The organism is Enterobacter sp. V87_3 (assembly GCF_029967835.1).
Lineage (GTDB): Bacteria > Pseudomonadota > Gammaproteobacteria > Enterobacterales > Enterobacteriaceae > Enterobacter > Enterobacter cancerogenus.
Genome location: NZ_JASCAM010000014.1, coordinates 169,054 through 211,702, shown reverse-complemented (window position 1 = coordinate 211,702; position 42,649 = coordinate 169,054). Strand labels below are relative to the sequence as shown.

Sequence of the window (42,649 nt, the reverse complement as noted above, 5' to 3'; positions counted from 1 at the left end):
TTCAGGTGTTAGTGTCCTTACGGATGTGGGGGTTCGAGTCCCCCCCCTCGCACCATAAATCACGTTGATATTGCTCGCACTGGGCGAAGGTGGCGGAATTGGTAGACGCGCTAGCTTCAGGTGTTAGTGTCCTTAGGATGTGGGGGTTCGAGTCCCCCCCCTCGCACCAACGAGGCGATATCAAAAAAGTAAGATGACTGTGCGAAGGTGGCGGAATTGGTAGACGCGCTAGCTTCAGGTGTTAGTGTCCTTACGGATGTGGGGGTTCGAGTCCCCCCCCTCGCACCAATTATCTTACAACCCTTCTGTAGTCTCTCTCTGTTTTCCCGTGTTATCTCAAACTCATCATTATCACCAGCATTGCGCCGATTAACGCAACGCAGGATGGCAACAGCACAAAATGCCGTAGCTGCTTATGCCAGATCATCGCGGATGTCACCAGCAGTCCCGACACAATGATGATTTTCCAGACGTCGATGGAAAGGTCGGCAAACATCAGGCCGCTGATGATCGCCCCAGGCAGCAAGACCCCCCAACCACTTCCCAGCGCTCTGCTCAACATGGTATGCCCTCTCATATCGATAATGATAACCAATATCATATGATAGTAATTATCACTTGTCAGCATACAGCAGGATAATTGATCGCCCTTTACCTTTCCTGTAATGACAGCAAATGTGTAAGGTGATAAATTGCACACCTGTTAACTACCTATAAAGTTTTTCTGATAATTATAAATAACGTTTTTTGCATCCATTCTTTAAAACCAACACCTATATATCTGTTTTAATTAAATTTTAATAAAACGCACGAATATGACATCACAATCCTGGCGGTCTTTAGTCAATAGTAAATATCAGTTATCGTTACGTTTGTTTTTATTATTGAATGCAACATCAGCGCTTTTCTCGGTGACAAACCCGCTCTATTCCATACGCGTGTTATCGTTCCCTCTGCTTGCCGTGTTAACGATCAGCACGGGCTTACTCGTCTGGCACGGGGTAAACAAAACCTTAAAAGTAAATATTCCGGCGGTGTCTGCGCTTTTTGGCGTCTTATGGGCCTGGCAGATCGCCTCTAAATTTTCGTTAATTACGCACGATCATTCGACCTATTTAATAATGGCGTTATTAACGGTGCTTTTTATCGGATCGCTGGCCTTCGCCAGCAATATCAAAGCGTTCACGCTGCACTCTTTGCCCGCCTTTATTGTCTGCCTGTGGTTAAGCGACCACGACAGCTGGATAAGGATGATGTTCTTTTTCGCGCTGCCCGTGGTAGCGATCGGCATTCATCATGTGCTGCAAAGACGTAACGACAAATTCGCCCAGGCGCTGCTTTCGCGTTTGCTTGAGGAACGAGAAACCCTGACCGATCTCAGCATGATGGACCCTCTCACCGGGCTGTATAACCGCCGGGGTCTGCAAAGCCGTCTGGATAACCTGCCCACGCCAGACAACGGTGAACACTTTGTGTTGCTGCTGGATATCGACCACTTCAAGGCCTACAACGATCATTACGGTCATATGATGGGCGACAAAGCACTGATGCGCGTCTCTGCGGCCATCCGCGACGCAGTGCGCTCCCGCGATATCGTTGCCCGCTTTGGTGGCGAAGAGTTTATGGTTCTGCTGAGCAATATCTCGCTGGAGCATGCCCGGCAGACGGCGGAACATATTCGCCAGAAGGTGTACGATCTTAAAATTCCACATATGTTCAATGAAAGCGTCGCCACCAACGTGACCATCAGCATCGGTATTTCTATCTATCAGAATGAAGACGCTGAGCGCGCGCTGGAAAAGGCGGATAAAGCGCTTTATGAAGCCAAACATATGGGCCGGAATAACATCCTGTTGAGCGACGAGCTGCCGTCGGCCTGACGCGGCTTCGCACATCCAGGACAAAAGGCTTGCGATCGGTATGATCAATAGTTAGGATTGGCAATCATTATCATTTAGATTCACGTCAATCCTATGGCCACTCGTACCGCACATACCGTAGAGCCTCTCATCTGGCGAGCCCCCCTCTCCTCGGGTAGCGCTACGCTTGCGGATGCCATTCGGGATAAGATTGCTGAAACACGCGCGCATCTGCTGGATTTCATCAAGCTGGATGAGGTTCCGCCCCATCATGCGATGACGCTGGCGCAGTGGCGACGCCCTGCCGAACGCCAGTCTTTGCTGGCGGCCTATTCCGATCATATCTATCGTAACCAGCCTACGCTTGCGCGGGAAAATAAGCCGCTGCTCTCCCTGTGGGCGCAGTGGTATATCGGGCTGATGGTGCCCCCTCTCATGCTGGCGCTGTTGACTCAGGATTCGATGCTGGATCTCTCCCCGGAGTATTTCCACGTCGAGTTTCATGAGACGGGACGTGCCGCCTGCTTCTGGATCGATCTTCACGAGGACCGTCACTCAGCACATCTGTCCGCACAGGAACGCATGGAAAAGTTGGTCACTCAGGCGCTGATCCCGGTTATCGATGCGCTGGAAGAGACGGGCGAGATCAACGGGAAACTGATCTGGAGTAATACCGGGTATCTTATCCACTGGTATCTGACAGAGATGAAACCGCTGCTGGGTGACGAACAGGTTGATGCCCTTCGCCACGCCTGTTTCTTTGCCAAACAGCTTTCGGATGGTCGCGATAATCCCCTCTTCCGTACCGTCGTGCCGCGTGACGGGCTGCTGGTTCGTCGTACCTGCTGCCAGCGCTATCGTCTGCCGGATGTCCAGCAGTGCGGGGATTGTACGCTGAAATAAGCGTGTGATTGGCCGGATGGCGCTAACGCTTACCCGGCCTTGCTCCTCTGAAAATACCAAAAACGGCAACCACGCGTTACCGTTTTGCGTTTACCTAGGCGACCTGCTGGTTTTCCTCTTCACTATTACGCTGCGCTTCTTCGGCTTCCTGCTCCAGCAGCTGCTTCTCGTACACCTTAAAGAACGGGAAGTAGATAATCGCCGACACGCACGCCAGCACAATCACCAGAATGGCTGCCCGGAAATCCCAGCCCAGCGCCCATGCAGCACCGATTGGCGCAGGTGCAGTCCAGGGCACAACAGAAATCACGCGGCCAATCAGATCGAACTTCATCGCCGACCATGCCAGCACGGCATTCACCATCGGCGCCAGCAGGAACGGAATAAAGAACACCGGGTTCATCACAATCGGCGTACCGAATATGACCGGTTCGTTGATGTTAAAGAAGCTTGGCACCACGCTCAGACGGCCAATCGAGCGTAAATGCGCCGAGCGGCTGCGCAGATAGCAAATCACCAGCCCCATCGTTGCGCCCGAGCCGCCGATAACGATAAAGAACGTCCAGAAGGCTTCCATAAAGATGTGCGGCAGAGGCAGGCTGGACGCCAGCGCAGTCTGGTTTGCGCCGAGGTTGGTCAGCCAGAACATCTGCAGCATACCGGAGACAATAGCCGCGCCATGGATCCCGGCAAACCACAGTAAATGGCCAATCAGCACCGCCAGCAGGATCGCTGGCAGGGAGTCGGCGGCAGAAACCAGCGGTTTGAAGATAGACATGATGGCCTGCGGGATCAGCATCCCAAACTCAGACTGGATCAGCAGGCTCAGCGGATAGAGCGTCAGCACCACCACCAGCACCGGGATCAGCAGGTCAAACGAGTTCTTGATCATCGGTGGCACCTGATCGGGCAGGCGAATACCAATGTTATAGGTTTTCAGGAAACGCATCAGCTCAACGCAGTAGACCGCCACCAGAATCGCGGTGAAGATCCCCGTGCCGCCCAGGCTATCAACCGGCAGCGTGCCTTTGGTTTTAGGCGCGGCCACCAGCAAAAACGCCATCAGCGACAGCATCGCGCACATGAAAGGATCGAGCTGGTGCGACTTAACGTAATGCTTGCCCAGGTTGTAGGCAATGGCGGCACAGATATAGATGGACATAATGCCCATGGTCATATCAAACGGCGTCAGGATTTGCCCTTCAAATTGCTTCGCCATATCCAGCCAGGCACGTGCAAAACCCCATGTGGTATCAGGCGAAAACGGTGGATAAGCAAACACCAGCAAGAATGAGCCAACGATCATGAACGGCATCGCGGAAATAAATCCGTCACGGATAGCCATAACATGACGCTGGGAGGAGATCCGCCCGGCTATTGGGCTGACGTAATTCTCGACGAAACGGAATATCAGATTAAAAGCAGCATGGTTGGCAGACATAAAGGATCTCCTGTCAGACGTTCATTACGGGCGCGGGGGCACCACACGTTGTTCCATACATCAGCTTCACAACCTTGCCGGCTTTTATACCCGCGGTACTGCTAAGATGAATTGATTTCATAATTTGCTCTTATTATTAGATACAGGGGACGTTACGTACTCAGTATTAATCTCCGCATCACGCTCTGCAACCGGTTACTGTAACCGGTTTCTGTGATTGTGAAGGCGATCCAGAAATCGGCCCAATGGGGTATTTGTTACTTAAGAGATATTTACAGAGGATAATTTCTTATGACAGATTACGCAGGATATTTGTCAGGAGGAAACAATGAGTTTGCAGTCTGTACAGCAGTTTTTTGCCGACAACGCACCGGATATAGAAGTGATCGAGCTTAGCCAAAGTACTGCAACCGTTGCGCTTGCCGCTGCAGCCCACCGCGTGGAGCCAGGACAAATCGCCAAAACCCTGTCGCTGAAGGTCAAAAATGAGGTGATTCTGGTAGTCGCAAAAGGCGATGCGCGGCTGGATAACAAAAAGCTGAAGGAGACGTTCGGCGCAAAAGCCCGCATGCTCAGCAGTGATGAGGTGGTGAACATCACCGGGCATCCCGTCGGCGGCGTCTGCCCGTTCGGACTGGAGAACCCCCTTTCGGTCTACTGCGACGTCACCTTAAAACAGTACAGTGAAGTCTTACCCGCAGCCGGTGCTATCCACAGCGCCGTTCGGATTTCACCGGACAGAATGGCCGAATTGACGTCGGCAAAATGGGTCGATGTGTGCGTGTAATCGCAGCGCCAGAATAGTTCTGGCGCAGGCGGGATAAGTTACAGGAAGGCAGGCGACGTCAACACCGCACCGCGTATTTCGCGGGCAGGAAGATGCGTAATAATATCTGCCGCATCCAGCAACCCGACGTCAGAATTGACGCCCAGTTTGACCATCGCGTTGAATTTATGCGCCCGGATGGTCTTAATATTGCGCTCAAGCTGCGCGGCAATTTCCGGGATAGAATAGCCGTTGGACATGTAGCGCAGGATAGCCCGCTCCGTTGGGCTTAACATTCTGTTCTGGCTGACATGCCAGTGGTTCAGCATGTTTTCATTGACCCGATGCGTTTCGTTTAACAGCGCGACCAGCTCTTCCAGCAGCTGACTCAGGGGCACGGCTTTACTGATGATGCCATGAAGCCGCGAAGGAGAAAGATGGCTAATCAGCCTCGCTTCGACGTCATCAGAGGCCAGCACAATGCGCTGGATATTCCCGTGCGTAAACGTCAGATCCCGTAAACAGGCCAGGCAGTTACGACGCTCTTCACGTTCATCTGACAGTGAGTAGATCACTGAGAAAAAGGGTATGTGGGGGAGCGCCGCCTTAAAGCTGTCGAACCGACTAAACATATGCATCTGATACTGGCTGAACTGAGGCAGGGTGAAGAGATGCTCCAGCCCAACGGCGCTCATTACGCAATTTTCGATGACGGCGATATGTCTTGTTGCTGTGGTCTTTTCCATTCCTCAAACTCTCCATAGGCCGACATTAAGCTCAGCTCTCGCATTCCCTGAGTACTGCTAATCCAGGCGTACATATCGGCGTTGCTGCGCAAAGACAAGCGACGCATCGCACTGTTCTTCTGTGCGCTGACCGTTTTGTTGCTTTTCTTAAGCAGCGTTGCAATCTGGTTAATTCCCCAGCCCTTACCCAGCAGGCGTAGCACCTTGCGTTCAGAGTGCGTAAGCGCAACAAACTGCTCGCTCTCTTCGTCCAGGTCAGGGGTTTCTGGCATTAATAGGGTTTGGCTTATCCGCTCGGCACGTTCGCTGCCAGCACGAATTGCGCTTATCACCCCTTCAGTGGGTTCCATATCTGAAAGCAGTGTGCTTTCAGGGCGCATGAGCAGTTCGACCGCCAGAGGGTAGAGGGGGCGGGATACCAAAAATATCCAGTGAATATCTCTGTACTGATTCAGTAAGCCGTAATACTGTTCTAGCGTACCGCGAGGGTTCCGATAATCACCTGAAATATCGGCAATAATAACGTCAGCACGGCGAAGCTGAAGCAGGGTTAATTCCTGTAATGAACGACAGCAGGTCAGTTCGTAGTCGGGAAAATGACGCTCCATGAGCCCGCTCAACCCGCACTGCATCACGGGCACCTTACTAATAACAACGCCGTGCTTACTCTTCAATGGCAACATAGACCCTCCGTGTCCTTATTGATTGACATGAATATTAAAAGCCCTGAGGCTCAACCTGTTTTCATCCTTGTGGGCGAAATGGATTACGACGAGAAGAATGCGAGACAGATATAATTTAAGAAACGCCCAATACAGGACTAATATCGCACAGATAACAATTAAAATTAATTATATCGACATTAAAATAATGAAAATATAAAATTAGAAATAATTAATATATATTCTCACTATATATACGAAATACATTCACAATATAAATAATACAGCCGCATTTCTCGACTTTTCCTGGCCGCAGTTTGCACAAATCTTGATCTGACCCAGAGCAAGGCAGGGCGCACTTTGTGTTAAAAGTAGACATTCAAGGCCATCAGGCAGGCTATCCATTTTCTCTTCAGGGCATCACATGCAGGCAGACCGGTCAACGCAACGTGCCACCACGCGACTCTGTATTCAGTGCGGGCTTTTTCTTTTACAGCACGGGGCGGAGAGCGCCCTGGTTGAGGAGCTGTCGACCCGCCTCGGGCTGGCACTGGGCATGGACTCGGTGGAAAGCGCTATCTCGTCCAACGCTATCGTGCTGACCACCATCAAGGACGGGCAGTGCCTGACATCCACCCGTAAAAACCACGATCGCGGCATCAATATGCACGTGGTGACAGAGGTGCAGCACATCGTCATTCTGGCGGAGCACAAGCTTCTCGACCTGAAAGAGTGCGAAAAACGTTTCAACCAGATCAAGCCGTTGCGCTACCCGCGCTGGCTGGTTGTGCTGATGGTGGGGCTGTCGTGCGCCTGTTTCTGCAAGCTGAACAGCGGCGGCTGGGACGGCGCAGCCATTACCTTCTTCGCCAGCAGCATCGCCATGTATGTCCGACAACTGCTGACCCACAGGCAGTTACACCCGCAGATTAACTTCTGCATCACCGCCTTCGTGGCGACGACCGTGTCGGGCCTGCTGCTGCGCCTGCCGGCCTTCACGAATACCTCAACCGTCGCCATGGCCGCCAGCGTGCTGCTGCTGGTTCCGGGTTTTCCGTTAATTAACGCCGTCGCCGATATGTTCAAAGGGCACATCAATACCGGCCTGGCGCGCTGGGCAATTGCCAGCCTGCTGACGCTGGCGACGTGCATTGGCGTGGTGATGGCCATGACGTTATGGGGGTTACGCGGATGGGCATAATCGAATTTCTGCTGGCCCTGGTTCAGGACATGCTGCTGGCCGCCATTCCCGCCATCGGCTTTGCGATGGTCTTCAACGTGCCGCAACGCGCCCTGCCCTGGTGTGCACTGCTGGGTGCCATCGGGCACGGCTCCCGCATGGTCATGATGACGGCGGGGTTTAATATCGAATGGTCAACCTTTATGGCCTCCATGCTGGTGGGCAGCATTGGCATTCAATGGTCGCGCTGGTATCTGGCCCATCCCAAGGTCTTTACCGTTGCGGCGGTAATCCCCATGTTTCCCGGCATCTCGGCCTACACGGCCATGATTTCGGCAGTAAAAATCAGCCACTTCGGCTACAGCGAACCGCAAATGATCCTGCTGCTGAGTAATTTCCTCAAGGCCTCCTCCATCGTCGGTGCGCTCTCTATCGGCCTGTCGATCCCCGGGCTGTGGCTCTATCGCAAGCGTCCCCGCGTTTGACGTTTGAGTTCTCACGCAGGCAGGGTAATAATCCCTGCATTCTGTTTTGTGATGATAAGGAAAGGATGTGGCTAACGCTGGCAGCGAACTCCCCGATCACCCTGAAGGTGCGAGCCTGAAGGAAACGATTTTCCAAAGCGCTATCGCCCTGTTTGCCGAATATGGCCTGAACGGTGCCCGCATGGAGCAGATTGCCGAGAAAGCAGGCACCACCAAACGCATGGTGGTGTACCACTTCAAAAATAAAGAAAACCTCTATCTGCTGGCGCTGGAGTATGTCTACACCCAAATCCGGGCCAGCGAGAAAGCGCTCAGCCTTACCGATTTACCGCCGGTTGAAGCGCTGGTGCATCTGGTGGAAGCCACCTTTGACTACCACGCCGACCACCCGGACTACATCCGTATTATCTGCATGGAGAACATGCAGCGCGGGCGCTTTATACAACAGTCCAGCTATTTGCGCCAGGTTAACCGCAGCGCGCTGGAGTTGCTGGAGGCGATTCTGCGGCGCGGCAAGGCGAAGCAGCTCTTTAACCAGACGGTCGATGCCCGCGACCTGCACCGTTTAATCAGCAGCTTTAGCTTCCACTATGTTGCCAATAGCTACACCTTCACCCTGCTGTTTGAAGAGGGGGCGGACGAAGCGGCCCAGCGCGAACACTACCGGAAAATGGCGGTACAGGTTGCGCTGCGTTATACCTGCCCATAAAAATCGCTTGCAATTATATCGCGCACAATCTATCTTTATTTCATGAACGCAAAAACGAACGACACCACCGCTGCGCTGCTGCTGGATAACCAGCTCTGTTTTGCCCTTTACTCGGCAAATCTGGCGCTGAATAAGCTGTACCGGCAGTTGCTGGCACCGCTTAACCTGACCTATCCTCAGTATCTCGTTATGCTGGTGCTGTGGGAGCAGGATGACATTACCGTGTCGGACATCGGTGAACGGTTGTTTCTGGATTCCGCAACGCTCACGCCCCTGCTGAAGCGTCTGGAGGGAGCCGGTCTGTTGACACGTCAGCGCTCACGCCAGGACGAACGTCAGGTCGCCGTCACGCTGACGGACGCCGGACGTAGCCTGCAACAGCAGGCCACGGGGATCCCCCAGGCCGTGGGCTGTGCCGCCCAGTGCGACACCGACACGATGCTGGCGCTTAAGCACCAGCTGGAACTTTTGCGTCACCAGTTACACCGCGCGTAGCGCTATACGTTACGCGTTTTTATTACCCATATAAATCGCACGCTATTTAATAGCACACTTAAGCACAAGATGAGGAACCTGCCATGTCTTTAGAAAAAGTTGTCTACACTGCCAAAGCCAAAGCCACCGGAGGCCGCGATGGCCGCGCAACCTCTTCCGACGGCGTCCTCGACGTTAAGCTCGGCGTACCAAAAGAGATGGGCGGCATGGGCGGTGACGTCACCAACCCTGAACAGCTTTTCGCGGCGGGCTACTCCGCCTGTTTCCTGGGGGCAATGAAATTTGTTGCTGCGCGCGACAAATTTACCCTCCCAAAAGAGGCCTTTATTGAGGGTGAAGTGGGTATCGGTCCACTGCCAACCGGCTTTGGTATCGAAGCAAAACTGAACATCCACGTTGAAGGCATGGATCCTGCAGAAGCCAAAAAGCTGGTGGACGCGGCCCATATCGTCTGCCCGTACTCTAACGCGACTCGCGGAAATATCGACGTGACGCTGAATATCATCGCGTAATGTCTGCCCTAACCCTCTCCTGTCGGAGAGGGTTAGCTTCCCCCTCCTTCCCCCCTTCTCTCTGTGCTACCATAAGCTCCAATCACGCCCGCAGTAATCAGTAGAGAAAGTGTTATGTCCTCCAGAATTCTGACCACCAGCATTGCTGGCATTGATGCCTTTATGCGCGATCCCCGCGGTGTGTTAACCCACGCCGAAGGCGGCACGCTTGCGGTATTTGCCGATAACGCGCCGGCGTTTTATGCGATAACGCCTGAACGTCTGGCACAGCTTTTGGACATCGAAGCGCGCCTGTCGCGCCCGGCGAGCGACGTCGCGCTGGACAACCAGTTCTTTGACGAGCCGGATAACACCCCCGTGGCCGTGCCGATGGGGAAATTCCCTATGTATTCTGGCTGGCAGCCGGATGCCGATTTTCAGCGTCAGGCGGCGCTGTGGGGCATTGCACTTTCCCAGCCCGTCACGCCGGAAGAGCTGGCCGCGTTCACCGCCTACTGGCAGGCCGAAGGCAAAGTATTCCATCATGTTCAGTGGCAGCAAAAGCTCGCCCGCAGCGTGCAGATCAACCGCGCCAGCAATAACGGGCAGCCCAAACGCGATATCAACGCGTTTTGTGAACCGGATAAACAGATCCCTAATGGATTCCGAGGTGCGAAATGAAAAACGTCGGCGACCTGATGAAACGTCTGCAGAAAATGATGCCTGCCAACGTCAAACCCGCGTTTACCACGGGTGAAGAGCTACTCGCATGGCAAAAAGAGCAAGGCGAAATCCGCGCGGCCGCCCTCGCGCGTGAAAACCGCGCCATGAAAATGCAGCGCACGTTTAATCGCTCCGGGATTCGCCCGCTGCATCAGAACTGCTCTTTCGACAACTATAAGGTTGAAACGACCGGGCAGATGAACGCGCTTGCCGCCGCACGCCAGTACGTCAACGAATTCGACGGCAACATCGCCAGCTTTATCTTTAGCGGCAAACCCGGCACCGGCAAGAACCACCTCGCAGCGGCCATCTGCAATGAACTTCTGCTGCGCGGAAAATCGGTGCTGATCATCACCGTGGCCGACATTATGTCTGCCATGAAAGACACCTTCAGCAACCGCGAGACCAGCGAAGAACAGCTGCTGAATGACCTGAGTAACGTCGATTTGCTGGTAATTGACGAGATTGGCGTTCAGACCGAATCACGCTACGAAAAAGTGATCATCAACCAGATCGTCGACCGCCGCTCCTCCTCAAAACGTCCTACGGGCATGTTGACCAACCACAACATCGATGAGATGACTCGCCTGCTCGGGGAACGGGTGATGGACCGCATGAAGCTCGGCAACAGCCTGTATGTCATCTTCGACTGGGAAAGCTTCCGCAGCCGCGTCACCGGCAAAGAGTATTAGGATATTTCCAGGAAATGCGCGGGACCCAGGGGTATATACTGGGGCCACTTTTGCACCAGACGGATCTCATGAGTAGACCATTATGAAAAAACAGTTTCTTATCGGCACGTTTTTAGGCGCACTTCTCGTCACCGGCGCGGCACAGGCGGCGTCATGGCAGGAATCCCTCTCCAGCGCAGCAAACGAGCTTTCCAAAGAGAGCGCCAGCTCACAGGGCGGACTGTCGGCCTCGTCCCTCACCAGCCTGCTGGGTAACAGCGCCCAGAGCCTCAGCGCCGGAACCATGAACAACGCGGCGGGTATTTTGGGGTATTGCGCGAAGCAGAAACTGGCGTCCGTAACCGACACCGAAAACATTAAAAACCAGGTACTGGGCAAGCTGGGCCTGGACACCCAGGAGCAGAAGCAAGATACCAACTATATGGAGGGTATCGAGGGCCTGCTCAACGCACAAAACGGTCAGCAGCTTAACCTGAGCACGCTGGGCGACTCGGCGTTGGCGAAAAAGGTGAAAACTAAAGCCTGCGATTTGGTACTAAAACAAGGCGTTAATTTCCTCTCCTGATCGACCCCATTTTCTGCCACAACAGGCCGCGTTTATTGCGTTAACCTTGCGACGCGGCCTTAAACGGGTGTTTTACCTTCCTGCCCCCGTCTTAGCGCCCACACGTCATGATGCGACCGCCTTCAAAAAAGTGATTTTATAAACCAAATCCTAACAACAGCACACTTTCGTGACACTAAAATTGCAGCTTAACGACTTCGCAATTACATTGTATTACCCAAAAAAGAATCAGTTAGCCAGCTAAGTAACTGGCATCATGAGGATATGCTGTTGTCAGAGTTAATGTCCCTTGCCCTTTTTCTGGCTTCCGTTGGCATTTATGCCTGGAAAGCTGGCCGTAACACCTGGTGGTTTATCGCTACCCTGGTGGTGCTCGGCATTTTTGTTATTTTGAATATTACCCTCTATGCCAGCGATTACTTTACCGGCGACGGTATTAACGACGCGGTACTTTATACCCTGACCAACAGCCTGACCGGCGCAGGAGTTAGTAAGTACATACTTCCGGGTATCGGCCTGGTTCTGGCGCTGGTAATTATCTTCGGCACCCTGGCCTGGGTGCTGCGCCGTCGCCGGCATCATCCTCATCATGTCGGCTACAGCCTGCTGGCTCTGTGTCTGGCGCTGGCCTCCGTTGATGCCAGCCCGGCCTTCCACCAGATTACCGAGCTGGTCAAATCCCAGTCGCGCGATGGCGATCCGGATTTCATGGCCTGGTACAAAGAGCCGTCGAAAAAAATCGCCAGCCCAACGCTCAACCTGGTCTATATCTACGGCGAAAGTCTGGAGCGCACCTACTTCGATAACACCGCCTTCCCGAACCTGACGCCCGAACTTGGCGCGCTGAAAGATCAAGGGCTGGATTTCAGCCACACCATGCAGTTACCGGGTACCGATTACACCATTGCGGGGATGGTTGCCTCGCAGTGCGGTATCCCACTCTTCGCCCCCTTTGAAGGTAACGCATCGGCATCGATGTCGAGCTTCTTCCCGCAGAATATTTGCCTCGGCGACATCCTGAAAAACTCCGGCTATGAAAACTATTTCATGCAGGGCGCAAACCTGCGATTTGCCGGGAAAGATGTGTTCCTGAAATCCCACGGTTTTGACCATCTGTATGGCTCAGAAGAGCTGAAAACCACCGTGGCCGATCCCACCTACCGTAACGACTGGGGCTTCTACGACGACACCGTTCTGGATGAAACCTGGAAAAAATTCGAAGAGCTTTCCCGCGCTGGCAAACGCTTCTCCCTTTTTGCCCTGACGGTGGATACGCACCATCCTGACGGCTTTGTCTCGCGTACCTGCAAGCGTAAAAGCTATGAGATCGACGGTAAAAACAACACCTCGTTCAGCGCCGTGACCTGTAGCCAGGAGCACATCGCCGCGTTAATCGAAAAAATCAAAGCCTCTCCGTATTTTAAAAACACGGTGATCGTGGTTTCTTCAGACCACCTGGCGATGAAAAACGGTGCGTGGGATCAGCTCAACAAGCACGACCGCAGCAACCTGTTCTTTGTTCTGCGCGGCGACCAGCCGCAGCAGGATGTGATTGCCACCAAACGTAATTCGATGGATAACGGCGCCACCGTGCTGGATATCCTGGGGGGCGATAACTTCATTGGCCTTGGCCGCAGTACGCTGTCGGGCCAGTCGCTGTCGGAAGTGTTCCTCAACATGAAGGAGAAAATCCTCGCCTGGAAGCCGGACATCATCCGCCTGTGGAACTTCCCGAAAGAGATGAAAGATTTCACCATCGATCGCGATAAAAAGATGATCGCGTTCTCCGGGAGCCACTTCCGCCTGCCGCTGCTGTTGCGCGTGTCGAACAACCGCGTTGAGCCGCTGCCGGAAAGCGAATACTCCGCACCGCTGCGCTTCCAGCTGGCCGACTTCGCGCCGCGCGACAACTTTGTCTGGGTTGATCACTGCTACAAGATGGGCCAGCTCTGGTCACAGCCGCTGTCCCTCTCGACCGACTGGTGTGTCTCGCAGGGGCAACTGGGCGGAGAGCAGACCGTTCAGCATGTGGACAGCGCGCAATGGAAAGGCAAAACCGCGTTTAAAGAGACGGTTATCGATACCGCGCGCTATCAGCGAAACGTCGATATGCTCAAAATTGTTGATAACGACATTCGCTACAAAGCGGACAGCTTCATCTTTAACGTGGCAGGCGCGCCGGAAGAGGTTAAACAGTTCAGCGGTATTTCACGCCCGGAATCCTGGGGGCGCTGGTCTAACGCGCAGCTGGGCGATCAGGTGAAGATAGAATACACCCATCCGCTGCCGCAGAAATTCGATGTGGTTATCACCGCCAGGGCGTATGGCCCCAACGCCAACCGTCCGATACCGGTGCGGGTAGGCGATAGCGAACAGACGCTGACGCTGGGTAATGACGTCAGCACCACCACGCTGCACTTCGAGAACCCGTCCCGAAGCAACACGCTGGTGATTGTGCCGCCCGATCCGCAGTCTACCAATGAAGGCAATATTCTCGGCCACTCGCCCCGTAAGCTGGGGATAGGCATGGTTGAAATCAAAATCGTCAACCGCGAGAGTTAATCCCCGCAGCCCGGCGTTCTGCCGGGCTTAATAAAACCAGAATGAAAATCTTTATAAATATTATAAATCAGCCTTATTCACTAAATTTTAGATTAATCTATTTATAATTATTCTGTTAATTTCACTTACTTTAAAATGTCACCTTGTCATTCTTCATGCGAATAATTCCGCGATCGCCAGTATGGCGGGCTACTCTTAGATTACACGGTGATGACCCCTCAAAACACGCTTCCCCCCTTTCAGATTGTCATTCTGAGCGACAACTATTTTCTGTGGCTGGGCCTGACGACCCTCATCCCAACGATGATAACCCCCCGCCCGGATATCTTCTGGATTAACGAGGTGACCCCAAAAAATATCCTGCGCATGCGCGAGCAGGTGATGAACACGGCAGGCGACAGCGGCTGGCTACTCTTTACCGATGAACACCGCGTCAACGCGATCAACGTGTATCTGCCGAATGCGCGCGTCAAGGTGCTGAGCGGTAAACTCTCACTCAAGGAACTGAGCCAGCAGCTCAACAATGCCGACTTCACGGCTGAAAGCGAGCCCGAACCTACCCTCACCCGTCAGGAGTTACAGGTCTGCTCGCTGATCAGCAAAGGGATCAGCCTGGTGCGCATCGCGCAAATGCTGCACAAATCGCCCAAAACCATCTATACCCACAAGCGAAACGCGATGACCAAGTTCCGCTGCCAGAATCTGGCGGAATTTCACCAAAAAATTAGCCTGCTGAATCGGCCGTCGCGCTAGCGCTGATAACGTTCCCGAACCGATCGGCGTTATCCCAATCAGGATCAATGTTATCGGTAACATTTGCGTTAAAATAGCCGTCTGGTCTCGTGGCCGATTACTCTCCAATCTCACTGTTTTTTACAACACGCTATGAAATACCTGCTCGCAGATGTCCTCGTCTATAACGATGAAGAGGGGACTTTTTCACATATCGATGCACCAGACGACGCGCATCAGATCCTTACCGGCACCGCAAATGCCGTGATGAAACTGCTGGTCCGCCACCATGGCAACGTCGTTGAACGCGAGCTGTTTTTCAGCGAGGTGTGGGACGCGCGCGGCGTGCAGGGTTCCAATAATTCGTTAAACCAGTACATCAGCATCCTGCGAAAACTGCTGGCAGGCTTCGTGCCAGAAAAGCCGGCAATCGTCACCGTGCCCAAAAAGGGGTTCATGCTGAGCGCCGACATCAGGGTACAGCCGCTGCCCGCCCCCGCCGATAAACACAGCGACGCACCGCGGTGCTTTCCGCCAGCGCTGGTGTTATGTACGTTTATTAACCTCGTTGCGATCGCGCTCTGTCTCTGGAACACCGGGGAAACGCAGACCCCGGCGCACGCCGAAATGTCCGCACGTTTTCTCGTCGGGGAGTGCCCTTTTATCGCCGCCCCCCTGCGGACGGACGCGCTATACTTCCCGCCATGAAAATCACCTTTCGTACGACATCCCGGGAAGATGTGACTCACCTGCCCGCTATTGAGCGCGCAGCGGCCCAGCGTTTTCGTGACGTGCCAGCCCTCGCCTGGCTTGCAGAGAGTGCCGTCATCAGCGCAGAGCAGCACCTCGGCTACGTAGATCAACACCTGAGCTGGCTGGCGCTGGCGAACGATCGTCCCGTCGGCTTTATCCTCGCAGAGGCGCATCCGGCGTCGCTGTTTATCGTAGAAGTGTCGGTCGATCCGGGCTGGCAGCAAAAAGGGGTAGGTCGGCGGCTGATCCACTGCGTGGCTGAAGCGGCGAAAGTGCGGGAGCTGACATCGCTGACGCTCACGACGTTCCGTGACGTCCCCTGGAATGCCCCTTTCTATGCGAAGCTGGGGTTTGCGGAAGTGGCAGATGAGGCGCTGACGCCCGAACTGCGGCAGAAAAGAGAGGAAGAGGCAGCGCACGGTTTCGCGTATGGCTCTCGCTGTGCCATGCGCCTGCCTCCTGGCTAATTAGAACGTTTCCCAGTTATCACCGGCGTCTGCCGTTGAGGCTTTACGCGCCATCATCGGTGCGGCAACGGTTTTCGCTGAGGCGATTTCACGCGCTTTCATCTGCTCCTGCTGAATGCGGAACACGGCAACCGCCTGCGTCAGGCGGCTGGCCTGCTCTTCCAGCGCCGCGGCCGCCGCAGCGGACTCTTCCACCAGCGAGGCGTTCTGCTGCGTGACGCGATCCATCTCGGCCACCGCCAGTCCCACCTGGTCGATACCGCGGCTCTGCTCGTCAGACGCAGAGGCGATTTCGCCCATGATGTCGGTCACGCGGGTGACCGCATTGACGATCTCACCCATGGTTTCACCGGCGCTTTCAACCAGCGTAGACCCAATCTCTACACGGCCCACGGAGTCTTCAATCAGGCTCTTGATTTCGCGTGCCGCCTGGGCGCTGCGCTGGGCCAGGTTACGTACTTCACCGGCCACCACGGCAAAGCCGCGACCCTGCTCGCCCGCACGCGCCGCTTCCACCGCCGCGTTCAGTGCCAGTATGTTGGTCTGGAAAGCAATACCGTCGATCACGCTGATAATGTCGGCAATTTTCTGCGAACTGCCCGCGATATCGCGCATGGTTTGCACCACGTTATCCACCACCTTGCCGCCTTTCTGCGCGGTTTCGGAGGCGCTCAGGGCCAGGTTGCTGGCCTGGCGGGCATTCTCGGCGTTCTGCTTCACGGTTGCCGTCAGCTGTTCCATGCTGGCTGCGGTCTCTTCAAGAGACGCGGCCTGCTGCTCGGTACGGGAGGAGAGATCGTTGTTACCCATAGAGATTTCGCTCGCGCCGCTGTAAATGGCGTTCGCGCCGTTACGCACGTCACCGACGGTACGCACCAGCTCGCCCTGCATATGGCGCAGGGAGTCGGCCAGCAGACCCATTTCGTTGCTGCCGTCTACGTCGATGCGCTTCACCAGGTCGCCGCTGGCGATATGGCGAATACTGTCAACGAGGCGATTAAGCGGAGAGATCAGTGCCTGCTTAATGCCCAGCCAGACGGCCACAATCACCACCAGCACCGCAATCAGCACGCTTATCAGTACCCAGATGGCCTGGCTGTAAGAGCTATTGCTGTCTTCTACCGCGGTTTGATACAGCTTGTCGTTCTGCTGCAGGTAGCTCACGTACTGCTTCTCGAAGCCATCCTGATAGCTCTGGGTAGGCTGGTCGAAGAAGGCGTTGATTTTGCCTGCGCCCAGCAGCTGGATCAGCTCAGCCAGCGCGCCGTGATAGATATCATAGTTACGCTTGATCTCCATCGCGGCGGCCTCGCTCTGACGCGGGTCGCGCGGCAGGGCTTCATAATCGGCCCAGTTTTTTTCCGCCTGCTTCAGGGATGCGGCGGCAATCTGCATCAGATCGTTAACGGTCGCGCCGCTGCCGATATTGCTCTGATCCATCATGTAGCGGATGCCCGCACGGTTGAGGGTATTACGGGTTTGCAGCAGTGCCACCCAGCTGCCGTTCAGCGTGGATTGCTGTTGGCGAATGGTTTGCAGAACGGTGAAATTCTCTTTGTCGTGCTTCAGCGCGTTAAAGAAAAGACCACCGGATGTCAGCTGTAGTAAGCCAAAAATGGCTAAAACCAGCAGCAAGCTGGTAACAATCTTGATACGATTTAACATGTTTTCTCTTTCCATCAGACAGATAACAGAATTTTCGGCCTGCGAGGAGAAAACTTTACGAAAATCGTACTAAATGTGGTGTTTATTCCAACGCATCACGCTCTTCACCGTTCCGGTCTCCCAGCGCGATAAATTCTTCCAGCAGTGCCGTGAGCTGTTTCATCTTTTCCGGCGTATATTCCGCCTCGATCCGCTGATAGGCCTCTTCAACCTCCGCCTGGGCATGTTGATACAGGGCGTTGCCCTCTTTGGTCAGCGACACGTACAGCTTACGCTGGTCGTTAACCGGCTTCAGGCGCAGCACCAGGCCGTCGCGCTCCATACGCGTGAGGATGCCCGTCAGGCTCGGGCGCAAAATACAGGTCCGAAACGCCAGGTCGTGAAAGTCCATCGACGGATGTTCGGCCAGCACGCGCACGATGCGCCACTGCTGCTCGGTCAGGTTATGCCGCTTCACGATGGGCCGGAAGTACGACATCGCCGCTTCCCTCGCCTGAAGCAGGGCGATGGTTAATGAGTCATGCATAGCGCTCCCCGATAATCATTAACACGTAAACAATTAGAATAAGATGTTTTTATAAACAACACGTTTTTCCGTAAAAAGTCTAACAGAAAGCGCTCATTTTTAGTAAATACATGATTACAAAAGACTTTAAATCCAGATTGTAAATTTATTGTTATTCATATCACAAATTTTTCACTTGTGATTGCGAAACGACCAGCAAAAGCATAAAACCAGATCATTAACATATTAATGAAATCACGGCCCGGTCCTCCGGCCCGAGGAGTATGTCAATGAAAGGTACTGTTTTTGCCGTCGCGTTAAACCACCAGAGCCAGCGTGATGCCTGGCGCGAGGCGTTTGAAAAAGCGCCCTACACCACGCCGCCGAAAACCGCGGTGTGGTTTATCAAACCGCATAACACGGTGATCTCAACAGGCGAGCCGATCCCGTTCCCGGCAGGTGAAACGGTGCTCAGCGGCGCAACGGTCGCGCTGGTGGTGGGCAAAACGGCCCGCCGCGTTCGCGTTGAGGACGCCGGGCAGTACATCGCCGGCTACGCGCTGGCTAACGAAGTGAGCCTGCCGGAAGAGAGCTTTTACCGACCGGCAATCAAAGCGAAATGCCGGGACGGATTTTGCCCGCTTGGCGAGTTGGTCGCCGTCGACAGTGTAGATAACCTGACCATCATCACCGACATCAATGGCCGCGAAGCGGATCGCTGGAACACCGCCGATCTCCAGCGAAACGCAGCCGAGCTGCTGAGCGCGCTGAGCGAATTCGCCACCCTTAACCCCGGGGATGCCATTCTGCTCGGCACCCCGCATCACCGCGTGGCGCTGCGCCCCGGCGATCGGGTGCGCGTGCTGGCAGAAGGCTTCCCGCCGCTGGAAAACCCGGTAGTGGATGAGCGCGACGTCGCCATTACACCGGCCACGCCCCCGCACGCCACGCTGTTTGCCCTCGGGCTGAACTACGCCGATCACGCCAGCGAACTGGCCTTCACCCCGCCCACCGAGCCGCTGGTGTTTATTAAAGCGCCGAACACCCTTAACGGTGATAACCAGACGTCGGTGCGTCCGAACAACGTCGAGTACATGCACTATGAGGCGGAGCTGGTAGTGGTCATCGGCAAAACCGCGCGCAAGGTCAGTGAGGCCGACGCGATGGACTTTGTTGCGGGCTACACCGTCTGCAACGATTACGCCATCCGCGACTATCTCGAAAACTACTACCGCCCCAACCTGCGGGTGAAAAGCCGCGACGGGCTAACGCCGATCGGCCCGAACATCGTGCCGAAAGCCGCCATTCCGGATCCGCACAATCTCACCCTGCGCACCTTCGTCAACGGCGAACTGCGACAGCTTGGCACGACGGCAGATCTGATCTTCAGCATCCCGTTCCTGATTGCGTACCTGAGCGATTTTATGACCCTGCAGCCGGGCGACATGATCGCCACCGGCACGCCGAAGGGGCTCTCCGACGTGGTCCCGGGCGATGAAGTGGTGGTGGAAGTGGAAGGCGTAGGTCGCCTGGTCAACCGGATTGTCAGCGAGGAGACGACAAAATGAAAAAGATAAACCATTGGATCAACGGCAAAAACGTGGCGGGTAGCGACTACTTCCACACCACTAACCCGGCCTCCGGCGAGGTATTAGCGGAAGTCGCCGCCGGCGGTGAAGCGGAGATCCATCAGGCGGTCGCCGCCGCGAAAGAAGCCTTCCCGAAATGGGCCAACCTGCCGATGAAAGAGCGCGCGCGCCTGATGCGCCGCCTGGGGGATCTGATCGACGAGAACGTCCCGGCGATCGCCGCCTTGGAGACCGCCGACACCGGCCTGCCGATCCACCAGACCAAAAACGTGCTGATCCCGCGCGCCTCGCACAACTTCGCGTTCTTCGCCGAGGTGTGCCAGCAGATGAACGGCAAAACCTACCCGGTCGATGACACCATGCTCAACTACACCCTGGTGCAGCCGGTGGGCGTGTGCGCGCTGGTCTCGCCGTGGAACGTGCCGTTTATGACCGCCACCTGGAAGGTCGCGCCGTGCCTGGCGCTGGGCAACACTGCGGTACTGAAGATGTCTGAACTCTCACCGCTGACCGCCGACCGCTTAGGCGAGCTGGCGCTGGAGGCGGGTATCCCGGCGGGGGTGCTGAACGTGGTGCAGGGCTATGGCGCGACGGCCGGCGATGCGCTGGTGCGCCATCACGATGTGCGTGCCGTCTCGTTCACTGGCGGCACCGCCACCGGGCGCAACATCATGAAAAACGCCGGGCTGAAAAAATACTCTATGGAGCTGGGCGGCAAATCGCCGGTGCTGATTTTTGACGATGCCGACATCGAACGCGCCCTGGACGCTGCCCTGTTCACCATCTTCTCGATCAATGGCGAGCGCTGCACCGCAGGCTCGCGCATTTTCATTCAGCAGAGCATCTACCCGGAATTCGTCAAACGCTTCGCCGAACGCGCCAGCCGCCTGCGCGTGGGCGACCCGACCGATCCAAACACCCAGGTTGGCGCGCTGATAAGCGCCCAGCACTGGGAAAAAGTCTCCGGCTATATCCGCCTCGGTATTGAGGAAGGGGCGACCCTGCTGGCGGGCGGGCCGGATAAACCCACCGATCTGCCAGCGCACCTGAAGGGCGGTAACTTCCTGCGCCCGACGGTGCTGGCGGATGTCGATAACCGGATGCGCGTGGCGCAGGAGGAGATCTTCGGGCCGGTGGCCTGCCTGCTGCCGTTTAAGGACGAAGCGGAAGGCCTGCGCCTGGCGAACGACGTGGAGTACGGTCTGGCGTCATATATCTGGACCCAGGACGTCAGCAAAGTGCTGCGCCTGGCGCGCAACATCGAAGCCGGCATGGTGTTTGTCAACACTCAGAACGTGCGCGACCTGCGCCAGCCGTTTGGCGGCGTGAAGGCCTCCGGCACCGGGCGCGAGGGCGGCGAGTACAGCTTTGAGGTGTTCGCCGAGATGAAAAACGTCTGCATCTCGATGGGCAACCATCCGATTCCAAAATGGGGTATCTGATATGGGCTCCTTAGCGTTAGCGGCAAAAATCACCCACGTGCCGTCGATGTACCTTTCCGAGCTGCCGGGCAAAAACCACGGTTGCCGCCAGTCGGCCATTGACGGGCACAAAGAGATCAGCAAGCGCTGCCGCGAGCGGGGGGTCGATACCATTATCGTGTTCGACACCCACTGGCTGGTGAACAGCGCCTATCACATTAACTGTGCGGACCATTTTTCCGGCGTCTACACCAGCAACGAACTGCCGCACTTTATCCGCGACATGACCTACGACTACGACGGCAACCCGGAACTCGGGCAGCTGATCGCCGACGAGGCGGTGAAGCTCGGCGTGCGCGCCAAAGCGCACAACATCCCGAGCCTGAAGCTGGAGTACGGCACCCTGGTGCCAATGCGCTACATGAACGCGGATAAACACTTCAAAGTGATCGCCATTTCGGCGTTCTGCACAGTTCACGATTTTGCCGACAGCCGCAGGCTCGGCGAGGCCATCGTCAGCGCCATCGAAAAATACGACGGCACCGTGGCGGTGCTCGCCAGCGGTTCGCTCTCGCACCGCTTTATTGACGACCAGCGCGCGGAAGAAGGGATGAACAGCTACACCCGCGAGTTTGACCGTCAGATGGACGAGCGCGTGGTCAAGCTGTGGCGCGAGGGCCAGTTCAAAGAATTTTGCAGCATGTTGCCGGAGTACGCCGACTACTGCTACGGCGAAGGCAACATGCACGACACGGTGATGCTGCTGGGGATGCTCGGCTGGGACAAATACGACGGCAAAGTGGAGTTCCTCACCGAGCTGTTCGCCAGCTCCGGTACCGGTCAGGTTAACGCCGTTTTCCCGCTGCCCGCGTAAGGAGCCACCATGCCGCACTTTATTGCTGAATGCACCCACAACATCCGCGAGCAGGCCGACCTGCCGGGGCTGTTTGCCAGGGTGAACGCGGCGCTGGCCGCCACGGGTATCTTTCCACTTGGCGGTATCCGCAGCCGCGCCCACTGGCTCGACACCTGGCAGATGGCCGACGGGAAACACGATTATGCCTTCGTGCACATGACGCTGAAGATTGGCGCGGGGCGCAGCCTGGAAAGCCGCGAAGCCGTGGGGGAGATGCTGTTTGGGCTTATCAAAACGCACTTCGCGACGCTGATGGCGGACCGTTATCTGGCGCTGTCGTTTGAGATAGAGGAGCTGCATCCGACGCTCAATTACAAGCAAAACAACGTGCATGCGTTGTTTAAGTAGTACCTCTCGATCTGTCCCCTCTCCCTTTGGGAGAGGGTTAGGGTGAGGGAAATCTCTGCGGCCTGATGCCCTCACCCCGGCCCTCTCCCACTGGGAGAGGGAGAAAACAATACAACAGGATATCGCCATGCTCGACAAACATACCCACACATTGATCGCTCACCGCCTGCATCAGGCCGAACAAACCCGGGAGCAGATCCGCGCAATCTCGCTGGAGCACCCGGAGATCACCATTGAAGATGCCTACGCCATCCAGCGCGAATGGGTGAGCCTGAAAATTGCCGAAGGCCGCGTGCTGAAGGGCCATAAGATCGGCCTGACCTCCAAAGCAATGCAGGCCAGCTCGCAGATTAGCGAGCCGGATTACGGCGCGCTGCTGGACGATATGTTCTTCCACGACGGCAGCGACATCCCCGTCGATCGCTTTATCGTCCCGCGCATCGAAGTGGAGCTGGCCTTCGTGCTGGCAAAACCCCTGCGCGGCCCGAACTGCACGATCTTCGACGTCTACAACGCCACGGACTACGTGATCCCCGCCCTGGAATTGATCGACGCCCGCTGTCACAACGTCGACCCTGAAACCCAGCGCCCGCGCAAGGTGTTCGACACCATCTCCGATAACGCCGCCAACGCGGGGGTGATCCTCGGTGGTCGTCCGATTAAGCCCGACGAACTGGATCTGCGCTGGATCTCCGCTCTGCTCTATCGCAACGGCGTCATCGAAGAGACCGGCGTCGCCGCAGGCGTGCTTAACCACCCGGCGAACGGCGTGGCGTGGCTGGCGAACAAGCTCGCGCCGTATGACGTTCAGCTTGAACCCGGCCAGATCATCCTCGGTGGCTCCTTTACCCGCCCGGTAGCCGCCAGCCGGGGCGACACCTTCCACGTGGACTACGGCAACATGGGGTCCATCAGCTGCCGCTTTGTCTAGGAGACGACCATGCAAAACGCATTCAAAACGGCGCTGAAAGCCGGAACACCGCAAATCGGTTTATGGCTGGGGCTGACCAGCAGCTACAGCGCGGAACTGCTGGCGGGCGCAGGCTTCGACTGGCTGCTGATCGACGGAGAGCACGCCCCGAACAGCGTGCAGACGGTTTTAACCCAGCTGCAGGCCATCGCCCCCTATACCAGTCAGCCGGTGGTACGCCCGTCATGGAACGATCCGGTGCAGATCAAACAGCTGCTGGACGTGGGCGCGCAAACGCTGCTGGTGCCGATGGTGCAGAACGCCGACGAAGCGCGTCTGGCGGTGAGCGCCACCCGCTATCCGCCTGCGGGTATCCGTGGGGTCGGCAGCGCGCTGGCGCGGGCATCACGCTGGAACCGCATCCCGGATTACCTGCAACAGGCTAACGACGCCATGTGCGTACTGGTGCAAATCGAAACCCGTGAGGCGCTGAAAAACCTGCCGCAAATCCTCGACGTGGAAGGCGTCGACGGCGTGTTTATCGGCCCGGCAGATCTCAGCGCCGACATGGGTTTTGCCGGTAACCCGCAGCACCCCGAGGTGCAGGCCGTCATCGAACGGGCCATCGCGCAGATCCGCGAGGCGGGGAAAGCCCCCGGCATCCTGATGGCGAACGAAGCGCTGGCGAAACGCTATCTCGAGCTCGGGGCACTGTTCGTCGCCGTCGGGGTAGACACCACCCTGCTCGCCCGCAGCGCCGAGGCGCTGGCCGCCCGCTTTATCCATCACCCGGTTACGTCAGTGAATAACAATAAATCCGTCTACTAAAGGTAAGATCTGGAGCGCACCATGACGACCTCATCCCTGCAAGATAAGCAAGCTGTTGAACATCGCGTTATTAACAAGCTGTTTCGTCGTTTGATCGTGTTTCTCTTTATTCTGTTTGTCTTTTCGTTCCTTGACCGCATCAACATCGGCTTTGCCGGGCTGACGATGGGCAAGGATCTGGGCCTGACCTCCACCATGTTCGGCCTGGCCGCCACGCTGTTTTACGTCACCTATGTTATATGCGGGATCCCCAGCAATATCATGCTGGCGAAGGTGGGCGCACGCCGCTGGATTGCCGGGATCATGGTGGTATGGGGTATCGCCTCCACCTGTACGATGTTCGCCACCAGCCCGGAAACGCTCTACGTCCTGCGCATGCTGGTGGGGATTGCCGAAGCCGGATTCCTGCCGGGGATCCTGGTGTATCTCACCTGGTGGTTCCCGGCATACCATCGCGCCCGCGCCAACGCGCTGTTTATGATCGCCATGCCGGTCACCATGATGCTCGGCTCGATCCTCTCCGGCTATATTCTGGCGATGGACGGCTTGTGGAACCTGAAGGGCTGGCAGTGGCTGTTCCTGCTGGAAGGGCTGCCCTCCGTGGTGCTCGGCGTGGTGACCTGGTTTTATCTTAACGACACGCCGGACCAGGCGACCTGGCTGGACGACGACGAAAAGCAGGCGCTGAAAACGATGATCGCCCGCGAGCAGGAGGTGGCCATTGCGCAGGCATCCACGCCCCGCTCGACGCTGCGCGAGGTCATGACCCCGGCGGTTCTGCTCTACACGCTGGCCTACTTCTGCCTGACCAACACCCTGAGCGCTATCAACATCTGGACGCCGCAGATCCTCCAGAGCGTCAACGCCGGCAGCAGCAACATCACCATCGGCCTGCTGGCGGCGATCCCGCAGTTCTGTACCATCCTCGGGATGATCTGGTGGAGCCGCCGCTCCGACAGGCTGAAAGAGCGAAAAAAGCACACCATCCTGCCGTACCTGTTCGCCGCGGCGGGATGGATGCTGGCCTCCGCGACGGGGAGCAGCCTGATCCAGCTGCTTGGCATCATCATGGCCTCAACCGGATCGTTTACCGCCATGGCGATCTTCTGGACCACGCCGGATCGGGTCATTAGCCTGCAGTCCCGCGCGGTGGCGCTGGCGGTGATCAACGCCATCGGCAACGTCGGCTCGGCCGTCAGCCCGTTGCTGATTGGTATTCTGCGCGACGCGACCGGCAGCTTCAGCTCGGGATTGTGGTTTGTCGCCGGGCTGCTGGTGGTTGGCGCGCTGGTGCTGACCCGCATCCCGATGGCGAAGCAGGATCAACAGAGGAACGACCATGTGCCAGAGCCCTATCGCCAACATTGATATCAGCAAAGAGTATGACGAAAGCCTGGGCACCGACGATGTGCACTATCAGTCCTTTTCCCGCATGGCGGCCTTTTTTGGCCGCGACATGCAGGCGCACCGGCACGACCAGTATTTTCAGATGCACTTTCTCGATACCGGACAGATTGAGCTGCAGCTCGACGATCACCGCTACTCGGTGCAGGCCCCGCTGTTTGTCCTCACGCCGCCGTCGGTGCCGCATGCGTTTATCACCGAATCGGACAGCGACGGCCACGTGCTGACGGTGCGCGAGGATCTGATCTGGCCGCTGCTGGAGGTGCTCTATCCCGGCACCCGGGAGGCGTTCGGCCTGCCGGGGATCTGCCTCTCGCTGGCCGATAAACCGGACGAGATTTCGGCGCTAAAACACTACTGGCAGCTGATAAAGCGCGAATCCACCGCGCAGCTGCCTGGCCGCGAGCATACGCTGGTACTTTTAGCCCAGGCGGTTTTTACGCTACTGCTGCGCAACGCAAAGCTCGACGACCACGAAGCCTGCGGCATGCGCGGCGAGCTAAAGCTGTTCCAGCGCTTTACCCTGCTGATTGACGCGCATTACCACCAGCACTGGACGGTGCCGGAATATGCCAGCGAGCTGCATCTCACCGAATCGCGCCTGACGGATATCTGCCGCCGCTTCGCCAACCGCCCGCCAAAACGGCTGATCTTCGACCGTCAGCTACGCGAGGCCAGACGGCTGCTGCTTTTTTCCGACAGCGCCGTCAGCGACATCGCCTGGCAGCTTGGATTTAAAGACCCGGCCTATTTCGCCCGCTTTTTTAACCGGTTAGTGGGGTGTTCGCCGAGCGCGTATCGGGCGCAGAAAGTACCGGTGTCGCCTGTTCCCCTCACCCCCGCCCTCTCCCAAAGGGAGAGGGAGTAAACGTCCCCTCTCCCTTTGGGAGAGGGTTAGGGTGAGGGACATCACACTCTCCGATCTCACCCGAAAAGTACCCGCCGTTGTCCCAAACGTCCCTTCACGTTCCGCCTCTCTCACGCTTCAATTAAACAACAAAAACAAAACATAAATTTAACAAACATCTTCCGATACGAGGTCCCTATGAAGCCTGAAGATTTCCGCGCCGATGCCAAACGCCCGCTCACCGGCGAAGAGTATTTAAAAAGCCTGCAGGATGGCCGCGAGATTTATATCTACGGCGAACGCGTTAAAGACGTCACTACCCATCCGGCATTTCGTAACGCGGCGGCGTCCATCGCGCAGATGTACGACGCGCTGCACAAGCCAGACATGCAGGACACCCTCTGCTGGGGCACCGACACCGGCAGCGGCGGTTACACCCACAAATTTTTCCGGGTGGCGAAAAGCGCCGATGACCTGCGCCAGCAGCGTGATGCCATCGCCGAGTGGTCCCGCCTGAGCTACGGCTGGATGGGCCGCACGCCTGACTACAAAGCGGCTTTCGGCTGCGCGCTGGGGGCTAACCCGGCGTTCTACGGCCAGTTCGAGCAGAACGCCCGTAACTGGTACACCCGCATTCAGGAGACCGGTCTGTACTTCAACCATGCTATCGTCAACCCGCCGATCGACCGCCACAAACCGGCGGACGAGGTCAAAGACGTTTACATCAAGCTGGAGAAAGAGACCGACGCGGGGATCATCGTCAGCGGCGCGAAAGTGGTGGCAACCAACTCGGCGCTGACCCACTACAACATGATCGGCTTTGGCTCCGCGCAGGTGATGGGCGAAAACCCGGACTTCGCGCTGATGTTCGTCGCGCCGATGGATGCCGAGGGCGTGAAGCTGATCTCCCGTGCCTCCTACGAGATGGTGGCCGGTGCCACCGGCTCGCCGTATGACTATCCACTCTCCAGCCGCTTCGACGAGAACGATGCGATCCTGGTGATGGATCATGTGCTGATCCCGTGGGAAAACGTGCTGATCTACCGCGATTTTGACCGCTGTCGTCGCTGGACAATGGAGGGCGGCTTCGCCCGCATGTACCCGTTGCAGGCCTGCGTACGTCTGGCGGTGAAGCTCGACTTCATCACCGCCCTGCTGAAAAAATCGCTGGAGTGTACCGGTACCCTGGAGTTTCGCGGCGTGCAGGCAGATCTTGGCGAAGTGGTGGCCTGGCGCAACATGTTCTGGGCATTGAGCGACTCCATGTGCTCAGAGGCAACCCCGTGGGTCAACGGTGCGTACCTGCCGGACCACGCGGCGCTGCAGACCTACCGCGTGATGGCCCCGATGGCCTACGCCAAAATCAAAAACATCATTGAGCGCAACGTGACCAGCGGCCTGATCTACCTGCCGTCCAGCGCCCGGGATCTGAACAACCCGCAGATCGACCAGTATCTGGCGAAGTACGTGCGCGGCTCGAACGGCATGGATCACGTCGAGCGCATTAAGATCCTGAAACTGATGTGGGATGCCATCGGCAGCGAGTTCGGTGGCCGCCACGAGCTGTATGAGATCAACTACTCCGGCAGCCAGGACGAGATCCGCCTGCAGTGCCTGCGCCAGGCGCAAAGCTCCGGCAACATGGACAAAATGATGGCGATGGTCGACCGCTGCATGTCCGAGTACGACCAGCACGGCTGGACCGTGCCGCACCTGCACAACAACACCGATATCAACATGCTGGATAAGCTGCTGAAATAACGCAGCGGGAGGCTTCAATGCAATTAGATGAACAACGCCTGCGCTTTCGCGATGCCATGGCCAGCCTGTCGGCGGCGGTGAACGTTGTGACCACCGAAGGCGATGCGGGACGCTGCGGCATCACGGCCACCGCCGTTTGTTCGGTCACGGACACGCCGCCCTCGCTGATGGTTTGCATCAACGCCAACAGCGCCATGAACCCGGTCTTCCAGGGCAATGGCCGGCTGTGCGTGAACGTGCTGAACCACGAGCAGGAGATCATGGCCCGCCACTTCGCCGGGATGACCGGCATGGCGATGGAGGAGCGCTTTAACCTCTCCTGCTGGCAAAAAGGGCCGCTGGCACAGCCGGTGCTGAAAGGCGCGCTGGCAAGCCTCGAAGGGGAGATAACTCAGGTGCAGACCATCGGCACGCATCTGGTCTATCTGGTTGAAATTAAGACTATCCTGCTCAGCGACGCGGGCCACGGGCTGATCTACTTCAAACGCCGTTTCCATCCGGTGATGATGGAGCTTGCCGCCGCCGTATAACCTCCCCTCGCGCTGGCCTTCCCCGGCCAGCGCGTTTTTGCGCAAATTCCCCTAATGTTTCCCCTAAGTCACGCCGTTAACTATCCATAAGATAAATTTTGTGTCTGTCGACGGACATACCTCTTTGCTCTCCAGGACATCCTTTATGGCTAATTCGACGCGGAGCCGCTCGGCTGAACGTCTTGTGGATATTTTTATTGCGCTGCATCTTCACGGGGTGGTGCATCGCAGCGATCTGATGAACAAGTTTGGTATTACCGAGCGCACCGTGTACCGCGATCTGCAGGCGCTCTCTCCGATTATTGAGCACGTGGGCGACGGGCGATACCGGCTGATCCCCGCGTATCAGAAGGCTGCTTTAGACGATTCTGAGTGATCGCAATCACATAATTTTTACCCCTCGCGGCGAGCCTGAACCACTCGCCCCCTCCTTTGACCGCTCACCCACCGCTTTCAACCACTCACCCATTTACCTTCCTTTACACGCGCGACGATCTGGCACGATCCCTCCAGCATTAATCAATACCTCCTCACAACGAACCCTGACCCTTTTTTCTTTACATAAAAAAACAGGTCTTACTATGGATACGAAAAAACTACTTAAGCACGTGCCCTGGGCATTACTCGGGATCCTCGGCGCTTTCTGTCTGGCGGTTGTCGCATTACGCCGGGGCGAACACGTCAGCGCCCTGTGGATCGTGGTCGCGTCGGTTTCCGTCTACCTTGTGGCTTATCGCTACTACAGCTTGTACATCGCGCAGAAGGTCATGAAGCTCGACCCCACGCGCGCCACCCCGGCGGTCATTAACAATGACGGCCTGAACTATGTGCCAACCAACCGCTACGTGCTGTTTGGCCACCACTTTGCCGCTATCGCAGGCGCGGGTCCGCTGGTTGGTCCGGTTCTTGCGGCGCAGATGGGCTACCTGCCGGGAACCCTGTGGCTGCTGGCAGGCGTCGTGCTGGCCGGTGCGGTGCAGGACTTCATGGTGCTGTTTATCTCTTCTCGCCGTAACGGCGCGTCTCTCGGTGAGATGGTCAAAGAAGAGATGGGTCGCGTGCCGGGAACGATCGCCCTGTTCGGCTGCTTCCTGATTATGATCATCATCCTCGCGGTGCTGGCGTTAATCGTGGTGAAAGCGCTGGCCGAAAGCCCGTGGGGGGTCTTCACCGTCTGCTCCACCGTGCCGATTGCGCTGTTTATGGGTATCTACATGCGCTTTATTCGCCCGGGTCGCGTGGGCGAAGTGTCGGTCATTGGTATCGTTCTGCTGGTGGCTTCCATCTACTTTGGCGGGGTGATTGCGCACGACCCGTACTGGGGCCCGGCGCTGACCTTTAAAGACACCACCATCACCTTCGCGCTGATCGGCTATGCGTTTGTCTCTGCCCTGCTGCCGGTCTGGCTGATTCTGGCTCCGCGTGACTATCTGGCCACCTTCCTGAAAATCGGCGTTATCGTCGGTCTGGCGATCGGCATCCTGGTGATTAACCCGGATCTGAAAATGCCGGCAGTGACCCAGTACATCGACGGTACCGGTCCGCTGTGGAAAGGTGCGCTGTTCCCGTTCCTGTTCATCACCATCGCCTGTGGCGCCGTGTCTGGCTTCCACGCGTTGATTGCTTCCGGTACGACACCGAAGCTGCTGGCGAACGAAAAAGACGCCCGTCTGATCGGTTACGGTGCCATGCTGATGGAGTCCTTCGTGGCGATCATGGCGCTGGTTGCCGCGTCCATTATCGAACCGGGTCTCTATTTCGCGATGAATACCCCACCGGCGGGCCTGGGCATTACCATGCCAAACCTGCATGAGATGGGCGGTGACAACGCGGCACTGATCATGGCGCAGCTGAAAGATGCGAGCGCACACGCAGCTGCTACCGTTAGCTCCTGGGGCTTTGTGATTTCGCCTGAGCAGATCATGCAGACCGCGAAAGACATCGGCGAACCGTCCGTACTGAACCGCGCAGGTGGCGCGCCTACGCTGGCTGTCGGTATCGCACACGTGTTCCACAAGGTGCTGCCGTGGGCGGACATGGGCTTCTGGTACCACTTCGGTATTCTGTTTGAAGCGCTGTTCATCCTGACCGCGCTGGATGCAGGTACCCGTGCGGGTCGCTTCATGCTGCAGGATCTGCTGGGCAACTTCGTACCGTTCCTGAAGAAAACCGACTCTCTGGTCGCGGGCATTCTGGGTACGGCGGGCTGCGTAGGCCTGTGGGGTTACCTGCTGTATCAGGGCGTTGTCGACCCGCTGGGCGGCGTGAAGAGCCTGTGGCCGCTGTTCGGTATCTCTAACCAGATGCTGGCCGCCGTGGCGCTGGTGCTCGGCACCGTCGTGCTGGTGAAAATGAAACGCACCAAATACATCTGGGTGACCGTGGTGCCTGCGCTGTGGCTGCTGCTCTGCACCACCTGGGCGCTTGGCCTGAAACTGTTCAGCGCCAACCCGCAGCTGGAAGGCTTCTTCTTCATGGCTAACCAGTATAAAGAGAAGATTGCCGCAGGCGGCGCAGACCTCACCGCGCAGCAGATTGCCAACATGAACCATATCGTGGTGAACAACTACACCAACGCGGGTCTGAGCATTCTGTTCCTGGTGGTGGTGTACAGCATCATCTTCTACGGCATCAAAACCTGGATGAACGTGCGTAACGCCGACGGTCGTACGGACAAAGAAACCCCGTACGTACCCGTACCGGAAGGCGGCGTGAAGACCTCTTCACACCATTAATCCACACGCCTCCCCCTCTCCCTTTGGGAGAGGGTTGGGGTGAGGGGTAACAATGCCCGGCGCCCCCTGCCGGGCTTTGTCTTATCAGGATGCATTATGTTTGGTAACTTAGGCGAAGCAAAAAAATACCTCGGTCAGGCGGCGAAAATGCTGATTGGCATTCCGGACTATGACAACTACGTTGAGCATATGAAGACCAACCATCCGGATAAGCCGTACATGACCTACACCGAGTTCTTCCGCGAGCGTCAGGAAGCGCGCTACGGCGGAAGTGGAGAAGGCGGCGTACGCTGCTGCTAAAGGAGAGACCATGACCCCGATTGCCGTCACCCTGCTGACCGGTTTCCTCGGCGCAGGTAAAACCACCCTGCTGCGCCACATCCTCAATGAACAGCACGGCTTCAACATCGCCGTGATTGAAAACGAATTCGGCGAAGTCTCCGTCGACGACCAGCTGATTGGCGATCGCGCCACGCAGATCAAAACCCTGACCAACGGCTGCATCTGCTGCACCCGCTCAAACGAATTAGAAGACGCCCTGCTGGATCTGCTCGACAGCCGCGACCGCGGAGACATCAGCTTTGACCGCCTGGTGATTGAATGCACCGGCATGGCCGACCCCGGCCCGATTATCCAGACCTTTTTCTCCCATGACATTCTCTGCCAGCGCTACCTGCTGGACGGCGTTGTTGCGCTGGTCGATGCGGTTCACGCCGACGAGCAGATGAACCAGTTCACCATTGCCCAGTCTCAGGTTGGCTACGCGGATCGCATCCTGCTGACCAAAACCGACGTGGCAGGCGACAGCGAGAAACTGCGCGAGCGGCTGACGCGCATTAACTCACGCGCCCCGATTTATACCGTGACGCACGGCGATATTGACCTGTCTCAGCTGTTCAACACCAACGGCTTTATGCTCGAAGAGAACGTCACCTCCAGACCGCGCTTCCACTTTATGGCCGATAAGCAAAATGACGTCTCGTCCATTGTGGTTGAGCTGGATTACCCGGTAGGTATCAGCGACGTTTCCCGCGTAATGGAGAACCTGCTGCTGTCGTTTGCCGACAAGCTGCTGCGCTACAAAGGAATGCTGTGGATTGACGGTGAACCTAACCGCCTGCTGTTCCAGGGCGTGCAGCGCCTGTACAGCGCCGACTGGGATCGCCCCTGGGGCGACGAACCGCCGCACAGCGTGATGGTCTTTATCGGGCTTGAGCTGCCGGAAGATGAGATTCGGTCAGCCTTTGCGGGGCTACGTAAATAACGCCTGCTTGTTCCCTCTCCCGGTGGGATGAGGGATCGCAATTTTCGGGAAAAATCCTTTTACTCTGTTCATCATGATTATTTAATCATCCTTGTGATGATATCGGCATATCGTCATCCAAATACATGACAATGACATACTTCTTACACGTATTTTTTGCATTAATGATTTTTATGGCAAGCATTCATGCCATTAACAGGTATAGTTGATAAAGGGCTGAGTATAACTTAACCATAAAAATGTAAATTTACGTTGTTATCCGTTACAGCGGAAACATTTCAGGAAATTATTAGAAACCCAATTAATGCATTTCCAATCAATATCCCCGCCTCGTTCAGATGATATTTAGACAAAATTCTAAACCGTTTCTAAACGTAAAAAACATTCGCGTTGACGAAAGCAAATACAAACCAACACGCAACAACAATGCGGAAAATTATTAACAAAATCAGCATAAAACTGCGAACCGCCTCACATTTGCAGTCATAAACCTCGCTTGTTAAGGTGTGCCCAGATTAATTTAATGACGAGGCATAAAACATGAAAAAGCTGAATGTTCTTCTCCTTTCTGCTCTGACCGCTGTATCAGGTTCCGCACTGGCTATGGGCGGCAGCATTGAGCAGGGTAAAAACTTTACCAACCTTAATCTGGAAATGGGTAAATCCTCATCTGGCCTGTATGCGGAGAGCAACTGGCTGAAGAACACCGATGACGGTACGCAGACCGGCGGCGTTGGCGCAGGTTACAACCTGGAAGTTGGCCCGGTGATGCTGAATGCGGGCGCTAAAGCGATCTACATCGGCCCGAAAAAAGGCGATAACGGCGTGGCCTTCCCTATCGGCGGTGGTGTAAACGTTGCGCTGACCGACAGCATCCACGTGTTCGGTGAAGGTTATGTTGCGCCAGACGGCCTGAACAACAGCGTAAAAAACTACGTTGAAGCAAACGGCGGCGTAAGCTGGACCCCAATTAAACCTGTGACGCTGAAAGTGGGTTACCGCCACGTGAGCGTTGATGGCAAAGACGGTCGTCCAAACCACACCCTGATTGACGGCGCATACGTAGGCGGCGGAGTAAGCTTCTGATGAAAACCCGCATCGCCGCGCTTAGTGTTCTGAGTATTACGTTACTGCTGTCAGGCTGCGTCCAGTATAAATGGGTCAAGCCTGGCGTCAGTGACAGGGAAATGAATAAAAAGCTAACGGAATGCGAAGCTCAGGCACTTATCGATCTGCCCCCGGATAACGTTGTGACGGGTTCAAACTCGGAAAAGCAGGACAAGAAACACAAGAAAAAGGATGTTTCCACCAGCTATACGGTTGAAGACGCCAATGAGTATCGCAGAGATACCCTGGTAGACAGCTGCATGTATAAAAGCGGCTGGGATAAGATCGAAGTGCAATAAGCGCGAACAAAAAAAACCTGCCGCATGGCAGGTTTTTTATGGGTGCGATTACTGATGTACCACCACCAGCTTCTGGTTTACAAACTCTTTGATCCCCAGATCCGACAGTTCACGCCCGTAACCGGAACGCTTCACGCCGCCAAACGGCAACTCTGCCGCCGTGTCGGTGAGCCAGTTGATATACACCATCCCGGTTTCGATGCGAGACGCCATTTTCTTCGCACGCTCGATATCCTGACTGAACACCGCGCCACCGAGTCCGTAGTGCGAGTCGTTGGCCAGCGCGACGGCTTCATCGTCGCTTTTCACCACATAAACCTGCGCGACCGGGCCGAAGAACTCTTCGAAGTATGCCGGGTTCTCGCGTGAGATATGCGTCAGGATGGTCGGCTCAAAGAAGCTGCCCTCACGCTGGACCGGCTTGCCGCCGTAGTGCAGCTTCGCGCCATGCTTCACCGCCTCGTCGACCTGTTTGGTCAGCGTCTCCAGTGCGTCTTTGGATGACAGTGGCCCCAGCGTGGTGCTTTCATCCAGCGGATCGCCAATCTTCACCTGCTTAAACGCCTCGGTGAACTTGCTCAGGAACGCGTCGGCGATTTTTTCATGCAGGATAAAGCGCTTCGCCGCAGTACAGACCTGGCCCGCGTTATTCAGACGGGCGTTGACGCCAATCTTCACGGCTTTATCGATATCCGCGTCGTCGAGTACCACAAACACGTCGTTACCGCCCAGTTCCAGGGTCGATTTTTTGATGTGCTTCGCCGCCTGGGCCGCAACCACGCTACCCGCTTTTTCAGAGCCGGTCAGCGCTGCGCCCTGCACGCGTTCGTCGGCGATAATCTTCGCCACCTGATCAGAGGAGATAAACAGGTTTGTCCATGCCCCTTCCGGCGCACCCGCTTCGCGCACCAGATGCGCAAAGGTCTCGGCGCAGTGCGGGACAATACTCGCGTGTTTGGCAATCACCGGGTTACCCGCCGCCAGGTTAGGAGCCAGCACACGCATCAGCTGGTAATAAGGGAAGTTCCAGGGTTCAACCGCCATCAGCACGCCGATGGGGTGATGCTCTACCCAGGCTTCACCCAGTTCCGATTTGTATTTTACAGGCGCTAAAAACTGCTTCGCGTTATCGGCGTAATAGCGGGCAATCTGCGCGCAGAGCTTCACTTCGCCGCGGCTCTGTTCGATGAGCTTACCCATCTCCTGACTGGCGATTTTAGCCAGTTCCTCCACGCGCGCATCAATCAGATCGGCCAGCTTGTGCAGCACCGGCAGGCGCTGTTCAATATCGCCTTTCGCCCAGTCGGAGTGATAGAGCGCGTCCGCCGCCTTCAGCGCCGCCTCGACGTCCGCATCGGTGTGGGAGGGGTATTCTTTCACCAGCTGGTTGGTGGCAGGATTTACTGTCTGGTAAGCCATATCGAATCTCCTTTAATTACCGCTTAGGGTATTAAGGGTAGTCAATATGACTGGCGGTGGACGTAAAGTTGGGTATATACGGAACGTTCTTAGCCGGACGCGCTCACCCGGAACCCTCCACGCCTGGTGGGGAATTTTGCACTTTCCCCCCGCTTCCCTCTATCCTTAAGCCATGGAAAAATTAGCCGAACTCAAACGCGCCAAGCTGCTGGCGCTGTCGCTGCTGCTGATTGCTGCCGCGGCGTTTATTACCACACTGTTTCTACCGCAGACCTTCTGGGTGCGCGGCGTCAAGGCCATCGCCGAGGCCGCAATGGTGGGCGCGCTGGCAGACTGGTTTGCCGTGGTTGCCCTGTTCCGCCGGGTGCCCATTCCGTTTATCGCGCGCCATACGGCGATCATTCCGCGCAATAAAGATCGGATCGGCGAAAATCTGGGTCAGTTTGTTCAGGAAAAATTCCTCGATACGCAATCCCTGGTGGACTTAATCCGCCGCTATGAACCGGCTAAGATGATTGGCACCTGGTTCAGTCAACCGGACAACGCCCAGCGCGTCGGGCAGCACCTGATCCAGGTCATGAGCGGTTTTCTGGAACTTACCGATGACGGGCGTATTCAGCGGCTGCTTAAACGTGCCGTACATAAGGCGCTCGACAAGGTCGATTTCACCGAAACTAGCGCCGTCATGCTGGAAAGCATGACCAAAAATAACCGCCATCAGGTGCTGTTGGATGCGATCATCAACCGTCTGATTACCTTGATTCAGCGGGAAAGCACGCGGGACTTCATCGCCAGTCAGATTGTCCACTGGCTCAAAACCGAACATCCGCGCAAAGCGATGGTGCTGCCGACGGAGTGGCTGGGCGACCAGAGCGCGGAGATGGTATCGAACGCGGTGAATACCCTGCTGGATGACATCAGCCACGACCGCACGCACCAGATCCGTCAGGCGTTTGACCGCGCCACGCTCAAGTTTATCGATAACCTGAAAAACGATCCGGACATGGCGGCGAAAGCCGACAACATCAAGCATTATCTGAAGAATGACGAGGCGTTTAACCGCTATCTGGGCGAGATGTGGGCCGACCTGCGCGAATGGCTGAAAGCGGATATGCACAGCGAAGACTCCCGCGTGAAGCAGCGCATCGCCAACGCCGGGCTGTGGTTTGGCGAAACGCTGAACGCCGATGCCAGCCTGCGCGCGTCGCTGAACGAGCATCTGGAGCAGGCCGCGCACCGCGTCGCGCCGGACTTCGCCGCGTTCCTCACGCGCCATATCAGCGACACGGTAAAAAGCTGGGACGCCAAAGATATGTCGCGCCAGATTGAACTGAATATCGGCAAAGACCTGCAGTTTATCCGCGTCAACGGCACGCTGGTAGGCGGGACGATTGGGCTGATCCTGTTTTTACTCTCGCAGTTGCCCACCCTGCTTGCACACTACTCTGCTTTCGGCGGCGCGATAACGTAGCGCGTCGGAGCAAAACAGTTCAGGACCCGGTGCACCAGAAAGACCAGCGTCAGCGTGGTCACCAGCGCGAAGGTGACCGACGTGATGCGGTATAAATCGCTGAACACCAGGTCGCTGTCCGGGTGCATGTTCTGCCCGAACATAATGCCGATGGTGGTGATGCTGGCAAAGCCGACGCCCGCCCCCACCTTCTCCATGACGTGCAGCCGCGCGCCAAACGCCAGCCCGAGGCCAATCAACGGCATCATCAGCAGCATGTGGCTGCTGTGATCGTAGAGGATAAGCTGCACCACCAGGATATACAGGCAGCCCAGCACCACGCCGACCACGCGCCAGACCGAGCTCATCACCGCGCCGCGATAGTGCATCGGGAACAGGATCAGCACGCCCGCCATCAGCGCCGAGAGCGAATCACTCAGGTCGCTTATCTGGAACACCACAAAGATCAGCGTGGCGACCGTCCCGGAAAGCAACGACTCGTGGCGCACCCGGGCATCATCTTTCTCAATCAGCGGCGGCGGCTTGCGGGGTTCGACGTCCGGCAGCAGGTAGTTCATCAGTGCACTCAGGCACACCGCCATCACGCTCGCTTCGATATTGGAGAATAACAGCGTGTGCCAGTTGGTCGTCGGGTAGCTCATAAAGTTGAGCATCACGCTCTGGCACACCACGCCCATGGAGCCGAACAGAAACAGCGGCCCCTTGCTCATAAAGCGAAAGCGCATCACGTACAGGGCAAAGACCACCAGCGTCATGATCACCGGCCACTGCGACAAAAAGCCGATGATAATCACCATTTCAACGCAGTTCAGCGCGGCGCTAAAGACAAACTGCTTTGCCACGTGGCGGTTGAACACCGGTACCAGCGACAGCAGCATGATCGGGTAGACCACGAAGAACACGCCGTAGCTGGTGTTGTAGAAGCTCGACACGCTGAGGGCAATCATCCCGGCAAAGACGATGCGCAGGGTCTGGCGAAAGTCGTTGGCTGTGTAGACGATGTTGCCGTGCGGGGTAAAGACCCTCGCCAGAGTGTTAATAGACATAGTGCAGCAGGCTCACCAGGTGGATCTGCATCCCGGAGAAGAAGCGCGCGAACGGCCCTTCGCTGTTGTACAGCTGCACCGTGGCACGGGCGCCGGTCGGCAGGTGCTTCGGCAGCGCTTCATCCAGCGCCACGTGGATGCGCATACGCTGCGCGTCACGTACCCAGCGGTTAGAGGTCTCCGGCTGGGACAGCTCGCCGTTTACCGCTTCCTGCCCGGCGAGGATCCCGGCATCGCTGCTGGTCACGTGGGCGCGGAAAACCTGCCCCGGAAAGGCATCGAACACCACGGCGGCGTCGGTTCCCTGATGGGTATGACGCAGGCTCTTCTCGCGGAAATCGGCCACGATATCGGTCTGGTTGTTCACCAGCGCCAGCGCGGCAGAGCCGGAGGAGGCATAAAATCCGGGGCTGAGCTGCAGATTACTCACCGTGCCGTCCGCTTCGGCATAGACCTTCGTCCAGCCGAGGTTCAGCTCGGCATCGTCCAGCGCGTTGCGGTATTTTTGCAGCGTCACGTTACGGTGTTCATCGCGCTCGCCGCGCTGAATGCGCAGGTTACGGATGTTGGCCTGAAGCGAACTGACGGACTGCTCGCTGCTCTGCCAGGCAGTGCGCACCTTGTCGAGGTCAGACTGCGAGACGTTCTGCAGCGCGCTCAGCTTCTGATAGCGGTCGAACGTCACTTTGTCGTTGCGCGCGGTCAGCACCGCCGTTTTCAGGCTGGCCTGGGCGGCAGCGATCTGCGCATCCAGCTGTTCGTTGGACAGGCGGGCCTGCTCCAGCGCGATTTGCGCCGCTTCCACTTTGTTACGAAACGGCGTGTCGTCTAGCTCAAACAGCAGGTCGCCTTTTTTAACCTGGCTGTTGTTGTGCACGTGTACCGCCGCGACGTAGCCGGAGACGCGCGCAGAGACCGGCGTCACCACGCGCATCACGGTGGAGTCCGGCGTCAGCGGGATCCAGATATCCGCGACGATAAAGTAGACAAACATCAGCAGGAAAGAGGCAATACTTACCCTTACCCAGCGGGCAAACTTTTGTTCAGGAGTCATTATTTTTCGGTCTTGTTATCTTCTTCGCGGATAGTCCGCAAATTGCAGGCGATTTGATTCAACGTAGCGCTGAAAATGGTGATATGTTCCGGCGCGATATTGTGCGAGACGCGAGCCTGAAAGTTCTCAATAACCTGAGTCAGCGTTTCAAGAACGCTCTTCCCTTCGGGCGTCAGCGTTAGCAGCCGGATACGCTTGTCGTAAGGCGATACGGTGCGCAGCAGGTAGCCCTGCTTTTCAAGCTGTGTCAGGGTGCGCATCAGCGGCGGCAGTTCGATACCCTGCACCTCCGCCAGCTCGCTTACCGAGACGTTATCCCCAAGCTGTTGCAGCTGCATCATTACCGTCCAGCTCGACTGGGTTAACCCGGTATCGAGAATGGCATCGTCGATCACCGCACGCCACTGGCGCACGACCATCGCCATCCGCATGCCCATTGGCCGGCGGCTAAACAGTTCGTCTTCACTCATGGGGAGTCCTCTCGTAGTACGCACTCAGGATAATAGTTATCAGGGTAAGTATCAAGAAACGATGGACAAAAGAGCAGGAATTGCGAAAGGCACTGCCAGAGGTGACATACCCACAGGCCCGGTAAGCGCAGCGCCACCGGGCTTTTTTTAATGGCTAAACAGTCTCTTAATGGCAACGTTTCCCGAAGCCGTTACCACCACTCGGTAAAGAGCGAAGTGTTGTGCCGGAGGGCGCTACGCTGAATTTCTCATTGAATTATGTTGAAGACACACCTATCATAGGTGTACGGATTAACACCGTACAATTCAAATAAAGCTGAAAAACAATTGAGAAGCACATCATGACAGCACTGAAGAAACAGCGCATCGATCTGAGGTTAAGCGAAGACGATAAAAGCCTGATCGAAGAAGCTGCAGCAATGACCAACCAGTCAATTTCACAGTTCATGGTCAGCACGGCTTCTGAACGCGCTGCGGAAGTTATCGATCGACACCGTCGCATGATCCTTAATGAAGCCTCCTGGAATACGGTAATGGAGGCCATCAGCAACCCGCCGGCACCAAATGACCGCCTGAAACGCGCGGCGAAGCGTCTCCAGGATATGGAGTAATACGTGAACGATGTGAAGATAGGGATTTTTTCAGAAGACGTTGAGTACGACCTGAGCCAGTTCGATTGCGGAGAAGTAAGCCTTAACACCTTCCTTGCGGAACACCTTAAACGCCAGCATCGCGGGAAGTTTTTGCGTGCCTACGTGCTCACGACCCGCGAGGAAAACCCGCGGATACTGGGGTATTACACGCTCTCCGGGAGTTGCTTTGAAAAGGCTTACCTGCCCTCTAAAACCCAGCAGAAGCGCATTCCTTATAAAAATGTGCCGAGCGTAACCTTAGGGCGTCTGGCTATTGATAAACGCATTCAGGGGCAAGGTTTTGGTGAGTTACTTGTCACCCATGCTATGAAGACCGTCTATTTGGCCTCCTTTGCCGTCGGCATTCATGGTCTGTTTGTTGAAGCGCTGAACGATAAAGCCAGAAATTTTTACCTCAAACTGGGGTTCATACCGCTTCTGGCCGAGAATGAATTCACGCTCTTCTTACCGACGAAAACTTTTGAAAGCCTGTTTGAAGAGTGAACCCGGCACGTAACGCCCCGGCAAGCGGGGCGGCTGCGCCACCGGGCAGGGTTCAACCCACAACCGACCTGGGCTCCATAAACGCGCGAATTCCCCACTCGCCCATCTCGCGCCCAACACCTGAGTGTTTGAACCCGCCGAACGGTGCTTTCGGTTCATGGGCAAGGGTGTTTACCAGCACCCGACCGGAAACGATCTGCTGTGCCACGCGATGCGCACGCGCCACATCGCCGCCCAGCACCATCGCGCTCAGGCCATAGTCGGTATCGTTAGCAATGGCGACGGCCTCTGCCTCATCGCGATAAGGGATGACGCACAGCACCGGGCCGAAAATCTCGTCACGGGCAATCGCCATCTGATTATTCACGTCCGCAAACAGCGTCGGGCGCACAAACCAGCCGTCCTGCGTACCTTCCGGGCGACCTTCACCGCCCGCCAGCAGGCGTGCCCCCTCGTCGATGCCTTTACGAATATAGCTCTGCACCCGCTGCCACTGCTTTTCGCTGACCATCGGGCCGATTTCCGTGGCGTTATTGCGCGGATCGCCGGATTTCACCGCCGCCACCGCGTCGGCCAGCGCGGTTTCGATTTCCGCTTTGCGCGACTGGGGTACCAGAATGCGCGTGCCCGCCACGCAGGCCTGTCCGCTGTTCATAAACCCGGCCTGCACCACCAGCGGGATCGCGCTGGTAAGATCGACATCCTCCAGCAGGATCGTCGGGGATTTGCCGCCTAACTCCAGGGTGACGCGCTTAAAGCTTTCTGCGGCGTTACGCAGGATCGCCTTACCTGTCGCCGTCGAACCGGTAAACGAGATTTTTGCCACATCGGGATGGCGGCTGAGGGTTTCACCGACCCTGTCGCCGCGCCCGGTGACGATGTTAAACACCCCCGGCGGCAGGGCGGCATCAGCCAGCGCCTCGGTGATGACCCGGGTTTGCAGCGCGCTCATTTCGCTCGGCTTGATCACCGCCGTACAGCCTGCCGCCAGCGCAACGGCCAGCTTGCCGCAGATAAAGCCAGCATCGCTGTTCCACGGCGTGATAAGCCCCGCCACGCCAAGCGGCACCATCTGTACCGTCGCGGCGCCCGCGGCAGAGGTAAATTCGAACGCCTCCAGCGCCGCAATGGCCTGGGCGATGACCTCCGCCGGATAGCTGGCCATCCACGCCGAGCGCGACGCAGGTGCGCCATACTCCTCGATAACGGCCTCAAGCAGTTCGTCATGACGGGCCACTACGGCGGCATGCATCCGTTTTAGCGCCGCAATGCGTTCCGCTTTGGACGTTTGCGACCACGCCGGAAAAGCAGCTTTGGCAGCTGCAATGGCGCGTACGCCATCGACCTCATCCGCCAGACGCACCTGGCCGATAACCCGCGCCATGGCGGGATTGTACAAATCAAAACGCTCGGTACCGTGCGGGGTAACAAACTCACCGTTGATAAAAATCTGTTCGATGTTGTGCATATAAACCTCCTCAGGCTGGATGAACACAGTCTGGCACGACTACGCCGTTGCGATAATCCACGCTATGCTGCAAGGGTTGTTTCGATTTTCAGGATAATCTATGCATCGTTCAGGTTTGACCGAGCTGGAAGTGGTTATGGCCGTCGTGCGCCGCGGCAGCTTTCGCGGCGCGGCGCAGGAGTTGGGGATGTCCGCCACGGCGGTGAGTAACGCCGTCGCCGGGCT

At 56.6% G+C, this 42,649-nt stretch carries 46 protein-coding genes and 2 tRNA genes (1 of these 48 cut by a window edge); 37 read left to right on the top strand and 11 right to left on the bottom strand.

Going from position 1 to position 42,649, the window contains the following annotated elements; translation table 11 throughout:
• Positions 1-83 precede the first annotated feature (83 nt).
• Positions 84-169: transfer RNA gene (locus tag QLG21_RS07190), tRNA-Leu, on the top strand.
• Positions 170-201: 32 nt separating this feature from the next.
• Positions 202-288, top strand: a tRNA-Leu gene (locus QLG21_RS07185).
• A 43-nt stretch (positions 289-331) separates the two neighbouring features.
• Here QLG21_RS07185 and QLG21_RS07180 read toward each other — a convergent pair.
• A complete protein-coding gene (locus QLG21_RS07180; protein WP_072208810.1) occupies positions 332-601 on the bottom strand; it encodes a DUF1435 domain-containing protein in 270 nt (89 codons plus the stop codon).
• A 214-nt stretch (positions 602-815) separates the two neighbouring features.
• Here QLG21_RS07180 and QLG21_RS07175 point away from each other — a divergent pair, with 214 nt between their 5' ends.
• Together QLG21_RS07175 and fhuF are read left to right on the top strand one after the other, a co-directional pair.
• Complete coding sequence (locus QLG21_RS07175) at positions 816-1,880, top strand: GGDEF domain-containing protein (RefSeq protein WP_282484145.1); 1,065 nt, start codon at positions 816-818, stop codon at positions 1,878-1,880.
• A gap of 93 nt (positions 1,881-1,973) precedes the next feature.
• Positions 1,974-2,762 (top strand): siderophore-iron reductase FhuF, encoded by a 789-nt coding sequence (gene fhuF / locus QLG21_RS07170; RefSeq protein WP_006174076.1) that lies wholly within the window; start codon positions 1,974-1,976, stop codon positions 2,760-2,762.
• 94 nt (positions 2,763-2,856) lie between these two features.
• Here the strand turns inward: fhuF and QLG21_RS07165 are convergent, their stop codons facing one another.
• A complete protein-coding gene (locus tag QLG21_RS07165) occupies positions 2,857-4,203 on the bottom strand; it encodes a PTS cellobiose transporter subunit IIC (protein WP_006174078.1) in 1,347 nt (448 codons plus the stop codon).
• Between the two features lie 328 nt (positions 4,204-4,531).
• Here QLG21_RS07165 and QLG21_RS07160 point away from each other — a divergent pair, with 328 nt between their 5' ends.
• Positions 4,532-4,990 carry a YbaK/EbsC family protein gene (locus QLG21_RS07160; protein WP_137849650.1) on the top strand — a complete coding sequence of 153 codons (459 nt, stop codon included), beginning with the start codon at positions 4,532-4,534 and terminating at the stop codon, positions 4,988-4,990.
• 38 nt (positions 4,991-5,028) lie between these two features.
• Here QLG21_RS07160 and bglJ read toward each other — a convergent pair whose 3' ends face one another.
• Complete coding sequence (gene bglJ, locus QLG21_RS07155) at positions 5,029-5,664, bottom strand: DNA-binding transcriptional activator BglJ (RefSeq protein WP_006174082.1); 636 nt, start codon at positions 5,662-5,664, stop codon at positions 5,029-5,031.
• Positions 5,664-6,398 carry a response regulator transcription factor gene (locus tag QLG21_RS07150; RefSeq protein WP_006174084.1) on the bottom strand — a complete coding sequence of 245 codons (735 nt, stop codon included), beginning with the start codon at positions 6,396-6,398 and terminating at the stop codon, positions 5,664-5,666. Before QLG21_RS07150 ends, bglJ begins: the two co-directional genes overlap by 1 nt.
• A gap of 403 nt (positions 6,399-6,801) precedes the next feature.
• Between QLG21_RS07150 and QLG21_RS07145 the strand changes: the two genes are divergently transcribed.
• The 12 genes from QLG21_RS07145 (at position 6,802) to QLG21_RS07090 (ending at position 16,231) form a co-directional block, all read left to right on the top strand.
• Positions 6,802-7,578 (top strand): threonine/serine exporter ThrE family protein, encoded by a 777-nt coding sequence (locus QLG21_RS07145; RefSeq protein ID WP_006174086.1) that lies wholly within the window; start codon positions 6,802-6,804, stop codon positions 7,576-7,578.
• Entirely contained in the window at positions 7,569-8,042 is a 474-nt protein-coding gene (locus QLG21_RS07140) for a threonine/serine exporter (RefSeq protein ID WP_006174088.1), read from the top strand. Before QLG21_RS07145 ends, QLG21_RS07140 begins: the two co-directional genes overlap by 10 nt.
• Positions 8,043-8,109: 67 nt before the next feature.
• Positions 8,110-8,751: a TetR family transcriptional regulator gene (locus tag QLG21_RS07135; RefSeq protein ID WP_282484144.1), complete on the top strand. Its 642-nt coding sequence runs from the start codon at positions 8,110-8,112 to the stop codon at positions 8,749-8,751.
• A 42-nt stretch (positions 8,752-8,793) separates the two neighbouring features.
• The gene (locus tag QLG21_RS07130; RefSeq protein ID WP_006174090.1) at positions 8,794-9,246 is read left to right on the top strand and encodes a MarR family transcriptional regulator; all 453 of its coding nucleotides are present in this window, start codon (positions 8,794-8,796) and stop codon (positions 9,244-9,246) included.
• 83 nt (positions 9,247-9,329) lie between these two features.
• Positions 9,330-9,758: an organic hydroperoxide resistance protein gene (locus QLG21_RS07125; protein ID WP_006174091.1), complete on the top strand. Its 429-nt coding sequence runs from the start codon at positions 9,330-9,332 to the stop codon at positions 9,756-9,758.
• Between the two features lie 114 nt (positions 9,759-9,872).
• On the top strand, positions 9,873-10,418 hold the full coding sequence (dnaT, locus tag QLG21_RS07120) for a primosomal protein DnaT (RefSeq protein ID WP_006174092.1): 546 nt from the start codon (positions 9,873-9,875) through the stop codon (positions 10,416-10,418).
• On the top strand, positions 10,415-11,152 hold the full coding sequence (dnaC, locus tag QLG21_RS07115) for a DNA replication protein DnaC (RefSeq protein WP_006174093.1): 738 nt from the start codon (positions 10,415-10,417) through the stop codon (positions 11,150-11,152). The genes dnaT and dnaC overlap by 4 nt, the downstream gene beginning before the upstream one ends.
• An 82-nt stretch (positions 11,153-11,234) precedes the next feature.
• A complete protein-coding gene (locus tag QLG21_RS07110) occupies positions 11,235-11,717 on the top strand; it encodes a DUF2501 domain-containing protein (RefSeq protein WP_101738284.1) in 483 nt (160 codons plus the stop codon).
• Positions 11,718-11,987: 270 nt separating this feature from the next.
• A complete protein-coding gene (opgB, locus tag QLG21_RS07105; protein ID WP_282484143.1) occupies positions 11,988-14,279 on the top strand; it encodes a phosphatidylglycerol--membrane-oligosaccharide glycerophosphotransferase in 2,292 nt (763 codons plus the stop codon).
• 210 nt (positions 14,280-14,489) lie between these two features.
• On the top strand, positions 14,490-15,032 hold the full coding sequence (locus QLG21_RS07100; RefSeq protein WP_006174097.1) for a LuxR C-terminal-related transcriptional regulator: 543 nt from the start codon (positions 14,490-14,492) through the stop codon (positions 15,030-15,032).
• Between the two features lie 132 nt (positions 15,033-15,164).
• On the top strand, positions 15,165-15,719 hold the full coding sequence (locus QLG21_RS07095; protein WP_137272882.1) for a winged helix-turn-helix domain-containing protein: 555 nt from the start codon (positions 15,165-15,167) through the stop codon (positions 15,717-15,719).
• Positions 15,716-16,231, top strand: coding sequence for a GNAT family N-acetyltransferase (locus QLG21_RS07090; protein ID WP_282484142.1), 516 nt, complete (start codon positions 15,716-15,718; stop codon positions 16,229-16,231). The genes QLG21_RS07095 and QLG21_RS07090 overlap by 4 nt, the downstream gene beginning before the upstream one ends.
• On the opposite strand, the gene tsr is transcribed toward QLG21_RS07090, so the two are convergent.
• Together tsr and hpaR are read right to left on the bottom strand one after the other, a co-directional pair.
• On the bottom strand, positions 16,232-17,896 hold the full coding sequence (gene tsr, locus QLG21_RS07085) for a methyl-accepting chemotaxis protein (RefSeq protein ID WP_282484141.1): 1,665 nt from the start codon (positions 17,894-17,896) through the stop codon (positions 16,232-16,234).
• 82 nt (positions 17,897-17,978) lie between these two features.
• Positions 17,979-18,422, bottom strand: a complete 444-nt coding sequence (gene hpaR / locus QLG21_RS07080) for a homoprotocatechuate degradation operon regulator HpaR (RefSeq protein WP_006174104.1) — start codon at positions 18,420-18,422, stop codon at positions 17,979-17,981.
• Between the two features lie 269 nt (positions 18,423-18,691).
• On the opposite strand from hpaR, the gene hpaG reads away from it, so the two are divergent.
• From hpaG to QLG21_RS07000, 16 genes are all read left to right on the top strand, one after another.
• Complete coding sequence (hpaG, locus tag QLG21_RS07075) at positions 18,692-19,969, top strand: 4-hydroxyphenylacetate degradation bifunctional isomerase/decarboxylase (protein ID WP_153681944.1); 1,278 nt, start codon at positions 18,692-18,694, stop codon at positions 19,967-19,969.
• Positions 19,966-21,432 (top strand): 5-carboxymethyl-2-hydroxymuconate semialdehyde dehydrogenase, encoded by a 1,467-nt coding sequence (hpaE, locus tag QLG21_RS07070; RefSeq protein WP_282484140.1) that lies wholly within the window; start codon positions 19,966-19,968, stop codon positions 21,430-21,432. Before hpaG ends, hpaE begins: the two co-directional genes overlap by 4 nt.
• Position 21,433: 1 nt before the next feature.
• On the top strand, positions 21,434-22,285 hold the full coding sequence (gene hpaD, locus QLG21_RS07065) for a 3,4-dihydroxyphenylacetate 2,3-dioxygenase (protein ID WP_282484139.1): 852 nt from the start codon (positions 21,434-21,436) through the stop codon (positions 22,283-22,285).
• A 9-nt stretch (positions 22,286-22,294) separates the two neighbouring features.
• On the top strand, positions 22,295-22,675 hold the full coding sequence (locus QLG21_RS07060) for a 5-carboxymethyl-2-hydroxymuconate Delta-isomerase (protein WP_282484138.1): 381 nt from the start codon (positions 22,295-22,297) through the stop codon (positions 22,673-22,675).
• Between the two features lie 127 nt (positions 22,676-22,802).
• Positions 22,803-23,606, top strand: coding sequence for a 2-oxo-hept-4-ene-1,7-dioate hydratase (gene hpaH / locus QLG21_RS07055; RefSeq protein WP_006174111.1), 804 nt, complete (start codon positions 22,803-22,805; stop codon positions 23,604-23,606).
• Between the two features lie 9 nt (positions 23,607-23,615).
• Complete coding sequence (hpaI, locus tag QLG21_RS07050) at positions 23,616-24,413, top strand: 4-hydroxy-2-oxoheptanedioate aldolase (RefSeq protein WP_102891484.1); 798 nt, start codon at positions 23,616-23,618, stop codon at positions 24,411-24,413.
• Between the two features lie 21 nt (positions 24,414-24,434).
• The gene (hpaX, locus tag QLG21_RS07045) at positions 24,435-25,781 is read left to right on the top strand and encodes a 4-hydroxyphenylacetate permease (RefSeq protein WP_282484137.1); all 1,347 of its coding nucleotides are present in this window, start codon (positions 24,435-24,437) and stop codon (positions 25,779-25,781) included.
• Positions 25,753-26,685: a 4-hydroxyphenylacetate catabolism regulatory protein HpaA gene (gene hpaA, locus QLG21_RS07040; protein WP_058609610.1), complete on the top strand. Its 933-nt coding sequence runs from the start codon at positions 25,753-25,755 to the stop codon at positions 26,683-26,685. The genes hpaX and hpaA overlap by 29 nt, the downstream gene beginning before the upstream one ends.
• 177 nt (positions 26,686-26,862) lie before the next feature.
• Positions 26,863-28,425 carry a 4-hydroxyphenylacetate 3-monooxygenase, oxygenase component gene (hpaB, locus tag QLG21_RS07035; RefSeq protein ID WP_010427196.1) on the top strand — a complete coding sequence of 521 codons (1,563 nt, stop codon included), beginning with the start codon at positions 26,863-26,865 and terminating at the stop codon, positions 28,423-28,425.
• A 17-nt stretch (positions 28,426-28,442) separates the two neighbouring features.
• A complete protein-coding gene (locus tag QLG21_RS07030) occupies positions 28,443-28,955 on the top strand; it encodes a 4-hydroxyphenylacetate 3-monooxygenase reductase subunit (protein WP_101738293.1) in 513 nt (170 codons plus the stop codon).
• Positions 28,956-29,100: 145 nt separating this feature from the next.
• Positions 29,101-29,331, top strand: a complete 231-nt coding sequence (locus QLG21_RS07025) for an HTH domain-containing protein (protein WP_058609607.1) — start codon at positions 29,101-29,103, stop codon at positions 29,329-29,331.
• Positions 29,332-29,536: 205 nt separating this feature from the next.
• Positions 29,537-31,690: a carbon starvation CstA family protein gene (locus QLG21_RS07020; RefSeq protein ID WP_006174125.1), complete on the top strand. Its 2,154-nt coding sequence runs from the start codon at positions 29,537-29,539 to the stop codon at positions 31,688-31,690.
• A gap of 96 nt (positions 31,691-31,786) precedes the next feature.
• The gene (locus QLG21_RS07015; protein WP_003856610.1) at positions 31,787-31,990 is read left to right on the top strand and encodes a YbdD/YjiX family protein; all 204 of its coding nucleotides are present in this window, start codon (positions 31,787-31,789) and stop codon (positions 31,988-31,990) included.
• 10 nt (positions 31,991-32,000) lie between these two features.
• On the top strand, positions 32,001-32,954 hold the full coding sequence (yjiA, locus tag QLG21_RS07010; RefSeq protein ID WP_282484136.1) for a GTPase: 954 nt from the start codon (positions 32,001-32,003) through the stop codon (positions 32,952-32,954).
• A 540-nt stretch (positions 32,955-33,494) separates the two neighbouring features.
• Positions 33,495-34,040 (top strand): YfaZ family outer membrane protein, encoded by a 546-nt coding sequence (locus tag QLG21_RS07005; RefSeq protein ID WP_058609606.1) that lies wholly within the window; start codon positions 33,495-33,497, stop codon positions 34,038-34,040.
• Complete coding sequence (locus QLG21_RS07000; protein ID WP_006174128.1) at positions 34,040-34,360, top strand: hypothetical protein; 321 nt, start codon at positions 34,040-34,042, stop codon at positions 34,358-34,360. The genes QLG21_RS07005 and QLG21_RS07000 overlap by 1 nt, the downstream gene beginning before the upstream one ends.
• 48 nt (positions 34,361-34,408) lie before the next feature.
• Here the strand turns inward: QLG21_RS07000 and QLG21_RS06995 are convergent, their stop codons facing one another.
• A complete protein-coding gene (locus QLG21_RS06995) occupies positions 34,409-35,779 on the bottom strand; it encodes an NAD-dependent succinate-semialdehyde dehydrogenase (protein WP_088208803.1) in 1,371 nt (456 codons plus the stop codon).
• 172 nt (positions 35,780-35,951) lie between these two features.
• On the opposite strand from QLG21_RS06995, the gene QLG21_RS06990 reads away from it, so the two are divergent.
• Positions 35,952-37,250, top strand: coding sequence for a DUF445 domain-containing protein (locus QLG21_RS06990; RefSeq protein ID WP_282484135.1), 1,299 nt, complete (start codon positions 35,952-35,954; stop codon positions 37,248-37,250).
• Here the strand turns inward: QLG21_RS06990 and QLG21_RS06985 are convergent.
• Genes QLG21_RS06985 through QLG21_RS06975 form a run of 3 tightly spaced genes read right to left on the bottom strand, consistent with a single transcriptional unit; the run spans position 37,220 to position 39,820 of the window.
• A complete protein-coding gene (locus QLG21_RS06985; RefSeq protein ID WP_006174141.1) occupies positions 37,220-38,296 on the bottom strand; it encodes a DUF2955 domain-containing protein in 1,077 nt (358 codons plus the stop codon). The two genes, QLG21_RS06990 and QLG21_RS06985, sit on opposite strands and share 31 nt — an antisense overlap.
• On the bottom strand, positions 38,286-39,353 hold the full coding sequence (locus QLG21_RS06980) for an HlyD family secretion protein (protein ID WP_088208796.1): 1,068 nt from the start codon (positions 39,351-39,353) through the stop codon (positions 38,286-38,288). The genes QLG21_RS06985 and QLG21_RS06980 overlap by 11 nt, the downstream gene beginning before the upstream one ends.
• Positions 39,350-39,820: a MarR family transcriptional regulator gene (locus tag QLG21_RS06975; RefSeq protein WP_282484134.1), complete on the bottom strand. Its 471-nt coding sequence runs from the start codon at positions 39,818-39,820 to the stop codon at positions 39,350-39,352. The genes QLG21_RS06980 and QLG21_RS06975 overlap by 4 nt, the downstream gene beginning before the upstream one ends.
• Positions 39,821-40,161: 341 nt before the next feature.
• On the opposite strand from QLG21_RS06975, the gene QLG21_RS06970 reads away from it, so the two are divergent.
• Together QLG21_RS06970 and QLG21_RS06965 are read left to right on the top strand one after the other, a co-directional pair.
• Positions 40,162-40,431, top strand: coding sequence for a DUF1778 domain-containing protein (locus QLG21_RS06970; RefSeq protein ID WP_006174147.1), 270 nt, complete (start codon positions 40,162-40,164; stop codon positions 40,429-40,431).
• Positions 40,432-40,434: 3 nt separating this feature from the next.
• Positions 40,435-40,956 (top strand): GNAT family N-acetyltransferase, encoded by a 522-nt coding sequence (locus tag QLG21_RS06965; RefSeq protein WP_282484133.1) that lies wholly within the window; start codon positions 40,435-40,437, stop codon positions 40,954-40,956.
• Between the two features lie 52 nt (positions 40,957-41,008).
• Here the strand turns inward: QLG21_RS06965 and QLG21_RS06960 are convergent, their stop codons facing one another.
• The gene (locus QLG21_RS06960) at positions 41,009-42,424 is read right to left on the bottom strand and encodes an aldehyde dehydrogenase family protein (protein ID WP_282484132.1); all 1,416 of its coding nucleotides are present in this window, start codon (positions 42,422-42,424) and stop codon (positions 41,009-41,011) included.
• A gap of 100 nt (positions 42,425-42,524) precedes the next feature.
• On the opposite strand from QLG21_RS06960, the gene QLG21_RS06955 reads away from it, so the two are divergent.
• On the top strand, positions 42,525-42,649 hold the beginning of the coding sequence (locus tag QLG21_RS06955; RefSeq protein WP_282484131.1) for a LysR family transcriptional regulator. It continues 778 nt past the right edge of the window; 125 of the gene's 903 nt are visible here — the first part of the coding sequence; the start codon lies at positions 42,525-42,527; its stop codon lies off the right edge, out of view.

Coding starts and splice junctions, on each gene's coding strand:
- QLG21_RS07150 (WP_006174084.1), bottom strand. CDS start 6,398: ATGTTGCCATTGAAGAGTAAGCACGGCGTTGTTATTAGTAAGGTGCCC.
- QLG21_RS07020 (WP_006174125.1), top strand. CDS start 29,537: ATGGATACGAAAAAACTACTTAAGCACGTGCCCTGGGCATTACTCGGG.
- yjiA (WP_282484136.1), top strand. CDS start 32,001: ATGACCCCGATTGCCGTCACCCTGCTGACCGGTTTCCTCGGCGCAGGT.
- QLG21_RS07060 (WP_282484138.1), top strand. CDS start 22,295: ATGCCGCACTTTATTGCTGAATGCACCCACAACATCCGCGAGCAGGCC.
- QLG21_RS07090 (WP_282484142.1), top strand. CDS start 15,716: ATGAAAATCACCTTTCGTACGACATCCCGGGAAGATGTGACTCACCTG.
- QLG21_RS06990 (WP_282484135.1), top strand. CDS start 35,952: ATGGAAAAATTAGCCGAACTCAAACGCGCCAAGCTGCTGGCGCTGTCG.
- tsr (WP_282484141.1), bottom strand. CDS start 17,896: ATGTTAAATCGTATCAAGATTGTTACCAGCTTGCTGCTGGTTTTAGCC.
- QLG21_RS07125 (WP_006174091.1), top strand. CDS start 9,330: ATGTCTTTAGAAAAAGTTGTCTACACTGCCAAAGCCAAAGCCACCGGA.
- QLG21_RS06975 (WP_282484134.1), bottom strand. CDS start 39,820: ATGAGTGAAGACGAACTGTTTAGCCGCCGGCCAATGGGCATGCGGATG.
- dnaT (WP_006174092.1), top strand. CDS start 9,873: ATGTCCTCCAGAATTCTGACCACCAGCATTGCTGGCATTGATGCCTTT.
- QLG21_RS06995 (WP_088208803.1), bottom strand. CDS start 35,779: ATGGCTTACCAGACAGTAAATCCTGCCACCAACCAGCTGGTGAAAGAA.
- hpaG (WP_153681944.1), top strand. CDS start 18,692: ATGAAAGGTACTGTTTTTGCCGTCGCGTTAAACCACCAGAGCCAGCGT.
- QLG21_RS07165 (WP_006174078.1), bottom strand. CDS start 4,203: ATGTCTGCCAACCATGCTGCTTTTAATCTGATATTCCGTTTCGTCGAG.
- QLG21_RS07030 (WP_101738293.1), top strand. CDS start 28,443: ATGCAATTAGATGAACAACGCCTGCGCTTTCGCGATGCCATGGCCAGC.
- bglJ (WP_006174082.1), bottom strand. CDS start 5,664: ATGAGCGCCGTTGGGCTGGAGCATCTCTTCACCCTGCCTCAGTTCAGC.
- QLG21_RS07175 (WP_282484145.1), top strand. CDS start 816: ATGACATCACAATCCTGGCGGTCTTTAGTCAATAGTAAATATCAGTTA.
- hpaR (WP_006174104.1), bottom strand. CDS start 18,422: ATGCATGACTCATTAACCATCGCCCTGCTTCAGGCGAGGGAAGCGGCG.
- hpaX (WP_282484137.1), top strand. CDS start 24,435: ATGACGACCTCATCCCTGCAAGATAAGCAAGCTGTTGAACATCGCGTT.
- QLG21_RS06960 (WP_282484132.1), bottom strand. CDS start 42,424: ATGCACAACATCGAACAGATTTTTATCAACGGTGAGTTTGTTACCCCG.
- QLG21_RS07145 (WP_006174086.1), top strand. CDS start 6,802: ATGCAGGCAGACCGGTCAACGCAACGTGCCACCACGCGACTCTGTATT.
- QLG21_RS07160 (WP_137849650.1), top strand. CDS start 4,532: ATGAGTTTGCAGTCTGTACAGCAGTTTTTTGCCGACAACGCACCGGAT.
- QLG21_RS07100 (WP_006174097.1), top strand. CDS start 14,490: ATGACCCCTCAAAACACGCTTCCCCCCTTTCAGATTGTCATTCTGAGC.
- QLG21_RS07005 (WP_058609606.1), top strand. CDS start 33,495: ATGAAAAAGCTGAATGTTCTTCTCCTTTCTGCTCTGACCGCTGTATCA.
- hpaB (WP_010427196.1), top strand. CDS start 26,863: ATGAAGCCTGAAGATTTCCGCGCCGATGCCAAACGCCCGCTCACCGGC.
- QLG21_RS07110 (WP_101738284.1), top strand. CDS start 11,235: ATGAAAAAACAGTTTCTTATCGGCACGTTTTTAGGCGCACTTCTCGTC.
- fhuF (WP_006174076.1), top strand. CDS start 1,974: ATGGCCACTCGTACCGCACATACCGTAGAGCCTCTCATCTGGCGAGCC.
- hpaD (WP_282484139.1), top strand. CDS start 21,434: ATGGGCTCCTTAGCGTTAGCGGCAAAAATCACCCACGTGCCGTCGATG.
- QLG21_RS07000 (WP_006174128.1), top strand. CDS start 34,040: ATGAAAACCCGCATCGCCGCGCTTAGTGTTCTGAGTATTACGTTACTG.
- QLG21_RS07140 (WP_006174088.1), top strand. CDS start 7,569: ATGGGCATAATCGAATTTCTGCTGGCCCTGGTTCAGGACATGCTGCTG.
- QLG21_RS07180 (WP_072208810.1), bottom strand. CDS start 601: ATGATATTGGTTATCATTATCGATATGAGAGGGCATACCATGTTGAGC.
- hpaH (WP_006174111.1), top strand. CDS start 22,803: ATGCTCGACAAACATACCCACACATTGATCGCTCACCGCCTGCATCAG.
- QLG21_RS06970 (WP_006174147.1), top strand. CDS start 40,162: ATGACAGCACTGAAGAAACAGCGCATCGATCTGAGGTTAAGCGAAGAC.
- QLG21_RS07015 (WP_003856610.1), top strand. CDS start 31,787: ATGTTTGGTAACTTAGGCGAAGCAAAAAAATACCTCGGTCAGGCGGCG.
- QLG21_RS07095 (WP_137272882.1), top strand. CDS start 15,165: ATGAAATACCTGCTCGCAGATGTCCTCGTCTATAACGATGAAGAGGGG.
- hpaA (WP_058609610.1), top strand. CDS start 25,753: ATGTGCCAGAGCCCTATCGCCAACATTGATATCAGCAAAGAGTATGAC.
- QLG21_RS06985 (WP_006174141.1), bottom strand. CDS start 38,296: ATGTCTATTAACACTCTGGCGAGGGTCTTTACCCCGCACGGCAACATC.
- dnaC (WP_006174093.1), top strand. CDS start 10,415: ATGAAAAACGTCGGCGACCTGATGAAACGTCTGCAGAAAATGATGCCT.
- hpaE (WP_282484140.1), top strand. CDS start 19,966: ATGAAAAAGATAAACCATTGGATCAACGGCAAAAACGTGGCGGGTAGC.
- hpaI (WP_102891484.1), top strand. CDS start 23,616: ATGCAAAACGCATTCAAAACGGCGCTGAAAGCCGGAACACCGCAAATC.
- QLG21_RS07130 (WP_006174090.1), top strand. CDS start 8,794: ATGAACGCAAAAACGAACGACACCACCGCTGCGCTGCTGCTGGATAAC.
- QLG21_RS07025 (WP_058609607.1), top strand. CDS start 29,101: ATGGCTAATTCGACGCGGAGCCGCTCGGCTGAACGTCTTGTGGATATT.